Raw genomic sequence first — 57,671 nt, forward strand, 5'->3', positions numbered from 1 at the left:
CAGGAGCGGAATTGGGTGCGGTATACGATGAACGGGTTCGTCATTGCGGCAGGCTCCTATATCCCCGAGCTGCAGCAGGAAGCGCTGGACGCCGCCCGGGCGATCGGCAAAGTCCATGTGGATGTCGGCCAGACGGCTTGCAAAGTTCCGCTTGCGGAGGTATATATTCATAAAGTCGAATCGGCCGGCAAATTGGGCGTGAAACGGAAATCCTGCATCTGCTAGCGGGTATTGCTCCGGCCGGCAGGGTCAGCACAGCGGAAGTATAAGCAACCAACTAAAGAGCTGTTCCTGGCGAGCGGGCTGGGGGGCAGCTCTTTTGCCGTGTCGACGTGTCCCGGCAGTTGTAACGGCGCTCGATCCAGCCGGGCTCACGCTCGCGGCCGGGGAAGTGAGCAGTGAAAAAAGGATTGACACCCGGCCGTTTGTTCCGCATAATACGAAACATAGTTATATAGAAAGTATGTAATGTTATAAGATTATGAAGAGACGGCATTCGAGGAATGGGAAAGTAGGGAAGACGGATGGAAGAGATCTCACCCGCACGGCTGAAGCAAGCCGATAAGCTGCTACGCGTGCTCGTATTTACATTAATTATTTCCGTTATGAACGCTTCGATGTTTAACGTCGCGCTGCCGGTTATCGGCCGGGAATTCGACCTGACGCCGTCGCAGGCGAGCTGGATGCTGACCGGTTATATGATCGTGTATGCGATCGGCTCCGTCACGTTCGGCAAGCTGGCGGACAAATACCGGCTTAAAGATTTGCTGACTTACGGGATTTGCGCGTTCGCGTTCGGCTCCGTGATCGGGCTGGCCGCGACGGATTACTGGATGGTCATCGCCGGGAGGTTATTTCAGGCGGCGGGAGGTTCGGTCATTCCGGCGGCGGCGATGATCGTGCCGGTCCGGTATTTTCCGCAGGAGCGGAGAGGCCGCGCGCTCGGGATGACGGCGGTGGGGCTCGCGCTCGGCGCCGCGCTCGGTCCGATCGTATCCGGCATCGTGTCCGGACTGGTCAATTGGCGGTATTTGTTCGCCTTATCCGTACTGGCCATATTCGTCCTTCCTTATTATCGCAAATATTTGGATGACGAACGCGGGGCGGCGCGCAGGATCGATCTTATTGGAGGGGTAGCATTGGCCGCGACGGTCGCGACCCTGTTGCTTGCGATCACGACCGGAAGCTTGCTGCTGTGCGGCTTGGGACTGGTGCTTTTTGTCTTGTTTATCGTGCGCATCCGGTCCGCCGAGGAGCCGTTCGTTCAGCCGGCCATCTTCCGCAACCGCTCCTTTACGCTCGGGCTCGTCATCGCCTTTCTGATGACGGGACTTAACTTCGCCATCCCGTTCCTTGCTCCGCAATTGCTTGCGAACGTGAACCATCTGTCTCCGCTCGCCGTAGGATTCGTCATGTTTCCGGCGGCGATCTGCACCGCTTTGCTGGGCCGCCAAGGGGGCAAGCTGGCCGATCTGAAGGGCAACCGGTATTTGTATACGATCGCGGCATCGCTTATCTTATTCAGCTTCTTGACGTTATCGTCGGTCGTCGGCTATTCGCCGCTGATCGTTGCATTTTTCCTGATCTTCGGCAATGTCGGACAGTCGTTCATGCAGATTGCCATGTCCAATACGATATCGCGCACGCTTACGCCCGAGCAGACCGGAGTCGGGATGGGACTATTCGCCATGCTGAACTTCATCGCGGCAGCTTCGGCGACGGCTCTGATCGGAAAAACGCTCGACTCGGGAACGTCGGCGCTGCGGCTGAACCCGCTCCCGCCTGTGGAGGCGGCGCTGTACAGCAACATATTCGTCTTTCTCTCGGTTATGGTGATCGTCGTAACCGCAGTATATTTCGTGCAATTCGGGCAAGCGGGCGCTCCGGCCGCTCTGCGGGCGAGACGCTGATTGTGTATGTCCGGCTTGAAATCGGTCCGGCGATACGATACCGAGACGGGAACGCGGGTTCCCGTCTTTTTTTGTGTACCTGTTACACGTCCGGCCTTCCTGCTATAATGATACATAGTCTTTAAAATTCCACATATTGTCGGACGCTTGTCGCTTGACAGCCGGGATCGTTTTTTGCCAGCAACCTGCTTGAGGAGTTGGACAACTATGGAAATATCGATGCAAAACGTATATTCGCTGCTCTCCTTGCTCAACTTGCTGCTTGCCGCGACGGTCATCTTTTTGGAAAGACGGAACGTCGGCGTAACGTGGGCTTGGCTGATGGTTTTGTTTTTTTTGCCCGGTATCGGATTTTTGCTTTATTTGTTTCTCGGACAAAACTTAAGCCGCCGCAAAATTTACAAGATCAAAGCCGAGCAGCGCGAGTTCGTGAACGATCTGGTCGAGCGGCAGAAGCGGGACATCCGGCAAATCCGGTTTCACGACCCTGCGATGATCCATTTTCAGGATATGATCTACCTGAACTTGGCGAGCGGCCAGTCGATTTATACGCAGGATAACGATATTGAGATTTTTACCGAGGGCAGGAGCAAGTTCAATTCGCTGCTGGCCGATATATCGAAGGCGAAGCATCACATTCATCTGATGTATTATATCGTCAAAAACGACAAGCTGGGCCGATCGCTTATCCAGGCGCTTGCGCGCAAGGCGAGGGAAGGGGTCGAGGTGCGGTTTCTGTACGATCATATCGGCAGCCCCGGGCTGTCCAAACGGTTTTTCCGGCCGCTTACCGAGGCGGGAGGCAGGACCGCGGCGTTTTTCCCTCCCAAAATCCCGTACTTGAACTTCCGGCTCAATTACCGCAATCACCGGAAGCTGGCGATTATCGACGGCTCGTGCGGGTATATCGGCGGATTAAACGTGGGAGACGAATATCTCGGGCTGGACAAACGGTTTGGCGACTGGCGGGATACGCACTTGAAAGTGCGCGGGGGAGGCTTGTTCCAGATGCAGATGCAGTTTCTGCTCGATTGGAACCTGTCGTCGGAAGCGAAGGTAGCTGAAGTGACTCCCTACTTCCCGTCGGCACGGCATCCGGGCAAGGTCGGCATGCAGGTTGTCTCCAGCGGGCCGAACAACGACCTGGAGCAGATCAAGAAAGCGTATATCAAGATGATTCATGCCGCCAAGCAAAGCGTATGGATTCAGACGCCCTACTTCGTTCCTGACGAGAGCCTGATGACATCGCTGAAGATGGCCGCCTTGTCCGGCGTGGACGTCCGGCTCATGCTTCCCGGCAAACCGGATCACAAGCTGGTCTACTGGGCGTCCACCTCGTATTTGGGGGAGCTGCTGTCGGTCGGAGTCAAATGTTATTTGTACGACAAAGGGTTTCTGCACGCGAAAACAATCGTTGTCGACGGAAGGGTCGCCTCGGTCGGAACGGCCAATATCGATCTGCGCAGCTTCAAGCTGAATTTCGAGGTCAACGCCTTTCTGTACGACACCGCGACCGCTACGGCGCTGCAGGATATTTTCCTGGAGGATCAGCGCAACAGCACGGAGCTGACCGAGAAGAAGTATCTGGAACGCCCGCTGTTCAAACGGTTTCTCGAATCGTGCGCCAGGCTGCTTTCCCCGCTTCTGTAACAACAGCAATCAAACAAGAGACTGCCGCCGGCGCGTGTCCGGACTGCGGTCTCTTGTTCGTAGTGCGCCGTATTGCGACTCGCCGCTATTCATACGGGCAGCGCACGGGCGGTTATTAATCGAGGTCGACAAGACCCCGCTGCAAATAGTGTTCCATCGCTTTCGCGAGATCGTAGATCGTATGCGACGAGTCGATATTTTCGTAGGCGTGCTCGCATTCGTTCCGGTAAGCCATCTCTTCTTCGTAATGGGACAAGTATCCGTCGATCCGCTCCTGCGAATCTCCGCGATCCTTCAGGCGGTTTAAGATCGTCTCGCGGCTTGCGTAGATGAAAAACCGCTTCACTTTATCCCCGTACACTTCTTTCAGGATTTCCGCTCCGTAGCGGTTCAGTACGAGATAGATGCAACCGAACTGCTGCAGGCCGGCTTCTACATCAGCGCTTCTCAGGCCGTAATGGACGCCGTCGATTTCGACTGTTTCGATGAATTCGTCGTTGCGCCGGGAGGCTTCGAACTGTTCTCTGGTAATGAAGTGGTAGTCGCGGCCGTCCGCCTCGTTCGCTCTGGGCTGACGGGTCGTGCAGGAGATGACTTGCTTCATCTGGATTGTCGTCCCGGCCATTTCGGCGATCGTTTTGCGCCCTGCTCCGGTCGGACCCGTAAAGACGAAGATGATTTCTTTGTCCTTCAGTTTGTACATGCGCTACCTCCTCGAGAATTAATCTAAACGGTGCTATATACATTATTCGCCATTTGCACCGAAAATCCTGTGTTTGTTCCGAAAAAACGCGAATTCCAAGCCGGACGGGCCGTTTCTAACGGTAAGGGGGTGATGCAGGGAAGCCGGGAGGCAAGGGAGCGGACTTTCGTCGCCGGACACTTAAAGTAAATGTCCGATCAAAGTCAGCGCCCTCGCGGTCTGGTTCTCGAAGCCGCCCGGCGCCGCTTCATCGAGCACCGGCTCGAAGCCGGCCCACCGATACAGCCGGATCGCCTTATGGCTCCATGTCTGGGTCGGAATATACATCGTACAGTCGCCCTCCAGCTCGATCATCCGTTGGACGCCTTGCGCGACGATCGCTCGGCCGAGGCCGAGCCCCTGGTAGCGCGGCATGACCGCAACCCAATGCATAAACGGATAGCGGCGGTTCCCCGTATAGTTCCACCAGGCGGTAAACGTAGCGACCTTGTTGCCCGCTTCATTCCGGATGAACAACGTCCGCCGGCTTACTTCGGTCGCGTAGGGGACATAGTTTTCGCGAAAATATAACGTCGCTTCCTCCGCGTGTTCGAACTCGGCTACGGACGCCTCGATGATGCCCCACGCGAGCTCATCCCCGTCCCGGTAATACTCGAAGGAATATCCTGCCGGCAATCCGGCTGCCGGAACGGGCGTGCCCGGCTGCCGTTTCATAATGACGCGCGCATAAGGTATGCTTTTGTCCAGCATAGCGATCCCCCTCTTTTACCGAGAACTGTTACTTCCGGTCTCTCCACTTGTCGAGGCGGTCGACAATCGCTTTGGAGCGGAATACCAGCAGCCCGCCCAGAAGCAGCTTCGTAACCAGCTTCGCTGCTGCGAATCCGATCTCATACCGGACCTTCGGATTGTCCATAACCGGGTCGATCCCGATCAGGACCGTATTATGCAGTATGGCGAACAGCTCCGGTATGGAAACGGCGACGAGAATCGTACCGGCCACCATCAGGGCAAGCTCGAAAAAGCGCGAATGCCGGTTGTCGTCAGGCTCGGCCGCGTCCCGAAGAGTTAAGTGCCCTACGAGCTTCTCGGTGCGGAACCAGAAGAAGAGGCTGGCCAGCAAAAACAGGACGGACGGCCCGATAGAGAGAAGCAGCAATCCGCTCGTCCCCGGTCCGCCCGCGATGGCGGGGCTGGAAACGTACGCATAGCCCAGCAGGTTCGACGCCCACGATAAAGCCTGAAGGAACAAATATACGGACAACAGTCTTAGCGCCAGAAATCCGATAGTTCTGCCGGTCATTCGGTCAGCCTCCTCTTCGTTCCTTCATCTCGAAAAATTCGCATAGCGCCCTGGGATGATAAGCCAGCTCGCTTACACCGGCCTGAGTGACGACGGTATCGTCGTCGAACCGGATCACGATGCCGCCGGAGTCGATCATATGATCGTCCTGAAAGACGCGGATGGCGACCTCGCCCTCCATCGCTTCCTGGAAGTCCCGGTCGGTCGTTAATCGGCGGTTGCGGGCCATTTTGTCAGCTCCTTTCCAAGCGGATTTGCACGTATCCATATTGTACCAGATGCGGCCGCCGGGGCAAACCGCTGACTGGATGCGCCGCTGCCTTAAGGCCGGGGCGGCTCTGGCGGATTTTACTCGCTCTGCCGGAATGGTGTACAATGGATGGAATGGAAGGGCACGACCCTATAGGAGGAATACGATGCGCTGGCAGGAAATATCGATACATACGCGCGAGGAAGTCGGAGAACTGATTGCAAGCGGATTTCACGAATTGGGGGCCGGGGGAGTCACGATTGAGGAATCCGGTACGCTGAACAAGGAGCGGGATACGTCGTACGGCCAATTGTACGATACGCCCCTTAACGATATTCCCGAGGGAGAAGCGGTCATCCAGGCCTATTTCGCCGAGCCGGAAAATATCGACGAGCTGATCGCGCAAATCAGCGAGCATGTCCGGTTCGTGCGGGACGAACTCGGATATGACGTGGGCAAGGCGGAGATTACGACCCGGGAGGTCGACGAGGAAGACTGGGCGCACGGCTGGAAGCAGTATTACAAGCCTATGCGCATTTCGAACCGGTTGACGATCAAGCCGACCTGGGAAACGTATGAGAAAGAAAGCGATGACGAGATTATTTTGGAGCTCGATCCGGGTATGGCTTTCGGTACCGGAACGCATCCGACCACTTCACTGTGCCTGCGGCTGCTGGAAGAGTACGTAACGCCGGATGCCGAGCTGATCGACGTAGGGACGGGCTCCGGCGTGCTGGCGATCGCGGCAGCGAAGCTGGGCGCACGGCGGGTGCTGGCGCTCGATCTCGATCCGGTCGCGGTGAAGAACGCTTCGGAGAATGTGGAGCTGAACGGGCTATCCGGACAAATCGACGTGATGGAAAGCGATCTGCTCGGTATTCTTCGCAGCGCTGAGGCGGCTTCGAGCGGTGGCGAAGGGGCGGCGGCTCCGGCGTTCGGCGTCCAGCTTCCGGTTCAGCTCGTCGTAGCGAATATATTGGCGGAAATCATTTTGCTGTTCACCAAAGACGTATACGACGTACTGGGCAGCGGCGGAACCTACCTGACATCGGGGATCTACAAAGATAAGGAACAAGCCGTCTCCGCAGGGCTGACCGAAGCCGGATTCGAGATCGAACGAGTCGAGCGCGACCAGGACTGGGTAGCGATCGTAGCGAAGAAACGGTAGGTGACGGGCGACGATGGAAGGGTTGAACAGTTTTTTACGGTATCCTCTCGAGGAGCTGCCGTTCGTATTTCTGGTCCTTGTGATTGCTTTTACATTCCATGAGTTTGCTCACGCATACTCGGCTTATAAGTTCGGCGATCCGACGGCGAAACAGCTCGGACGGGTAACGCTGAACCCCCGCGTCCATCTGGACGTGATCGGTACGATCCTGATCTTCATCGCCGGCTTCGGATGGGCCAAGCCCGTTCCGGTCAACCGGGCGAACTTCAAAAATCCGCGGCTGATGGGGATCATCGTCTCGGCTGTCGGACCTTTGAGCAACCTGATTCTGGCCTTCTTCGGCCTGCTGCTCTATCATATTCTGGCCGGAACGGGCGTGCTCAACGGCGCCTCGGTCGGAGTGATCCGGGCGATCGATCTGTTCCTCAGGCTGCTGATCGAGCTGAACATCGTGCTGTTCATCTTTAACCTGATTCCGCTGCCGCCGCTGGACGGCTACCGGATCGTCGAGGATTTGGCGCCGACGCATATCCGGGTCAAAATGGCGCAAAATGAACAATGGGGCATTTTCGTATTTTTGCTGCTTATTTTCATTACGCCGCTGAGAAGGGTGACGATCGATCCGTTGTTTGCCTTGGGCGGGGATCTGATCTACTCGATGAGCAAGTTTATCGCGATCTTCATCTAACCTCGGACGGCGCAGACCCATCGGCTGCGCCGTCTCTTTGAATCGTCCGTAGTAGAAATTCGACAAAAAACGTTGTATGATGGAAGATGGTTTCATCCTGCGATCCGATTCGCAGGACGCGAGGCAACTACAGCGTAAAGAATGGTTGGGTGTTATGCAGCGTTATTTCATTCCTCCGGAGCAGTTGACGGAATCCGAAGCGATCGTGACCGGTGACGACGCTCATCATATCGCGAACGTAATGCGCGCCCGCACGGGCGACACGATTATTATCAGTAACGGCGACAACCGCGAAGTGCTGGCGAAGCTCGAATACATCTCGAAGGACCGCGTCATAGCGGCCGTAGTCGAGCCGTTGCCGATGCTGGCCGAGCCGGCGATCCGCGTGACGATCGCCCAGAGTTTGCCGAAAGGCGACAAGCTGGAGACCGTCATTCAAAAAGGAACGGAGATCGGCGCGGTCCGGTTCCTGCCTTTCGTATCAGAGCGGACGGTCGTCCAGTACGATGCGAAGAAAGAGTCGAAACGGCTGGAGCGCTGGCACAAAATCGCCAAGGAAGCTGCCGAACAGGCACACCGCAACCGGATTCCCGCGGTAGAGCCGCCCTGCTCCTGGAAGCAGCTGATGCAAGCGGCCCGCGAGGCGGACAAAGCGTTTTTTTGTTACGAAAAAGAAGAAGGCACGATGCTGAAGCAGGCGGTTGTACAAGCGATTGCCGAGCGGGGCGGAACGGCCGGCATGAACGTGATGCTGGTCGTCGGTCCCGAAGGCGGCTTCACCGAACGCGAGGCGGCGGAGGCCGAAGCGGCGGGCTGCGTCTGCGTCAAGCTCGGCAGACGGATTTTAAGAACGGAAACGGCCGGCATGGTAGGACTGACTTGTTTGTTATACGAAGCCGGAGAGATGGGAGGCTGACGAAAATGTCGACAGTCGCGTTTTATACGCTTGGCTGCAAAGTTAATTTTTACGATACCGAAGCGATCTGGCAGCTGTTCAAAAACGAAGGCTACGAGCAGGTCGATTTCGAACAAACCGCAGACGTTTATGTCATCAATACGTGTACGGTGACGAATACGGGGGACAAGAAAAGCAGGCAGATTATCCGCCGCGCCGTCCGCCGCAACCCGGACGCGATCGTGGCCGTTACGGGCTGTTATGCCCAGACATCTCCAGCGGAAATCTTGGCGATTCCCGGTGTCGACCTCGTCATCGGCACACAGAGCAGGGATCAGATTCTTCCGCTGGTGAAGCAATACCGGGAGGAGCGCCAGCCGATCAATGCGGTCCGCAACATTATGAAAACCCGCGAATTCGAGGAGCTGGACGTTCCGGATTTTGCCGACCGGACACGCGCTTTCCTGAAAATTCAGGAAGGCTGCAACAATTTCTGCACGTTCTGCATCATTCCGTGGTCGCGTGGCCTGATGCGCAGCCGGAAGCCCGACAGCGTCATCAAGCAGGCGCATATGCTCGTAGAAGCCGGATACAAGGAAATTGTGCTGACCGGCATTCATACCGGGGGCTACGGCGAAGATATTCAAGATTACGATTTGGCCGACCTGCTTCGCGACCTGGATCGGGTCGAAGGGCTGAAGCGGATTCGCATCAGCTCGATCGAAGCGAGCCAAATTACCGATAAAGTCATCGAAGTGCTGAAGTCTTCCGATAAAATGTGCCGCCATCTGCACGTGCCGCTTCAAGCCGGCGATGACGCCGTACTTGCGCGGATGCGCCGGAAGTATACGACGGCGGAGTTCGGAGAGAAGATCGAGAAGCTGCACCGGGCGCTGCCGGGCGTCGCCATCACCACCGATATCATCGTCGGCTTCCCGGGCGAGACGGAGGAGATGTTCCGCCGCGGCTACGAATTTATGGAACGGATGCAATTCGCCGAAATGCACGTGTTCCCTTATTCGAAACGGACAGGGACGCCTGCGGCCCGGATGGAAGATCAGATCGACGAGGAAGTGAAAAACGAGCGCGTGCACGAGCTGATCGATCTGTCGGAGAGGATGCAGCTCGCTTATGCGGAGAAGTTCGTCGGACACACGCTCGAGGTTATCCCGGAGAGAACCTACAAAGGGGCGCCGGACAGCGGGCTGATGATGGGGTATTCCGATAATTACATCAATCTGGTGTTCCCGGGTACGGAAGCGATGATCGGTCAAGTGTGCACGGTGAAGCTGACCGAAGCGGGAGTTAACGAGAGCAAGGGCGAGCTGGTCAGCGTCGAGGCTCCGGAGATCAGGAAGGCGGCCGTTAACGGCTGATTGCCCGGCAGATGGGAATGTCCAAGGATTTCGTGATCCGGTTGTATGTCGGAAAACGGAATCCTTCTTGTTATCGTGCAACGATTGTGACCATAATCCGAAAGGTGAGGTGATCCGGATGAAGGAAATATCGGCTGGCGGAGTCGTATACCGCTTACTGCCGGACGGCAGGACGGAAGTGCAGATGATTCAGGACCGGTACGGGAAAAAAACGCTGCCCAAGGGCAAAATGGAGCCGGGCGAGACGATCGAACAGACCGCGCTCCGCGAGATTTTGGAGGAAACGGGTATCGAAGGGAAGATCGTCGCGAGCCTGGAACAGGTCAAGTATAAGTATAACCACGCCGTGCACGGGACGATTGACAAAGAGGTTCACTATTATCTGGTCGAGGCGACCGGCGGCGATTTGCAAGCCCAGATCGAGGAAATCCGCGGCGTGGAATGGCTGGACCCTCTTGAAGCGTGGTCGCGGCAGCGGGAGCAAGGTTACGCCAACAACGACTCGGTACTGAAAAAGGCGCTTGACGCCATGCGAATCGAGGTGGAATGATGAGCGGAACCGGCTCTTTCGATATAACGAAGCTGCCAGCGTACATCGACCATACTCTGCTGAAAGCGGATGCGACGGCCGAGGCGATCGGCAAGCTGTGCGACGAGGCGAAGCAGTACGGGTTTTACAGCGTGTGCGTAAACGGCATGTGGGTTCCGGCCGCAAGCAAGGCGCTGGCAGGAAGCGGCGTTCGCGTAAGCGCGGTGGTCGGGTTTCCGCTTGGAGCGAGCTTAACCGGCGTGAAAGCGTACGAGGCGGCGAGGGTGGCGGAACACGGGGCGGCCGACATCGATATGGTTTTGGCCGTAGGAGCGCTGCTTGCGGGCGATGAAGATTACGTCAGGGAGGATATCCGGGCGGTAGTGGAAGCGGTGCGCGGCCAAGCGATCGTGAAGGTCATACTCGAAACCGGCTATTTAAACGAAGACCAGAAACGGACCGCCTGCCGGCTGGCGGAAGAGGCGGGCGCCCATTTCGTGAAGACGTCGACCGGCTTCGGTCCGGGAGGGGCTACGGTCGAAGACGTGGCGCTGATGAGGGCCGCCGTCTCGCCGAACGTTCAGGTGAAGGCGTCCGGCGGAGTGCGGGATTTGGCGGCGGCGCTCTCCATGATTCGAGCGGGTGCGACCCGGCTTGGCACAAGTTCCGGCGTCGTGATTATGAATGGAGCTGCGGGGTCTTCCGGTTATTGAGACGGAATCTGGGAATGCGGCTTGCCGGCGGGCGGCGTTTCCGGTTACTGCTTCGGACCGGCGGCGGCGCGCAGGGCAGGCAAATAACAAAGCGGCAGCGCTAAAATCGAGCAGACGATATTAAAAATCGTCTGGGCGTGCGCAATCTGGCTGGACGGATTGGCGCCGAGCAGTACGGACGCGTAATGGAGCAGCGGGAGCAGGGGCAGGAACAGCAGCGCTCCTCCCGCATTAAGCGCAATATGCGACCAGGCGACGAATTGGCCGTTCCGGCTGCCTCCGATCGCGGCGAGCAGAGCGGTGGCGCACGTGCCGACGTTCGCTCCCAGCACGATGGCGATGCCCAGCTCGACCGGAATGGCGTCGACGGCGGCCAATCCCATCGTCATGGCGATCGTGGCCGCGCTGCTGTGGATAATGGCGGTCAGGACGGCTCCCGCCGCGACTCCCCACAGGATGCTGCGCTGCGCATGCTCGACGAACCAGCCGAACAGCCCCCGGGACTGGAGCGCCGGAACGATCGACTGCATCACTTCGACTCCGAGCATGACCGAGGCGAAGCCGCTGACGGCCAGCGACAAGGAGCGGATATGGTGCAGTGTCCGCTGAAGCCGATACGACCGGGCGTAAAACGTAGAGGGCAGCGTTCCGAACCAGACCGAGCCGGAGACGAGCAGCAGCGGGAACGCGAGCTTGGTCAGATTTAAACCGATCAGTTCAGTGGTGATGCAGGTGCCGATATTCGTGCCGAGGATGATCCCGAGCGTCTTCGGAAACGTCATAATGCCGGCGTTGACCAGACCGATCGTAATGACCGTAATCGCGCTGCTGCTTTGCAGAATGGCGGTCACACCGGTACCGATCAGCATCCCGCGAAGCGGCGTGCGTGTAAAGCGTTCGATTAGACCGGTCAAGTACGAGCCGGCCCATTGATGAAGCGCGAGCTCCATCACCTTCATCCCGGTCAGAAAGATGCCCAGCCCGACCAACAAGGGGAGTACGATTTGCGCAGTCATGGGATCTCCTTTGCTTGCAAAACTGTGAAATGGACCTTATCGTTACTTCATCTATATGCCGGCGGCCGGACGGGCATGACAAGCTGTATTCGTGCAAGCAGAAAGTCCGGGACTACCCCGGCGCAACCCCCAAATCGATAGCTGGCTGGAGGAGTATTATGGCAACGGTCATACTGGACCGCAAGAGAAAAAAAAGACTGGAGCAAGGCCATCCGTGGATTTACGCCAACGAGATCGAAAGCATCCAGGGCGAATACGAGCCGGGCGATCTGGTCTCGGTTACGAATCATACGGGTCAATATTTGGGCTGCGGGTACATCAACCCCAAATCGCAGATCGCGGTTCGGATCGTCTCGTACACACCGCTGGAAGAGATGGACCGGACCTTTTTCGCGCAAAGATTCGCACAATGTCTGGAGCATCGCCGCAGGTTCGTTGCAAGGGCGGACTCGTACCGGCTCGTCTACGGCGAAGCCGACTTTTTGCCCGGACTGGTCGTGGACCGGTTTGAAGACGTGCTCGTCGTACAAGTTTTGTCGCTCGGGATGGAGCGGCGCAAAAGCGTCATCGTGGAGACGCTCGCCGAGCTGCTGAAGCCGCGCGGGATCTATGAGCGCAGCGATGTGCCGGTACGGGAGCTGGAAGGACTGGAGCAGACGAAAGGGCCGCTCTACGGCGATTGTCCCCGTTATGTGGAGATCGTCGAGAACGGACTGCGCATGGAGGTCGACATCGAGCAGGGGCAGAAAACCGGCTACTTTTTCGATCAGCGGGAAAACCGCGCGGCGATCGGCAAGCTGATGACCGGCTGGGGAACCCGAAGCGGCATCCGGCTTGTAGAGGAGGGCGCCCTGGAAGAGGGAGTATCCGCAGACTCAAGCGGCACCGGGGACGGGGGGAGCAAGCTCGTTCCTGTAAATGCGAACGGCAAGCGGGTGACGTTTCCGTACTGGGACGGGGCGACTGTGCTGGAATGTTTCTCCCACACCGGCAGCTTTACGCTGAACGCTTGCCGATTCGGGGCCAAAAAGGTGACGTGCCTCGATATATCCGAGCATGCGATCGAGACGGCCAAGCGCAACGTGGAGCTGAACGGCTTCGGCGAACGGGTCGAGTTCGTCGTTGCGGACGCCTTCGATTATTTGCGCTCCCAGGTAAAAGGGCTTGATGAGCGGAAAACGCGTGCAGCGGCCGGACAAGCGAAGGTGGATACGTCGAAGCCGGTCGGCGCGGAAGGGCGGACGTGGGACGTCGTCATTCTCGACCCCCCGGCCTTCGCCAAGACGAAAGGCGCCGTAGAGGGCGCCTGCCGGGGTTACAAAGATATTAATCTGCATGCGATGAAACTCGTCAACGAAGGCGGATACCTCGTCACCGCCAGCTGCTCGTACCACGTTCGCCCGGATCTGTTCCTGGAGACGATATTGGCTGCTGCAGCTGATGCCCGCAAAGTGCTCCGGCTGGTCGAGTACCGCGGCGCAGGCAACGATCATCCGCGCATTCTCGGCGTCGATGAAGGCGATTACTTGAAATTTGCGATCTTTGAGGTTCATTCGCGGTAATGCGGAAGTAAGACGGCAGGATTGTGCAGGAGCTGCCGATTGGAGCGGACTGGCGGCTGCTCCCGGAGTGAGGCGTGACTCACTTCGGGGCAGCCGCATTTTTAGTTGCTGCCGCGCTGTCTCCGGTTCGATTCCTGCTTGAGATGATGACGGATTCCTTTGCCCGCCAGTGGCTCGTCCGCGAATCTCGGGATGACATGGAGGTGGGCGTGAGGCACCGTCTGGCCGCCTGCGGCGCAGCAGTTCCAGCCGACGTTGTATCCGTCCGGGCCGCTCTCGGCGCCGATCCGCTCTTTCGTCTGCTGGAGCAGATCGCGTATATCTTCCCATTCCTCGGCGGTCAAATCGAACACCGTTTCACGATGGGCTTTCGGCACGATCATATAAGATCCTTCGAGCACCGGATCGAAGCTGCGGATTAACACGTTAAACGCGGTAACGGTTACCGCTTCTTTCTGGACGGCCGGCCAGCAGAAAGGGCAATCTCCCATTGCGCGGTTCCTCCTCTTCGCCCGCTGTTTGCGGGGAATACAATATAACAGCCATTGTAGCAATCCGGAGCCGGCCGTGACAACGGATAAATCGGTTTTAGCCAATAGGCTTTCGCTCCGGAGGCGATGGACATCCCCTCACCTATGCAGTAATGTAATAGGGACAGCATTTTACGGCAGAGGAGTCCGATTCGTTTGAAATTCAGACCATGTATCGACATTCATCAAGGCAAGGTGAAGCAAATCGTCGGCGAGACGCTCAGTGCGAACAACGAGGGCGTCGTAGAAAACTTCGTATCCGACCGGGAGCCGGGCTATTATGCGGAGCTGTTCCGGAATGACGGCTTGACCGGAGGACACGTTATTATGCTGGGCGGAGGCAACGCTGCCGCCGCCGAGCAGGCGCTTGCGGGTTATCCCGGCGGGCTGCAGATCGGCGGAGGCATTACGGCGGACAGCGCTCCCGGCTGGCTGGAGAAGGGGGCGTCGCATGTGATCGTCACGTCTTACGTGTTCCAGGACGGCCGGCTGCAGCAGGACAATCTGGACCGGATCGTGTCCGCCGTGGGCAAGGAGAAGCTTGTGATCGATCTGAGCTGCAAGGAGCGGGACGGCAAATGGTTCGTCGTGACGAACGGCTGGACGACATTCAGCGACTTCGAGCTGAATGAAGCGAATATCCGCAGCCTTGAAGCGTACTGCGACGAATTTCTGATTCATGCCGTCGATGTCGAAGGCAAACGCGGCGGCGTGCTGACGCAGTTGGTCGAGAAGCTGGCCGGCTGGGTGACCATCCCGACCACGTATGCGGGCGGCGCCCGTTCGCTGGACGATCTGGAGCTGTTTCACCGGCTGACGGAAGGCAAGCTCGATATTACGGTAGGCAGCGCCCTTGATATTTTCGGGGGACAGCTGCCGTATCGCGATGTAGTCGCTTATTTTGAGTCGCTCCGGTAACGGCGGGCAACCGAATAGGGGGCGAGCCTGGAGGCAGCGACTAAACCTTATCGACGACCGGCAGGAGTGAAAGTATCCATTCCCTCCTGCGCACAAATATATGGATTAACGCGCTAAAGGACCGTCCGGAATTTTTACCGGACGGTTTTCTTCGTTCGCAGGCGCAAATAAATAAACCGAAAAAATCAGCTTACCAGTTTATTCACATTCAGGTATAATGATTAAACCGAATTCATAAACCAAACATATGTTCCTTTGTGAGAAAGGTACGAGGTGATTTCGTGAATTTTATCGTTAAGCTTCAATGGTTTTTCAGGCAGCAATGGTCGAAGTACGTCTGGACCGTCATTCTGATGACGATCGTCAACGTCCTTAACGTCATCCCACCGAAGATGATCGGAAACGTGATCGACAGCATCCGCCTGGATCAGCTGAACGCGGCCCAGCTTACGAAGACGGTGGCGTTTTTGTTCGCCCTCGGCATTTTTCTGTACATCTTAAACTTTATATGGGTGTACTCGCTGTTCGGCAACTCGTTTCTGCTGGAGAAGATGCTGCGCTCCAGGCTGTTCGGGCATCTGACCCGGATGGCGCCCTCGTTTTTCCATCGTAACCGGACCGGTGACCTGATGGCGCTCGCTACCAACGACGTGCCCGCTATCAGCCAGACTGCCGGCTACGGTGTTCTGACGCTCGTCAGTACCGTATCGGGGACGACCGTCGTCCTCGTCACGATGGTGACGCTGATTGATTACAAGCTGATGCTGGCGGCGCTTCTGCCGCTTCCGTTTCTGGCATTTGCGATCAGCGTGCTCGGCAAGCAGATGCGCAAACGGTTTTTGGCGGCGCAAGCGGCTTTCGGCAAAATGAACGACCACGCCCTGGAATCCATATCCGGCATGAGAGTGCTGCGCTCCTACGTTCAGGAGACGAAAGATATGGAAGCGTTCGGCGGCGTGACGCAAGATGTGATGGACAAAAACAGAAGGGTCGCTTTCGTCGGCGCCTTGTTCCAACCGGTCGTCCAGACGATCGTCGGCATCAGTTACGCGATCGGGATCGGCTACGGCTCGTATCTCGTCTTTCACAGCGAGCTTACGCTCGGTCAGCTCGTCTCCTTTAACATTTATCTCGGCATGCTGATCTGGCCGATGATCTCGTTCGGCGAGTTTATCAATGTGCTTCAGCGGGGAAGCGCTTCGGCCGACCGGGTCGATGCGGCGCTGCGCCAGCAGACGGACGTGCCAGAGGCCGGCGAGCCTGTAAATGTGGAGGAGCCGCTCGTCATCGAGTTCGACCGGCTTACGTTCCGTTATCCGGGAGCGTCCGCAGACAGCCTATCCGATATATCCGTCCGGCTGAACCGCGGCGAGACGCTGGGGGTCGTAGGCCGAACGGGCAGCGGCAAAAGCACCTTGCTCAAACAACTGCTGCGGCAATATCCGATTCCGGAGAACCGGCTGCGCATATCCGGCGTTCCGATCGAGAACATCTCCCAGGAACGGGTAAAAAGCTGGATCGGCTACGTCCCGCAAGAACATCTGCTGCTGTCCAAGTCGATCCGAGACAATATCATGTTCGGATTCCCCGAAGCCGGGGATAACCGTCTGCATCAGGCGATCGAGGCGGCCTGCTTCACCGGTGACATCGAACAGATGAAGGAAGGGCTCGATACGGTGATCGGCGAGTACGGAGTCATGCTGTCGGGCGGACAGAAGCAGAGAGTCGGCATCGCACGGGCTATCGTGACCGATCCGGAAATCTTGCTGCTCGACGACGCGTTGTCGGCGGTCGATGCCCGCACAGAGAGCCGGATCTTACAGAACATCCGGTCCGAGCGGTCCGGCAAAACGACGATTATCGCTACGCACCGGTTGTCCGCCGTCAGCCATGCGCACCGCATCATCGTGCTGGAGGAAGGACGGATTGCGGAGCAAGGCACGCATGAGCAATTGATGGAGCTCGGCGGCTGGTACCGCCGGCAATACGACATACAGCAGATGGAATCGAATCTGATGAACGAATTGGAGAAGGGGTGAACCGGTGGACCACGATAACGTTACCCGATCGAGTGTAACCCGGAGACTGTTCCGATACGCGATGTTCAGCCGCACGAAAATTATAATCGCCCTCGTGCTGCTCTGCGGCGCGGTAGGGACGCAGCTGGCCGGTCCTTATATCGCCAAAGTGATCATCGACGGCCATCTGCTGTCGATCTCGCGGCCGTGGCTTGTGACGGCGCCAGCCGCTGTGCCGGAGGGAGTCCGTTCTGTCGCGATCGGGGACCAAGCCTATATCCGGCAAGACTGGGCCGAAGGCGTACCGGAGGCTTCCGGCTGGAGTGCGGCGACAATCCGCCAGGAGGGCGCGAGCTTCATGCTGGAGACGGCGGAGTCCGCCGCGCCGGTCCGCCTTACGAAGGAAGATGTTATCCAATTGTACAGCTACGAGTTCGTGCCGGTACTGAGGCTGATCGGATTATATGTCGGACTGCTGGCGCTCTCGGGGTTGCTGACGTTCGTCCAGTCTTATATGCTGCAGACGGCCGCCTTGTCGATTATCCGCAAAATGCGCATGGACGTCATGAACCATATTCACCGGATATCGGTCCGTTATTTTGACAATACGCCGGTCGGGCAAGTCGTATCCCGCATCGCCAACGATACGGAAGCGATCCGCGACTTGTTCATGAGCTTTATGGCAACGTTTGTCGTCAGCGGAGTGAACCTGATCGGGATCTATATCGCGATCTTCCTGCTGGACGTGCGGCTGGCCCTGTTGTGCCTGGTGCTGATCCCGTTTTTCATCGTCGTGATGACGATTCATCTGAAATACTCGAAAGTGTACGTGGCCGCGATGCGGGCGAGGTTGAGCGACATGAACGCGATGCTGAACGAGTCGATCAATGTGATGCCGATGATCCAGGCGTTCCGCCGGGAGAAGGCAAGAACCGGCGAATTCGAAATGCTGAACGAGGACCGTTACGTCAATCAGCGCAAGCAGATGCGGCTGTTCTCGTTATCGTCGCGCAATATCGTAGGACTGACGGGAAGCTTGATGACGGCGGGCGTCATCTGGTATTTCGGGGGAAAGTCGCTGCACACGGCGATCTCGTTCGGCGTATTTTACGCTTTTATCGATTATTTGGGCCGGATATTTCAGCCGATTATCGGCATCTTCGATCAATTGACCAATGCGCAGCGGGCATTCGTTTCGGCCGAACGGGTATTTTCGCTGCTGGACCGCGAAGGCGAGAAGCTCGACGCGGAAGCCGCGCCGCCGCGTCCGGAAGGCAACGTCAAATTCGACAACGTCTGGTTCGCCTACAATCAGGAAGATTACGTGCTTCGCAGCATCTCGCTGGAAGCCCGCAAAGGCGAGACGGTCGCGCTTGTCGGCCATACGGGATCAGGCAAAAGCTCAATCATGAATTTGCTGCTCGGCTTCTACGAACCTAGCCAAGGGACGATTACGATCGACGGCGAAGATATTACCGGGATATCGAAGCAGGCGCTGCGCAAACATATGGGCATCGTGCTCCAGGACCCGTTTTTGTTTACCGGCGACATCAAGTTTAACGTGGGGCTGTATAACGAGCACATCGACCGGGAGAAGGTGAAGCAAGCGCTGCGCGACGTCGGGGCGGCCGAGTTCGTGGAGCAGCTGCCGGGCGGCTGTGACGAACCTGTCGTCGAGCGGGGCAATACGCTGTCCGCCGGCCAGCGCCAGTTGATCTCGTTTGCCAGGGCGCTTGCGCACGATCCGGCTATTCTGATTCTGGACGAAGCGACGGCGAGCATCGACAGCGAAACCGAAGGCATTATCCAGAACGCGCTTAAAGTATTGTGCGAAGGGCGGACGACGTTTGTGATCGCTCACAGATTGTCCACGATCCGGGAGGCGGACCGCATCTGCGTCCTTCATCACGGGGAAATCGTCGAGTCGGGCAATCACGAGGAGCTGATGGCGCTGCAGGGCCGCTATTATAAAATGTATCAGCTGCAAAAAGGGGAAGGCTCGCCGCCTCCTGCCGCAGCAGGCGAACATTCCCCGGCGATCCGCAGCCGTTAAACGGCGAATCGGCACGAAAAAAATAAAGCGGATCGGAAAACTGGTCTATGTTTGGGGCTCGGCCGTGTTATAATAGTCGTATTACGAATAGACGTACATTCGGCCGGGAGACTACCACTATGAAAACGACGATTTACGATATTGCCAAAGCAGCAGGCGTTTCGATCGCAACCGTCTCCAAAGTCATCAACGGTACCGGAAGAATCAGTACCGATACGAGAGAACGGATTACGGAAATTATGCAGGAGCTGGATTATCAGCCGAGCGTTGTCGCTTCTGCGCTTACCGGGAAAAGCACGTTTACGATCGGTCTGCTCATCCCCGATCTCGCCAACCCGTTCTTCGCGGAAATCGCGAGAAGCGTAGAGGATCGCGGCCACGAGCTCGGCTTTAATCTGGTCATGTGCAGCACGGACAACAATTCGAAGAAGGAAGCCGGTTACATCACGCTTCTGAGACAGAAACGGGTAGACGGCATTATTATCGCGACAGGTACGAGCATCGAAGGCTTGCTAAGCGGCTTGGCCGACTATAATATCCCGCTGGCCCTGATCTCGAGAGACATCCCGTCGATCGAAGCGGACAGCGTCAGAGCGGACGATGATACCGGCGCTTACCAGGCCGTCGCTCATTTGACCGGTCTCGGTCACCGGCATATCGCCCTGATCGCCGAAGACATGGAGCTGATGACGACCAGGGAACGGGTGAGCGGGTATCGCCGCGCCTTGGAGGATGCGAACATCGCTTATACGGACGATCTCGTCACGATAAGCAATTCCTCCGTTGAAGCCGGCAAGCAGCGTGCGCTGGAACTGATGGGATCGGATCATCCGCCGACCGCGATCGTCGCCTTTAACGATTTGCTGGCGGTCGGCGTCGTCCAGGCGGCCAAGGAGCTGCGCTTGTCCATTCCATGGGACTTGTCGGTAATCAGCTTCGACAACACCGTACTAGCCGGCATCGTCGATCCTCCGCTGACGTCGGTAGCGGTGCCGATTCAGCAGATGGGCCGGCAAATTATGGACATGCTTATCGAACGGGTGAGCGGGGAGAAGGGCGATAAGCGGCGTATCGTCTTAAAGCCGGAGCTGATTATTCGTCAATCCACCACGTTTCCGAGCAAAGTGTAAGAGGTTTGGCAGAAGCACTGCGATTTCTAATCAAGACAGCCGGGTGATAGCGACGGTTGCCTTTTCGTTTTTGCCGGCCCTGTATAACGGCGGCCAAGCCGCTTAAACGATCGTACATAAGGAGCGGAACCGAAGGATATACTTTACCTAATACGCTCACCTTGAGGAGTTCAAGGGCTGCCGGGAAGCGGAGTCGGCGAAAGGAAGCCTCGTCTTTACAGATCTGAGGCTGGATACGCGATAAAAAGTAAGGTTTGCCGCACAAAAGGGCGCATTTTAACAAAATGCGCTTTTTTTCGTTGTGATTTCATAACTACTTTCACTTGACTCGGACAAAACGTTTGTTGTAAGCTAGCTAATAGTTTACTGCTAAACTATTTACTATTAAACGATAGGAGGTGCGAAATGCCGGAAACGAACAGCCATCTGTTGGAGCTCCCTAACCTGTTTCGTACATTAGTGAAAAAAATGAGCCACGAATGGAATCGGAATATGGGCGACACCTTCTCGATGACTCAGTTTCGGACGCTTTATATGCTCAATGAGCGGGGGCCGCAAAAAGCGGCCGAACTGGCGGACTTATTATGCGTCACCTCCGGGGCCATCACGGGACTAGCCGATAAATTAATCGAAAAAGGACTTGTGGGGAGAGAGCGCAGCGAAGACGACCGGCGAGTCGTGTACTTACGCATTACCGATCCGGGCAAGCAAGTGCTTGAGGAACTGCGGGAGAAACAAAAAGAGACGATTGCCCGGTTGTTCGAGGGATTGCCGGAAGAAGACATCCTTCATCTGAAACGGATATTCACAACCCTGCTCGAACGAGTAGAGCCTATGGACAAAAAGGAGTAGAGAACATTGGAGCATTTATCGCACAAACGTAAAGTTACGATCATGATGGCAATTGTAGCCGCTATGTTTTTCGCCGCCATCAACCAGACGATCGTAAGTACGGCGATGCCCCGGATTATTGCCATTCTTGGCGGTATGGACTATTATACGTGGGTCATTACGATCTACATGCTGACTTCCACGATTTCAACCGTACTTGTCGGGAAGCTGTCCGATATTTACGGGCGCAAGCCGTTTATTTTGGCAGGAATCGTATTTTTTATCATCGGTGCATTTTTAACCGGTTTTTCCAAAGATATTTTTCAATTGATTACGTACCGGGGCATTCAGGGCATCGGCGCCGGCATTATTATGGCTTCCGCCTTTACCGCGGTCGGCGACTTGTTCGCCCCCAGAGAACGGGGCAAATGGACGGGCGTGATGATGGCCGTGTTCGGCTTCTCCAGCGTCATTGGCCCTACGCTCGGCGGATGGATCGTCGACCATATGGACTGGGAATGGGTATTCTGGATCTTCCTGCCGCTTGGAGTCGTCGCTTTCGTGATGATTATGATGCTGTTCCCGAAAGTGGAACGGAGACAGGCCGAATCGATCGATTATATGGGCTCGTTGTTTTTGACGCTGACGATCGTTCCGCTGCTGCTCGGATTTTCGTGGGCCGGTACGAAATATGCGTGGGGTTCGCCGCAAATCATCGGCTTGTTCGCCGCAGCAGTTGTGGCCTTGCTTATCTTTATGTTTATCGAAACACGGGTAAAAAGCCCGGTTATGCCGCTGTCCTTGTTCCGCAACGGCATCGTGACGGTTTCGAACGTGATCGGATTTTTGATGAACGCCGGTATGATGGGCGCGCTGATCTATTTGCCGTTTTTCGTGCAAGGGGTGGAAGGCGTATCTCCGACGTATTCCGGTTATGTCACGATGCCGATGTCGATCAGTATGGTCATCTTGAGCTCGCTCGTCGGCCGGTGGATTACGAAGTCGGGCAAATACAAGCGGTTCGCCCTGATCGGGATGCCGATCATGGTCGCGGGTATGGTCATTATGGCGTTTATGGACAACATTCCGCTGGCGGTGCTCAGCATGATCGTGTTCGGAGTCGGTCTCGGCCTCGGGATGCCGGTTTTCTCGCTTACCGTGCAAAATGCCGTCAGACCGGAACAGCTTGGCGTGGCCACCGCCTCTTCGCAGTTGTTCCGCAACCTGGGCGGAACGATCGGGATCGCGGTTATGGGTACGATCATGGCGACCAGCCTGCAAAACAGTCTGAAGTCGGCGGCGGCCTCGGGCGGCGGCATCGATATGTCGAAGCTCGATCCGAAGGTGGCAGAGCAGCTGTCCGCGTTCCACAACCCGGAAATGCTGCTTGATCAGCCGAGGCTGGCGCAGCTTCAACAGACGCTGCCGGCTGACGTGCAGCCGATCTTTACGAAGATGATCGACATGCTGCGAGACGCGCTCGCCTCTTCCCTGACGACCGTGTTTTTGTCCGGTGCGGCGCTGCTTGTAGTGGCTTCCCTGCTCGTCTTCCTGCTGAAGGAAATTCCGCTGCGCACGTCCAACCGGATGCCGGAACAGACTTCCGGAGACGGGGAGAAGCAGCCGGACGGGACGCCCGTCGTTGCCAAGTAAGGATAAAGAAGTTGAAGTCCCGCGAGTCCGGAATGTACCGGGTCCGCATAAAAAACCTCCAATCCGCTCTTATGGGCGGGCTGGAGGTTTTTCGTCTTTCGGCTAGGATGTCCGGCTGGCAGCTTGTTTACGCGGCCGGTTTCTGGAACTCCCGATTGTAGTCGGGATGGACCGGTTTATTCAAATAGTCGGCGTCGATATAGTCGGCGGCATACTTTTTGCCGAACAATAAATCGTATTGCAGCATCCGGTAACGGTCCAATTCCTCCTGCACGTAATCGGGAGGCGAGATGTACAAGTTCTGTTCGGTATCCACGACCAGATTGCGCAGCAGTCCCGGAATCTCACTGTACACGTCCCAGTTGACCGCGAAAGGAGCGGGCTTCTCCAGGCCGAGCGTATCCATCACGTAGGAGCCGAGAAACGAGGCGCTGATGGCCGGTACGTTGTCGGCCGGCAATTCGAAGTTCGCCCACATGACGAACGGCACGCTGCGCATATGTTTCAACTCCTCCAGCGTCCAGTTCTCCGAACGATCGGTGCGGATGAGTCCTCCCTGGTTGTATACGTCGTAGCTATATCCGAGCATCGGAAGATGATCTCCATACATGACAATGACGGTCGGTTCACCGGATTGCTCGAAATGGTCGATCAGCTGCTGCAGGCTCTGATCTGCATCGCGGGCGCCGATTGCGTATGTCTGAAGAATATCGAGCGCTTCGTCGGTCAGATCCCCTTCAATGTCCATCGCCGCATCCCCGTAACGTTTATCGTCGTAAGGTCCGTGATTTTGCATCGTCACGGCATAGATGAACATCGGCCGTTCCGATTCGTCCACCTGTTTGATAATTTGCCGGGATACTTCGGCATCGGCTATGAACGGTCCTTTGAGCTCCGGCTCGGCGAAGCTTTCGCTGCTCATGAAGCTTTCGAATCCCAGTTGCCGGTAGGCGTTCTCGCGGTCCCAGAACCAGCCTTCGTAGGAGTGCACCGCCAAACTTTTATAGCCGAGATGCTCGAAATAACTGGCAAGGCTGGGCACCGGCTTTTTGACATATTGCTGATACGGCACCGAGCCGCTCGGCAGAAAGCTCATCGACTGGCCTGTCAGCACCTCGAATTCGACGTTGCTTGTACCGCCTCCGAACTGCGGGGACAGCATGTAGCCGGAAACCGATTCGGCCTGAAGCTTGCGGACGGTAGGGATCGGATCGTCGTGAAAAAAAACGTCGGGCAGCAGCGTAGGGTCCCAGAACGCCTCATTCATAATGAAAATGACGTTCGGTTTTACGGTATCCGCGCCGGCATCGGTTACAACGGTAGGGGCCGCCGAGGCGGAGGCGGTTCGCTTCTCGGTAATCGCATGGGCGATATCGGCCATGGCCTGTTCGCCGTAACCCGGTGGCTTGGCGACGATCGAATGTTTGACGTTCATCGTGAAGGCAAGCGTCAGTCCGTTGTGCCCGTAATTTTGCTGCTGGTTCCATAAAATTTCGCTTGCGCCCGCCTTGTACTGCATGTTTTCGGCCCAGGAGGCGTTGATGCCGAACGCATACAAGGCGATGACCGACAAGCTGCCGAGCGCGATCCGCGGCAACCAAGGCAGCACCAGCCTCGGTACGACCAGCCGCAGGGCGAACAGCAGCATTACGACTCCCAGCACAATCCCAATCCGGAGTATCGCCGCTTGCCCGGTTATTAGCGGGGCAATATTCAGACCTTCTTTGTTAAGCAATATATCCCAAGGAAAAAAAGGCTCTCCGATCAATTTTGTTTTGAAAAAGCTGATCAGCGACATCAGGCCGAACAACAAGACGGCGATGGCGACGGACGGTACGAGCGAGCCGATCACGCAATAAACGAGTGTCAGCGCGCACAAGTAAAGCAGGGCGTTCAGCCAGAACAGCGACGGCTGATTCAGCGCCCAGTCCCATGTTTCTTCGAAGCTGCCGCGCTGGATCGTTTCCGCTCCCAGCACGAGCAGTATGGGGATCACCGCTAATAGGGCCGTAATGGGGATGGCTTGTTTGAGGCCGAATTTCCTCGTAACGGAGGATATAGTGCGATTTTTACTTAGATTGAGCATTTTTACCACTTCTCCCTTCCTACTCCGGGTTGTTGCTCTTTTTCTCTGTTTTTATCTATTGTTTTATTTACGTATTGTAAAGGAAGTTCCTTAAGAAAAGATTAAGCGCCGCCGCCCGGTCTATTCCTCTCACTGGAATCCTTAGAGGAATAGATGGTAATCGATCGCAGCGGACAGCAGGAAGGATCTATGCTACAATATAACAATATAAGAACATTTGTTTTCGTTTAGGAGGCCGGTATGTCAATCCGTTACATATTAGGTCGGTCCGGCAGCGGGAAGACGAACCTCTGTCTGGACGAGATCAGAAGCCAGTTGAAGGCGGAGCCGGAAGGGCCGCCGCTCGTGCTGCTCGTCCCTGATCAGGCTACGTTTCAAGCCGAGCATGCGCTCGTCTCGACCCCCGGTCTGGCAGGAACGATCCGGGCTCAGGTGTTGAGCTTCCGCCGCCTGGCGTTCCGCGTGATGCAGGAAGCCGGGGGGGCGGCGCGCGTTCAGATCGACGACAGCGGCAAGAAGATGCTGCTTTATGAGCTGCTGCACAAACACGAATACGAACTGAGACAATTTGGAAATATGTCCGACCAGTCCGGATTTATCGACAATTTATACCGGATGTACAGCGAGTTTCGGCGGTATTGCATCTCGCCCGCCAGGTTTGAATCGTATGTGCAGACCGCAGAGCGCAGGGAGGAACCGGGCGTCAGCGAGCTGCCGGCGGCCAAGCTTCACGATATGCTGCTGCTGTACAAACGGTTCGAGGAGCGGCTGTCCGGCCACTATATGGATTCCGAGCATCTGTTGACGAAAACGGCGGAGATGCTGTCCGAATCCGAGTATGCGCGCGGAGCCCGGATCTGGATCGACGGGTTTTACGGCTTTATCCCGCAGGAGCTGCAGGTCGTCGGCGAATTGATGCGCTGCGCCCCGCAAGTGACCGTAAGCCTGTGCATCGACCGCGATTACAGTTTTTCCGATTCGCTTGACGAGCTCGACCTGTTTCATCCGACGGCGCGCACGCTTGTCAGGCTGAAGGAGCTGGCGACCGGGCTGAACGTGCCCGAGGAACCGCCGGTGCTGCTGCAGCATCGAGACCGTCCGCACCGATTCGGGCGCAGTCCGATGCTGTCCCATCTGGAACGGAACTTCGAATACCGGAGCGGCAAGCCTTATCAGGGCAGCGGAGAAGCCGGGCGGCACGAGATCGTTCTGGCGGCGGCCGTGAACCGGCGGGCCGAGGCGGAAGGGACGGCGAGAGAAATCGTGCGTCTTGTCCGGGACGAAGGCTGCAGATGGCGCGATATCGCGGTAATGGTGCGCAATATGGAGAGCTACGACGACTTGCTGGAAGTCACGTTCCGGGATTTCGGCATTCCGTACTTTCTCGACCGCAAGCGGTCCGTGCTTCACCATCCGGTCGCCGAGCTCGTCCGGTCCGCCCTGGAAGTCGCTTTGGGGCGCTGGCATAACGATGCGGTGTTCCGCTGCGTGAAGACCGATCTGCTATTTCCGCTCCAGGCCGATACAGACGGGGCGGACGCGGCGAAGGAACGGGACCGGCTTCGCGACGCGATGTGCCGGCTGGAAAACTACGTGCTGGCGGCAGGCATTCAGGGATACCGCTGGACGGAGCCGCGCAAGTGGACCTATCGGGTCGGTTCCGCGCTTGACGATGTTCAGCAGGAGAATGCCGCGTCGGACGAGGCGTTTCTGGACGAGATGGACCGGATGCGGAGCATCGTGGTCGGGCCGTTGTCCGCGCTCGAGAAAGCGTTGAAGGATGCCGATACAGTCCTGGACATGACTGCGGCGCTCTACCGGTTTCTCGAGTCGGCGGACGTGCCGGCCAAGCTGGAGCGGTGGAGCCGGGACAGCATGGAAGCGGGCAACCCGGAGCAGGCGCGGGAGCATACCCAAGTATGGGGCAGCGTCGTCGATCTGCTTGATCAGATTGTAGAGATGCTGGGGGACGAGTCATTATCGCTGGAGCGGTTCGCCGGAATTGTGGAGTCCGGACTCGAGAGCGTTCGTATCGGACTCGTACCGCCCTCTCTCGATCAGGTGCTGGTCGGCACGATGGACCGGACGCGATCCGGTTCCGTCCGCCACTGCTTCGTGCTCGGCGCCAACGACGGCGTCATTCCGGCCCGCCCGCAAGAGAACGGCGTGTTGACCGAGCCCGAGCGGGATCGGCTGATCGCAGCCGGCCTGGAGCTGGTCGAGGGCAGCCGGAGGAAGCTGCTGGACGAGTCTTTTCTGATCTATATGGCGCTGACGGCCGCCTCGGATTCGCTGACGGTTTGTTACCCGTTAGCCGACGAAGAAGGAAAGTCGCTGATCCCTTCGGAGATCGTCAAGCGGTTGAAGACGATGTTTCCGTCCGTGAAAGAGCGGCTGCTCCTGATCGATCCGCCTTCCGGACCGGATGCTGCGGAGGCGGGCGGCGATCCGTACGAATACGCGGTGCATCCCGACAGGGCGCTGTCCCATCTGGCCGTACAGCTGCGCCACTGGATCAAAGGCGCGCCGATCTCGGACGTCTGGTGGGACGTCTACAACTGGTACTGTACGCGGCCGGAATGGCGGGACAAGCTGTACCGGACGTTAAAATCGCTTGTTTACACGAACCGGGAAGAGCCGCTTCCCGAGTCTGTGAGCCGCGAGTTGTACGGCGAGATGCTGCGTGCCAGCGTATCGCGGATGGAGCGTTACGTCGCCTGCCCGTTCTCGCAATTTGCTTCGCACGGCCTGCGTCTGTCCGAACGGCGCGTTTACAGGCTGGACGCCCCCGATATCGGCCAGCTGTTCCACGCCGCGTTAAGCCGGGTTGCGGCCGAGCTGCAGGGGGAAGGCGAAGACTGGGGAGCTCTGACCGCCGAACAATGCTACGAACGTGCATCCAAAGCGGTGGACGAGCTGGCTCCCCGTCTGCAAGGGGAAATTTTGCTGAGCTCGAAGCGGTACGGCTATATTGCCAGAAAGCTGAAGCGGATCGTCGGCCGGGCCTCGATCGTACTGGGTATCCATGCCCGGCGCGGCCTGTTCGTGCCGATCGGGCTGGAAGTCGGCTTCGGGCCGGGCGAGCCGCTGCCGCCGCTCGAATTTACGCTGGATAACGGCTGTCGGATGGAGATTGTCGGGCGGATCGACCGCGTGGACCGGGCCGACAGCGAGAAGGGCGTCTTGCTGCGCGTCATCGACTACAAATCGAGCTCGACGTCGCTGCGGCTGGCCGAAGTTTTTTACGGAATGTCGCTTCAGATGCTGACTTATCTCGACGTGGTCATTACGCATGCGGAGCGTTGGGTGGGCGTAAGCTCGATCCCGGCGGGTGTCTTGTATTTTCACGTACATAATCCGCTGCTCGTACGAAAAAATGCGCTGAACGCGGAGGAAGCGGAAGAGCAAATGCTCAAGCGTTTCAAGATGAAAGGGCTCGTCCTCGAGGATGCCGAGACGGTCCGGCTGATGGACGATTCGTTCCGCGAGCGGAACGGACATTCGCAGCTTATTCCGGTAGCTCTCAAGGCGGACGGAGGATTTTACAAAAGCTCCTCGGTCGTATCGGAGCCGCAGTGGGACCGGCTGCGCCATTATGTACGGGGAATGATTACGAGTATCGGGACCGAGATTACGAACGGGAACGTCGATATCCGGCCGTTCCGGATGGGGACCAAGTTCGCCTGCGCATTTTGCCCTTACAAGCCGGTATGCCAATTCGAGCCGCTTTTTGAAGGGAACGAATACAAGAAGTTGAACCGGATCGAGAAGGAAGCGGTATGGCAGGCGATCGACCAGGCGGTGAATGAATCATGACCGGAGCGGAAGGAGAACGGAAAGAGGGAAGGGAAGTACCAGGCATGACACTGGAACGGGAGAAAGACGGTATGTATGCGGCAAGACCGGCCAAGCCGGAAGGAAGCAGCTGGACGGACGAGCAGTGGGAGGCGATCCGGCTGCGCGGATCGGATATTTTGGTCGCTGCGGCCGCCGGGTCGGGCAAAACGGCGGTGCTGGTCGAGCGAATCATCCGGCGGATCACCGATGAGCACGATCCGGTCGACGTCGACCGGCTTCTCGTCGCAACGTTTACGAACGCGGCCGCAGGCGAGATGCGGCAGCGGATTCGGGAGGCGATCGAGAAGCGGCTGCTGGAGCAGCCGGGCTCCGAACATCTGCGCAGGCAGATTGCGCTCATACACCGGGCCTCGATCACGACGCTTCATTCGTTTTGTCTAGAGGTGATCCGCCGCCATCATCAACTGATCCGGCTCGATCCGTCTTTCCGGATTGCCAACGAGACGGAAGCCGAGCTGTTGCGGCAAGATCTTTTGAGCGAGCTGCTGGAAGAACATTATGGCCACAGCGGGGAAGACAGCGCGTTTTGGCAGCTGGCGGACGCCTACGGCGGCGAGCGGGGCGACGATGCTTTGTTCCGGCTCGTGCAGCAGCTGTACGACTTCTCGCGCAGTCATCCGTGGCCGGATCATTGGCTGCTCGAGACCGCTTCGCGGTTTGAGCCGGGGAACAGCCGGGAGGCGAATGGGGACGGCGGCGGGACGGATCGCTGGCGCGTCACGCTGACAGAAGGCGTGAAGCTGGAGCTGCAAGGGATGGCCGGTATGCTGGAGGAGGCGATCCGGCTGTGCGGCCGTCCCGGCGGTCCGGCTCCTTATGCGGCGAATCTCCGGGACGATCTCGTCCAGATCGCGGCAGCTCTACAGGCGGCGGATGTTTCCTGGGAGGCACTGTATGAGGCGTTCCGCGAGAGCGGGTTCGGCAAGCTGAACGCCTGCCGTGCAAGCGATGTGGACAAACAGCTGCAGGAGCAGGTGAAGCAGCTGCGGGACCGTGTCAAAAAGCAGTTTGCCGACATCCGCGAGGAGCTGTTCGAACGGTCTCCGGAACAGTACGAGTCCGAGATGGCGAGGATGGCTCCGGTCGTCCGGATGCTGGCCGAAATCGTCATCGAATTCGGCCGGAGGTATCAGCTGAAGAAGGTCGAGAAGGGGCTGGTCGATTTCGCCGACCTGGAGCACTACTGCCTGGCTATCCTTCGCAGTCCGGATTCGACTGCGGACCGGCTCCTTCCGTCGGAAGCGGCGATGCAATACCGGGAGCAATTTGCGGAAATCCTGCTTGACGAATATCAGGACACCAACTCGGTGCAGGAGGCGATCGTTAGTCTCGTCTCCCGTCCCGCCCCGGGCAACCGGTTCATGGTCGGGGACGTGAAGCAGAGTATCTACCGGTTCCGGCTTGCCGAGCCCGGCCTGTTTATGGATAAGTACAAATCGTTCGAACCGTCCGGCAACAATCATCCGTCCGGCGGTCGCAAAATCGACCTGGCCCGCAACTTCCGCAGCCGGCAGCAGATCGTCGACGGCGTCAACTTTGTGTTTAAACAGATTATGACGGAGCGGGTCGGCGAGCTGGAATACGATGAGGCGGCCCAGCTCGTTTGCGGCGCGGTTTATCCGGACAGTCCTGAAAATTTGAATGTTGAACTGGCGCTGATCGACAGAGGCGGCACGGCGGACGAGGAAGAAGAGAATTCGCAGACTGCGGATTCCGAGGACCAGGACGAAATCGCCGACATGGCGGCAGCTAATCCGTCTCTCTTAAGCCCCGAGCAGGAGGAACAGCAGACGGAGACGGCCCAGCTGGAGGCGCGGTTTATCGCGTCGCAGATCCGCCGGATGACCGGGATGGACGGGGATGCTCCGTTTCAGGTGTACGACCGGGGGGCAGGCGGCTTGCGGCCGATCCAATTCCGGGATATCGTCATCCTTCTGAGGGCGACGTCGAGCTGGGCTCCTGTCTTTATGGATGAGCTGAGAGCGGCGGCGATTCCGGCATATGCCGATCTGAATACCGGCTACTTCACAGCGACTGAAGTGGAAACGATGCTGTCGCTGCTGCAAATCGTCGACAATCCGTATCAGGATATTCCGCTGGCGGCGGTCCTGCGTTCGCCGATGTTCGGCCTGACCGCCGCCGAGCTGGCGCTCATTCGTATTCACGGCCGGCATTTGCCGTTTTACGAGGCGGTGCTGGCCTATCTATCCGATTCCGATCCGAGCGGCGGGACGGCAGAGCGGTTGAACGGCTCCGGTCCTCTCCCGGCGGCGGATGCCGGGCAGCAAGAGATGCAGTCCGAAGCAGCGGACGAGCGGAAGGTCCTCTCCAAGCTGCTGTCGTTCCAAGCGATGCTTGGCCGCTGGCGGGACGAAGCGAGACAAGGCTCGCTCGCTCAGCTGATCTGGAACATGTACCGGGAGACCGGCTATTACGATTTCGTCGGCGGCATGCCGGGAGGCTTGCAGCGGCAGGCGAACCTGCGGGCGCTGTACGACCGGGCGCGGCAGTACGAAGCTACTTCGTTCCGGGGGCTGTTCCGTTTTCTCCGTTTCGTGGAACGGATGCGGGACAGCGGGACGGATCTTGGAGCCGCGCGTGCGCTCGGCGAACAGGAAGACGTCGTAAGAATCATGTCGATTCATAAAAGCAAGGGTCTGGAGTTTCCGGTCGTGTTCGTCGCCGGACTCGGCAAGATGTTTAACCAAACCGATCTGAACGGTACGTTTCTGCTGCACAAGGAGCTTGGCTTCGGACCTTTGTTCGTCGATCCCGAGCTGCGCGTCGCCTGCCCTACGCTTCCGATGCTGGCGATCCGCAGGCGGATGAAGATGGAGATGACCGCCGAGGAGCTGCGCGTACTGTACGTCGCTTTAACCCGTCCGAAGGAAAAGCTGATTCTGGTCGGAACCGTCAAATCGGCGGACAAGACGATCCAGAAGTGGAGCCGGATGCGGGAGGAGACGTTGTGGCAGCTGCCCGCCCACGAAACGGCCAAAGCCCGCACCTATCTCGATTGGCTCGGACCGGCGCTGATCCGCCACCCGGCGGCGCATATTTTGCGGGTACGGGGCGGCGGCGAACAAGCGGAGCCGTATATACTGCCACCGGTGATGACGGACGAGCCGTCCCGCTGGAGCGTCGGCATCCTGCCCTCGGTCGGTTTCGCTCAAGCGGCTGCGGCCGTTGAAGTGAAATTTGCCGATGAGCGGATGGAGTCGCTGGCCCAGCTTGAGCCTGTGAGAGACGGCGGCGCATACGGCGCTGACGGCGTTGACGGAGCGGAAGATCCGATAAGCCGGCGTTTCGACTGGACGTACGAATACGGGCAAGCGTCGGAGATGTTTTCGAAAACGTCGGTGTCCGAGCTGAAGCGGCAGGCGGAACGCGGTTTTGCCAAGGAGGAAGGAGCTTCGGCGGAATGGTCTGAACTTCCGGTCCCGGGTATTGCCGGTGAGGCGGATTCCGCCGTTATAAGGAAATCCGATCTTCACAGCCTGGCGCGGCGGCCGAAATTTTTGAGCGAACAAACGATGACCGCTGCGGAGCGTGGAACTTTATTTCACTCCGTCATGCAGCATATTTCATTGGATGGCGAGGTAGGAACGGCCGACGTGGAGCGGACGCTGGACCGGATGATCTCGCGCGAGCTGCTGCTGCCCGAGCAGCGGAAAGCGATCGATACGGAAGTAATCGTGTCGTTTTTCAAGGGGGAGCTGGGCCAAAGGCTGCTTCGCGCCGATAAAGTGTACCGCGAAGTTCCTTTCAGCTACGGGCTGGCCGCCGAGCAAGCATATCCGGGTGCGGACGAGTCGGTGCGCGGGGAGACGGTGGTGATGCAAGGGGTGATCGATTGCGTCTTTGAGGAGAGCGGCGAACTGGTGCTGCTGGATTACAAGACGGATTCGGTGCGCGGCGTCTCTTTGGAACAGTTGAAGGAGCGGTATAACGTCCAACTGGCCTTGTATGCCGAGGCGATCGAGCGGATCTGGCACAAGAAGGTGAAGGAAAAGGTGCTGTTTTTCTTCGACGGTCCTTATACGCTGCAACTGGATGCTTCTAACCGCAAGGGAGAGAGCTAGTACGAAAAGGGAGCCGGGAAACCGGCTCCAAGCTTATACCATGCTCTAACGGACATGGTGGAGGCTATTTCGCTAAAAAACAGGGTTTTAAAATGTAACGGTCACCACAGCGCTTATTTACTCCGAACTACCTCCAAAAGGGATACTTCTCATCAAATAGTTGCATCTATGTCCGTTAGAAAATAAAATGGATCGAAATTCACCGCAATAACGGCCGCTGTGTCCGTTAGAGTTTTTGTTATTATAGTGAGTGTTGCAGAAAAAGCAGGACCGGCTTGCTTCGATCGGCGCCGCGGATCAAGATCGATTGCTTAACTCCCCCCAGGACCACTTGCTCAATCTCGGCGATGCTGTCCGGAAGAATGCGGCCTTCGGCGTCTTTGATCGGGGGAGTGCGGGGAGGAGAGAACAGCACGATCACAAGCAGCACAAGCGATAAGACCATGGTGGTGAGCCGCATTTTGTTTCGTTTCCTCATCCTTACCTTCCTTTGGCAACAATAATCCCCGGCAGCGGTAGGTTGCCGCTCCGGGGATTCGGATTATGTGTTAGTAATAAGGGCTAAGTTTCGTGAGAGAGCATCAAATCTTTATCGGTCGTATTCAATCGGACCCATTCCTCGAACGTATCCGGCGGCATCGGTTTGCCGAACAAATAACCTTGCGCCTCGTCGCAGTGGTGCTGCCGCAAAAATATGTACTGTTCTTCCGTTTCGACCCCTTCGGCGGTTACTTTCAGCTTCAGCGTCTTGGCGAGCACGATAATGGCGTTTACGATCGCGGCGTGATCGGGATCTTCGTGAATTCCGCTTATAAACGAACGGTCGACCTTCAGCACGTCGATCGGGAACTTCTTCAAATAGCTGAGCGAGGAATAACCTGTTCCGAAATCGTCGATCGATATTTTGACGCCCATTTCTTTCAGTTCCCGCATCATCAAAATATTGCGGTTGACGTTTTGCATCGCTACGCTTTCGGTAATCTCCAGCTCCAAGTATTGCGGGCGCAAACCGGCCTGCCGCAGGATGCGGGCGATCACCGCAGGCAAATTTTGCTGGCGGAACTGATGCGGCGACAGGTTGACGCTGACGGACAGCTCGGGCAACCCTTCGTTTTGCCACTTTTTGATCTGGTTGCACGCTTTGCGCAGCACTTGCTCGCCAAGCTGGACGATCAGGCCGGTTTCCTCGGCCAGCGGGATAAATTCAGCCGGAGGCACGATACCGAGGCTCGGATGTTTCCAGCGGACCAGCGCCTCCACGCAGACGACCCGCTCCGACTTCGTATGAATGCGGGGCTGGTAATAAACGAGCAGCTCGTCCTTCTCCAGTGCCTTGCGCAGCATGGCCTCCATGGCGAACCTCTCGAGCTGGGCCTCCGTCTTCTCCGGAGCCATGTAGTACTGGAAATTGTTGCGGCCCTGCTGCTTCGCCCGGTACATGGCGACCTCTGCGTTTTTCATCAAATTCTCCGACGTTGACCCATGGTTGGGGTAGAGAGCGACCCCGATGCTCGTCGTGGCGTATATTTCGTGCGGTCCGAGAAAGATGGCCTCCTGCAAACATTGAAAAATCAGGTTGCACACTTGCGTGGACTCGTCGGATTTGGAAATGTTCGGGACGAGCAGGGCGAATTCGTCTCCTCCCATCCGGGCGAGCGTGACGTCTTTGGAGATCGCCGTGCGGATTCGTTGTGCAACCGTTTGCAGGAGAGAGTCCCCCGTCTCGTGGCCCATCGTGTCGTTCACATGCTTGAAGCCGTCGAGATCGAGGAAAATGACGGCAAGACCCCGCTGCCTCAAGCTTTTTTTGTTCAGATAAGCGGTCAGCCGCTCCTTGAACATCTCCCGGTTGGGCAGTTCGGTCAGCGAGTCGTAGTAAGCCATCCGTACCAGATTGTCGGACGTCCGGCCGACCAGCCAAATCAGCACGACCATTCCCATCAGCCCCATGACGGTGTCGAGAGCAAAAAACGATCGGCCCTGCACGGCTGTAAAGAGGACAATTTCGCCGATGCCGAGTGCGCATATAACGACCGCTGTCCGTTTGCCGAGCTCGGATGCGTACAAAGGCAGCAAAAACAGCAGCAGCCAGGTTGGATTGGCATCCGGCGGCCACTTGGGCAATATATAGACCATCGTAACGATCGCCATGTCGAAAAAAACGATTGCCGCAAGCCCGGGCATCCGCAGCAGCTGGCTCAAGTCGCCGACGCTGTACGCCCGATGAACGAGAAACGCCGTGTAACTAAGCGACAAAGCCGCGAGCGCTAAAAAAATAAATTGCTTATGGCTGACGAACAGAAGCAGCAATACCGCGGGGAAGATGGAATGTCCGATGGCAAACACGTTGGCGTTTTTTTGGTTCATGCTACTTGCTGCACCCCTCGCGATGATTGGATGAATCGGAGCCTGTATCTCGTGCGCGAATCGCACACGGGTCCGGCGGTGTCGAATCCTACTCAGTATACCTTATTTCCTTGCCAGATTCTATGAAAAATCGTCTGATCTTGTCGATTCAGCGGGAAAAATGTTGGTTGGAAACAACAAGCACCCTCCCTAATTGCCATAATATTCTCACAATTAAACCGATCGTCGGCTTTGCATGTGGAATATAATGGATGGAAGAAGGAGCTTTGTTGATGTCGCGTGGAAAGGATGATCGTATGCGTTTTTGGTTCCGCCGATCCAGTCCCCAATCAGATCCGAAGAGTGAACCCGATCAGGAGCTTGGGCGATCAAACGCCCCGGTTCAGAGCGATACCTTGCCTCCATATACGGACATGGAGAATCCGTCTGGTTCCGAACGGATATATGCAGCTTCAGACCGAGCCGACTCCGCAGAGCGGGATGTACCTCCCCCGGTGCCCGCAACACGGAAACGAAAGGCGAATCACTGGATGGACGAAGCGATAGAGGAATGCGCACAAACCGGGGGCCTTGATCATTTGAAGGGGAAAGGGGAACCGATCCCGATTCCGGACGGGGATGTGCTCAGCTCTGTTCTGAAGCAGGCCAATGTGCTTCCTCCGTGGCTCGAACTGCAGCACGAAATCCGCAACGACCTTCGGGCGTACGTGAGCTCCGGCCGGGCTAACCCGCCCGCGACTTCCGAATCGGCGGACCTGGATGCGATCAACCGGAAAATTTCCCGCTACAATATGCTCGTCCCGACGCCAATCCTGCAGAAAGGCCGGGTGAAACCGGATACGGCCGAAGAGCAGCTCAAGCTGTGGGAGTGACGGGGGAGCCCCCGGACAGCCCCCCGTACAGCCATATCCCGAGAGATCGGCTAAGAGGAGCGGCCGCTGGCAGCGACATAAGGGGGAGCTGTCCTGGAAGTGCCCGCCTGACACAGGAGCGTCCCGATTACGAAACGAAAGGACCTCGGCTTCCACGGTAAGTGGAGGATGAGGTCCTTTTTATAGAGAAAAATCGGTTCACTAGGCGGACTTCCAAAAAACGGAAAAACTTTGGAGACAGTCCCTGAACCTACGTAAACTTCGATCTAAACAAGCGCCGCAGGCTGGGGAATTTCTTTCAGAATCGTCTTCGCTACGTTGCGCGCACTTCCGAAAGCGCGTTCCGCCAGTTCTCCTTTGCCTACGCAGCCGTCCCCGCAAAAATAAAAAGGCACATTTTCGATCCGGTTGGGCAGCAGTGAATTGGTGGCGATGTTTTTTACGCTGGCAACCATCGCTTTTTTGGATACGCGCTTCACGGCGATCGCTTCGCGCCAGCCCGGGTAATGTTTGTCGAACAGCTGCTCCATCTGGACAGTGCGCTGCTCGAGATATTGTTTGCGGAGCTCGTCGCTCTCAAAATCGTCGCTCAGATAGGCGATGCCCTGCAGAAGCTGGCCCCCTTCCGGCACGAGTGTATGGTCGGTGGCGGAAACGTCGCTGATGAACAGCTTGTTGTTCATGTCGCTGATGTAGGAGAACGGCCGGGCCACCACCCGGCTCAGTCCGACGTCGTACACCATCACTTCCGTCGCGGTATTCGTCTCGTAGGGGGCTAGGAACGGCTCCCAGGCGGTTCCTTTGAGCAGCTTGATCACCTGCTGTACCGGCATGGCGAAGACGATCCGGTCGAACGCGAGCTCTCTCGTTTTGGATTTGAGGATGAACTTTTTATCCTCGTACCGGATGGCGTCGATCCCTTCCTGCAAGGCGATTTCCCACTGGCCGGACGCTTCGATTTTTTCTTTCAGCTGATTCGTAATGACCGCCCAGCTGCCGAGCACGTAATTCACCGGCCGGGAAGAGAGGAACAGGTTCTGGTAATAGTCGGCGATGACCGGTCCAGGTACTTTGCGCGCATCTTCTGGGGTGATGAAGAAGTTCGAGCAGACGAGATGCTCCCACAGCTCCTTGACATCTTCAGCCGCGTCGGAATCGGCGAGGAAGTCGCCCAGCGTCTGATAGTTTTTCATCTGATGGATATTCGCGATAATCGCTGTTATTTCGCCGACGAACCGGACTTTCTGCATCGTGCTGAGCAGCTCGGTTTTCATCAGGTTGACGAAATCGAGCGGAGCCGGCGTAATCTGGTCGTGCTTCTCGTACATCACCTTCCGTTTATCGACCTGCTTGCTGCTGAACGACAGGCCCAGCTCCTTCTCCAAGGTCGTCAGCTTGTGCCGGTCGATCCCGTAGATCGCATGCGCCCCGTAGTTCAGCGTGAAGCCCGCTTTCTCGTAGGTGAACGCGCGTCCTCCGAGCTGCGGGCTGCGCTCGAACAGAACGCCTTCGATTCCGGATTCCTCGGACAAATAAGCGGCGGCAGTCAAGCCTGCCAGTCCGCCTCCGATTACAGCCACTTTCATAGGTGGATCCTCCTTTTGTTTCGGAGCGACGGACAGAGGCTCCGCCCGGGCGTCCGACCGCAGCCCGGCCCACAGCAGGGCGAACTCGGTGCGGATCAGCTGCTCCAAGTCGTCTCCTTCGCTCATACACCATTTCGTAACGATCCCGGTGTAGGCGCTGATCAGCAGAGCCGCTTTGTCGGGATCGGGCAGCCAGCGCAGCAGCGCGTCGTTCAGCTTCTCCGTCTGTTCCCGTTGATTCCGGTTGATTTTGTCGTTTTGCAAGGCGAGCGCGGTCATGCTGCGCATCAGGCGGGGGGATGCGCTAATGCCTGCCGCCAGATCGAGGAACAGCCGGTTAATGTGGCTCTCCAGCGATTGCACCTGCGCCGGGGAGCGGCGCAGCCAGGCGGCGATCACCGCTCTTTGCCGCTCGCCGACTTCGGCGATAATATCTTCTTTATTGTTGAAGTAGTGGTAAAACGTGCCCTTCGACGTGTGAGTAGCTGCGATGATGTCATCGACGGTTACACTTTCGTAACCTTTTTCCATAAACAGCCGAAGCGCCGTTTCGATGACCAAGTCGCGTTTCTTGAGAGTGGAGGCGCGCATCATGTTCACGATATCACCCTCTGAGACCAGTATAGCTCCATTGTAGCTTATATTAGACCGGCAGTCTATCCGGAATTAGACTATTAGTCTAATTGGGCTTTTCAGGCGATAAACCCGCTTATACAGGCGTGGATCGAAGCGCTTATTTTGCGCGTTTTCTCTCTGGGAACCGCGACTTTTCGCTGCTTGCGGTTTTTCATTAGAGAGGAGCTGAATATCAGGGGAATTATTGGACCGGTAGTATATGTAAAGCGTCGGACATCCTCGTCGTGATCGGAGCCGAGCCGGTACCGTACCGGGTGATTCGGATTTGCGTGAGACTGGATGGAGCAGTCGTTGTTTGTTGTTGTTGATTTGTTGTTATTGCTGCTGTTTATTTATGATGTTGTTTTGATGTGTATGATTGCAACAAATAAACTTGTTAATTAGTTGTTTTAGTTGCGTTTAGTTGTATTTCCTGTTGACGATATTCATTTCACGGCGTTATGATGGGATCGACAACATTGGGATGGGAGGGAGCGGGGATTTCCATTGCGCTCGGATTGGTGCTCGCCTCTGGATTTACGCATGCCGTCTGGAACTTATTTACGAAATCGAGTATAAACAAAAGCGCTTTTTTGTGGGCGATTCATATCGGGTCGTTCGTGCTGCTGCTGCCTTATTTCATTGCTGAGCTGAGCGAAGCCCGTATCCCGCTTCGCGGATATGCTTTTATGGGGCTGTCCATGCTGTTTCAGTGCGGATACTTTCTCCTGCTTCCGCTCGCCTACTCCAAGGGGGATATGTCTCAGGTATACCCGCTCATGCGCGGACTCGGAGCGCTGCTCGTCCCGATTGCCGGAGTGACGATATTCGGCGAATCGTTGACGCTGGCCGGATGGATCGGGATCGGCTGTATCGTGTTCGGATTGCTGGCGATCGGAGGCGGTTCCTTGTCGGTTACCAGGCTGCGACATCTGTGGCCTGCGGCGGCGGTCGGGTTGTGCATTACCGGATATGTGTCCACCGATAAGGTGGTGCTGGAATACATATCCCCGCTCGCGCTGATCGAATTGTGCAATATCGCATATATCGGGCTTATGACGCCGCTTGCTTTGCGGAAAGGCAGGCTGCGGACGGAGTGGAAGGCGAATCGCTGGAGAATTGTTGCCGGCACCTTTTTGTCTCCGGGCTCGTACTTGCTGTTTTTGCTGGCCGTGAAGCTCGCTCCACTGTCGCATCTCGCTCCGATCCGGGAGATGGGTACCGTCTTCGGAACGATCCTCGGCATATTCATTCTGAAGGAGCAGCAGGGAAGCAGACGGATCGCCATGTCTGTCGTGATAACGGCCGGCGTAGTGTCCGTCGGGCTGTGGGGCGGTTCGTAAGACGGATCAGATTACGGGAGGAGATGGATCATGTTCGCCAAAAGAGTGATCGTTATCGGATGGGACGGTGCGGGCAATTTTGTCCGCGAAGCAAGGACGCCGAATTTGGACCGGCTGATCGCAAGAGGGTCTTGTACTTACGAGGCGCAAGCGGTTATGCCGACCATTAGCGCGCAATGCTGGGGTTCCATGCTGCACGGAGTCAGCCCTCTCAAGCACGGACTCGACAACGGAATCGCGGCAAGCCGCGCGTATCCGGAGCAATCCCCTTATCCGTCCGTATTCCGAGCGGTGAGGGAAGCGAGACCGGCTGGCGAGCTGGCTTCTTTTGTATGCTGGAAGCCGATCAATAACGGGATTATTGAACAATCGGCCGGCGTCCGGTTCGTAAGTCTGGGCGACGATGAGCTTGCCGAAGCGGCGGCTGCGCATATCCGCGAATGTTCCGGTCTGGACCTGATGTTCATCCAGTTCGATGCTCCGGATATGGCCGGTCACAAGGATGGATACGGTACGGCCGGACAGTTGCAGGCGATCGCGGAGACCGACGGCCGGACCGGCAAGGTGATCGAGGCGGTGGCGGCCCGGGGATGGACGGAAGAGACGTTGTTTATCGTGCTGTCGGATCACGGCGGCGGGGGAGAGCGTCCGGACAGTCACGGAAGCAGCCACCCGCTGGACCAAACGATATTTTGGGCATGTGCGGGGCCGGGCGTCCGTACGGGATCTGCGGTCCCGGACAGCTTGACGATTACCGATACGGCTGCCGTTATCGTTCACGCGCTTGGCCTTGAAGCACCGTCCCAATGGGAAGCGAAGCTTCCGGAAGGGCTGTTTTCCGGCACAGCTTAAGCGAAGCTTTGCCGCCGCTTGAACGGAACCATCCGGCCATGGGTGAATATCATGGTTGGTATGGAGGTGCTGGAAGATGCATAAGCACGAAGCACAGGCGTTATGCCGGGAGCATATGCACCGGTATGTGCGGATTCAGGTGGCGGACGGGGGCACTGTGGACGGAATTATCGAGTTTGTAGACGAGGAATACGTCTATATGGCCGTTCCGGTAAGGCCGGGCGACGAGGCCAACGACCGGCGAGGATATTTTCCGTATGTGCCGGGAGGGTTTTACCCGCCTTATTTTAATCCGTACTACCCGGGCGGACGATTCCGCAGAGTCGTTTTGCCGCTTGCGGCGCTGCTCGCCTTGTCGCTGCTTCCTTTCTATTGAAAAAGGCGTAATAAGATAGATACAGGGGTCTTCTCCCGTACGCGCGGAGGCGGCCCTGTTTTTTTGCCGGTTCGTCCTGCGGAAGGAAAGGGCGCCGAATGCGAAGAATAAGGATAAGGGTACAGGCCGCGAAGCGGGATACCGGAGCGTTACATGCCGGCAATGTCATTTTCCCGAGAAAGGATCGATGATCGCATGATGAGGAACGGGTCGCCGTATCCCGTAAGAATAGGAAAGCTCCGGCAACTGCTGGAGCAAGCGCAGGCCGATGCGGTAATCGTAACGTCGGCCGCCAATCTGTTTTATTTTACCGGCGTCTGGATCGAAGCGCATGAACGGCTTACCGCCTTGGTCGTCCGCCGTGAGAGGGACGCATTCCTGATTGCGCCCGATCTGCACCGGGGCGAGCTTGGTTCGCTTGGGATGGAGACGCTGTTTTGGCGGGACGGCGAAGACGCATCCGCGCTGCTGGCCAGGGGGATCGCTCACGCGGGCGTTGTCGGCATCGATGACAGCTGGCCCAGCGGCCATCTGCTCCGGCTGATGAACCACCGGCCTCATGTCGACTGGCGCAGCGGGACGGAGATGACCGGCAGGCTCCGGATGGTGAAAGACCGCGGCGAGCTGGAGCTGATCCGCAAATCGGCGGCAGTCGCCAATCGGGTGATGGAGTCGTTCCAGACTTATCTTCGCGTCGGCAGCAGCGAGGAGAAGCTGCTGGACGAGCTGCAGGAACTGTGGCGCCGCGAAGGGATTCGGGAGCTGTCGTTCGATCCGACGGTGGCGGCCGGCGCGAACGGCGCCAATCCGCACCACGCACCGGGAACGGCCGTTGTGCGCGAAGGCGACTTCGTAATCGTGGACACCGGAGGGAAACTGGACCGCTACTGCTCCGATATGACCCGGACGTTTGCCGTGGGCGGCGAGCCTTCAGCCGAGCAGAGGGACGTGTACGAGCTCGTGAAGGAAGCGCATTTGGCCGGTCTGCGGGCAGTTCGTCCCGGAGTGACGCTGTCCGAGATCGACCGTACGGTCCGCGCGGTCATTGAGCAGGGCGGTTATGGCCCGTATTTTATTCACCGGACCGGTCACGGGTTGGGCATTGACGTGCATGAAGAGCCGAGCGTGCAGACGGGGAATGGGCTGCCGGTAGAAGCGGGCATGGTGTTCAGCGTCGAACCCGGGATTTATTTGCCCGGCAAATTCGGTGTGCGGATCGAAGATATTGTAATCGTGACGGACGACGGAGGCGAATCGGTGAATGCTTCCGTTTCCAAAGAACTGACGGTGGTATAATGGATAACCCGGGAGGATTGCCTCCCGGACGGTTGTGGAATGCAAATTGCGGGAGTCGCCTGAATCGGGGCGGCTCCTGTTTCTATTCGTCCGGGTTTGCTGAGTCACGCTGCGACCGAGGGTGGGCATATAGTATTGCAGGCGGCCGATTTCGCATGAGAGCGAAGCGCCGGCACGGAGGTGTCAGTCGTTATGGAACGATTGATGAGGAATATGCTGCTGTATTTATCCAGAAACCGTTTGGCCCACCGGACGGCCAAACGGTTCGGGCTTCGGCTCGGGGCTAGCCGGTTTGTCGCTGGAGTCACGGTCTCCGAGGCGATCTGGGCCGTCACCGGGTTAAACGAAGCCGGCATGGAAGGGACGCTCGATCATTTGGGCGAGTTCGTGGAGACGAAGGAGGCGGCGGCCGAAGCGGCGGAAGCGTGTCTTCATACGCTGGACGAGATTGCAAAGGCCGGAATAAGCTGCAATTTGTCTGTTAAGCTGACCCAGCTCGGATTGGACTTCTCGGCCGGAGATTGCCGGAGCCATATGAGGCGGATTGTCGGCCGGGCGGCGGAGTACGGAAGCTTCGTCCGGATCGATATGGAGGATTATGCCCATAACGAACCGGCGATCGAGCTGTTTCAGTCGCTTCATAACGAGTTCGGCGGGGCGGTGGGGCTTGTTCTTCAAGCCTACTTGTACAAAAGCGAGGCCGACTTGGACCGGTTAGCCGAATATGCGCCGAATGTGCGATTGGTGAAAGGCGCTTACAAAGAGCCTGCCGAGGTCGCATTTCCGGATAAATCCGATGTGGACCGGAACTTCATCCGTCTGATCGAGAAACAGTTGCGAAACGGCCATTATGCCGCTGTCGCGACACATGACGACCGGATTATCGATTCCGTCATCCGTTTCGCTGAGGAGAACGGCATTCCCCGGTCCGGTTTCGAATTTCAAATGTTGTACGGCATCCGCCCCCAGCGCCAGCGGGAGCTTGCCGGTCTGGGCTACAAGATGCGCGTGTACGTCCCGTTCGGCCGGGATTGGTACGGCTATTTCATGCGGCGGCTGGCCGAGCGTCCGGCGAACGTGCGCTTCGTCTTGAAATCGATGTTTAAATCTTGAATTCGCTGTCACGAGGTTCGTGTACATGAACAGAAACCAATTCCGGAACGAGCCGTTCACCGACTTCTCGCTCCCGGCGAATGCCGACGCTATGCGGGAGGCTTTGCGTCTCGCGGCGGGCCAATTGGGCCGGACTTATCCGCTCGTCATAGACGGGGAGCCCGTATACACGGGACGTGTCGCCGCCTCCATCGACCCGGGCTCGTTAAGCCGGACGATCGGTCTCGTGGCGCAGGCGGACGTTGCCGCCGCCGGGAAGGCGATGGCCGCGGCGAAACGCGCATTTGACACATGGCGCTTCGTCGCTCCGGACGTCCGGGCCGGCTATCTATTCAAAGCGGCCGCCCTCATGCGCAGACGCAAGTTCGAGTATGCGGCCTGGCTCGTGTACGAAGTCGGCAAAAACTGGAGCGAAGCCGACGCGGACGTTGCCGAGGCGATCGATTTTCTCGAATTTTACGGGCGCGAAGCAATCCGGCTCGGGGCTCCCCAGCCGCTTACTCCGGTTGCCGGAGAGGACAACCGGCTGACCTACATCCCGCTAGGGGTCGGCGCCGTCATCTCGCCCTGGAATTTCCCGCTGGCGATTATGGCGGGCATGACCGCGGCGGCAATCGTATCCGGGAATACCGTCCTGCTGAAGCCGGCCTCGACCTCTCCGGTCATCGCCGCCAAATTCGCCGGGCTGCTGGCGGAGACGGGCCTGCCTGCCGGAGTGCTGAACTTCGTGCCGGGAGCGGGATCGGAGATCGGCGATTATGTGGTCGATCATCCGCTTACGCGGTTCGTCTCCTTCACCGGCTCCCGCGATGTCGGCTTGCGCATTCATAAGCGGCTGGGCGTTACCCATCCGGGCCAGCTGTGGATCAAGCGGTTCATCGCGGAGATGGGCGGCAAGGACGCGGTTGTCGTGGACAGCTCGGCCGATCCGGAAGAAGCGGCGGTGGCAATCGTGCAGTCGGCATTCAGCTATCAGGGGCAGAAATGCTCCGCAGGCTCGCGCGCCATCCTGCACCGGGACGTGTACGACGAGGTGCTGAAACGGGTCATAGCCAAGACGGAAGCGCTCCGGGTCGGTCCGCCGGAGCATAATGCGGACATCGGTCCTGTCATCGACAGCAAGGCGTATCATAAAATATTGGACTATATCGAGATCGGCAAAGGGGAAGGGCGGCTCGTTGCGGGAGGAGGCAAAGCGGTGGGAGACGGATACTATATCGCACCTACGGTTTTCGCCGACGTCGCCGAGGACGCGCGCATCATGCACGAAGAAATATTCGGTCCCGTGCTTGCCGTATGCAAGGCGGAATCGTTCGAGCACGCGGTCGACATATTCAACAATACGGAATATGGCTTAACCGGCGCCGTATTCTCGAACGACCGGGAGCATCTGGAATACGCCCGGGACCGGATGCACTGCGGCAACCTGTATTTCAACCGCAAATGTACGGGAGCGCTCGTAGGCGTTCATCCGTTCGGCGGCTTCAATATGTCGGGGACCGATTCGAAGGCAGGAGGCCGCGACTATTTGCTGCTGTTCACCCAGGCGAAAGTCGTCTCCGAACGGTGGTAGCCCGTATAGGGCTAAAGGGTGGCCCTCCGGCAATACTATTTGCTGGAGGGAAAATTGTTTCCTCCTCTCATCAAAGCGGCTTCCGTATAAAACTGTTTCTCTAGACCCACTCGATTGTCGTCTGGTACGATGGGTTCATGTTTTTTCGGCAGGTTGGCAATCGGAGGGAGCAGGCATGGACGGGTACGCAGATTTGAAGCAAGGGGAAAAAGGAGCCTGGGTCAGCATCGCGGCTTACATCCTGCTGTCCGTTTTCAAGGTGGGCGCAGGGTTTTATTTCGCATCGGAAGCGTTAACAGCGGACGGTATGAACAATATGTCCGACGTGTTCGTATCGGTCGCCGTCCTGATCGGGCTGAGGATCGCCCAGAAGCCGCCGGATACCGACCATCCGTACGGGCATTTCAAAGCGGAAACGATCGCCGCGCTGATCGCTTCGGTCGTGATGGCCGGCGTAGCGGTGAACGTGCTGTGGGGGGCGATGCAGTCGCTGTTTGCCGGCGAACGGCCCGCACCGGATCTGAAGGCCGGCTGGATTGCGATCGCCGCTGCGATCGCCATGTTCGCCGTCTATATGTACAACCGCAAACTTGCCGAGAAATTGGACAGCCGGGCGCTGCATGCGGCGGCCCACGACAACCGATCGGACGCTTTCGTCAGCATCGGAGCGGCGGTCGGCATATTCGGCTCGCAGCTCGGCCTCCCCTGGCTCGATCCGCTTGCCGCAGTGGCGGTTTCCATCGTCATCGGCAAGACGGCGTGGGACATCTTCAAGTCTTCCACCCACGCGCTGACGGACGGCTTCGAGGAAGACAAGCTGGACGGACTGCGTGCGACGATCGGCCGCACGCCCGGAGTGACGTATACGAAAGATATTCGCGCCCGCGTGTACGGCAGCCGGGTGCTGCTGGACGTGATCGTCGAGGTCGATCCGAATCTGAACGTGATCGAGAGCCATGGCATTAGCGAACATATCGAGAAAAGACTGAAAGCCAAACATAAGATTATGGAAGTTCATGTCCATATCGAGCCGGGAGACGTTCCGGAACGAACCCCTTGAGCGGCTTCCTTGCCCGCGCGTTTGCAAGAGTTTGCCGGACGGACAGCGGGCAAAGCCGCGCCGGGCCCGGCGCCGAGCAACATTTCCTGCACGAGCCTTCGTTTTCTGGTATCATGAAGAGGACAAATGAAACCTACCAGGAGGGAGTCTCCACTTTAATGACGACGATTACGTATACCGGCATCCACGATATTCATGCCGTGGTTGATTATTTTATGACGAACGACGAGATGATGGTGAACAATCCGGTTTTTGCCGAGGCATCGAATGTAAGCATTTTGAAGCAAAGTTTGCATAGTCTGCTGTCCAGAGTCGAACATGAGAAAGATTTCCATGATCTGCTCAACTATAAAAATCTGGTGTTTAACCAGCTTGTCCATTACTGCGATTCAATCGAATCGATCGAAGGGCTGAAGGACGATCTGCACGAGCTGCTCGTCCACCGCATCTACACTGGGTCCGAGCTTAAAATTCTGGCTTGGATCTACAAGCAGTCGTACGGCGCAGACGCCGACATGAGCAATCCGGAAGGCAGCTCGCCGCAAGGATTTCTCCGTTATTTGAAGATGAACTGCAAACCGGAAGTGACCGCGCACTTTATCGGTCTGGGGATGCAGCAATATATCCGCACCAAATATCCGGAAGAGCAATTTTACCAAAATGAGAATACATTCGCCGGATGTTACAACTATATAACCGAGCTCGTTCTGGAGACGGAGGAGCTGGATAAGCTGGTGAAGACGGTGCAGGAGCAACAGGAAGAGCTCGTCTGGCTTCGCGACGAACTAATCGCCTCCGAGGAGCAGCTCCAGAAAGCGCCTGACGACGAAGAGCTCAAGCAGCGCCAGCAGAAGCTGATCGTCGATTTTATGACCGAGCGGCTGGAGATGGAATATTTGTCGCAAGTGATTATCCGTTTATTCTAACGTGAAAATGGAGTGTTGGAGATGGATGACTGCATTTTTTGTAAAATCGTCAAGGGAGAAATCCCGTCCCGCAAAGTGTTCGAGAACGACCGCGTACTCGCTTTTCACGACATCCAGCCGCTTGCGCCGGCCCATGTGCTCGTCATCCCCAAGAAGCATATCGCTTCGATGAACGAAGCGCAGGAGGAGGATGTAGCCGTCCTGGGCGAGCTGCTGCTTACGGCCAAGCAGGTAGCCGACGATCTGGGCATCGCCGAATCGGGGTACCGGCTCGTAAACAATGTCGGGCCTGACAGCGGTCAGCTCGTGTATCATATCCATGTGCACGTGCTCGGCGGCGAGCAGCTTGGGGGCTTAAACGTCAAGGCTTGAGGCGGCTGTCGAAGGGGTTCAGGGCGGTAGGTTGACACCCCCTTTCCGTTTCAATTATAATGTAGTTTGATAAACAGTGTTTTCGTCTTGGACGGTCTGTTCGGAGGGAGGGAAAACTAGTGTCCGAAACTCGAGTTCGCAAAAATGAAACCATAGATGCTGCACTTCGTCGCTTTAAGCGTTCCATTGCGAAAGACGGTGTCTTGGCGGAAGTCAAAAAGCGCAAACACTATGAGAAGCCTAGCGTTAAGCGCAAGAAGAAGTCGGAGGCTGCTCGTAAGAGAAAGTTCTAGGAGGATCTCATGAGCTTAAGCGAACAGTTGAACGAAGATATGAAGCGAGCCATGAAGAATCAGGACAAGTTCTCACTATCCGTCATCCGAATGATTCGATCGGCGATTAAAAACGTTGAGATAGATCAAAAGAAGACGTTGGACGACAACGAAGTACTTGATATTCTGAATCGCGAGATCAAACAACGCAAAGACTCCCTCCAGGAATTCGAAAAGGCGGGCCGGGACGATCTCGCCGAGACTTTGAAGAAAGAACTTGAAGTCATTGCCGTATATATGCCGGAGCAATTAACCGAGGAAGAGATTAAAACTGTCGTATCGCAGACGATCCAGGAAACTGGAGTTTCTTCCAAAGCGGAATTAGGCAAATTGATGAGCGCGCTGATGCCTAAGGTGAAGGGTCGTGCCGACGGCCGACTCGTTAACCAGATCGTTCAGCAGCTTCTTTCTCAGTGAAGGCCGAGATGTTCCGACACCGTACTACCGACAAAAACAACACTCCATGCGGGGTGTTTTTTTGTTGGGTGCAAGATCGTTCGGATCATTATGAACATTTATTGAAACATTCTTTCTCCGCTTACGTAGAACATACTTAAGAGGAAATAGGATGGATGGCGGCGCTCCGGTTCCCCCGGTTGAGGTCCGTCATGAAGGAGGAGCTATGAGAAATGGTGTTCATGGACCTCGATTGAAGCTTTTGACGTATGTGCTGCTCGCCGTCGTTCTGGCCGGTGCGGTGATGCTTGGGGTAGGGGTGCAGCTCGCCAGCAAGACCGCTCAGGCGGCTCAATCGGACGGAGTATCGCCGGGGAAGCTCGTGTATGTCGTTCCCGTCCGGCAGACGGTTGAAAGCGGCTTGTATAGCTTTCTGGAGCGGGCGTTCGAGGATGCCCGGGAGGCTCGCGCCGAGCTGATCGTGCTCGATATCGACACGCTTGGCGGACGCCTCGATTCGGCCGAGCAAATCGGCCTGCTGATCCGGGAAAGCCCGGTTCCGACTGCCGCGTTCGTACACGGCCGTGCGGTATCCGCCGGCAGCTATATCGCCTTGAACGCCGGCAGCATCCTGATGAGTCCCGGCAGCACGATCGGCTCGGCTGCTGTCGTCGATCTTGGAGGCAACGAGATCGAGAGCGCCAAGATCGTATCGCACTGGTCCAGCGAGATGCGGGCGGCGGCCGAGCTGAGAGGACGCAATCCGGAGATCGCCGAAGGCATGGTCGACAAAAACGGGATCACCGAAATGCCGCAAATCGGCCGGACGGTCGGCAAAGGCGAGATCGTATCGCTGACCGCGGACGAAGCCCTCAAAGTCGGGTATGCGGATCAAATCGTATCGTCGGTGGAGGAAGCGATTGCCAGTAAAGGGCTGACAGGCGCAACCGTCATCATGTTCGAGCCGAGCTTCGCCGAGAAGCTGGCGCGGATTCTCGTCCATCCGGTCGTGATGACCGTGCTTCTGATCGTCGGAATTGCCGGTGTGGTGATCGAACTGCTGATTCCGGGTTTCGGCATTCCGGGGATACTCGGCATCAGCGGATTCGGGCTTTATTTTTTCGGTCACTACGTGGCCGGATTTGCGGGAGGGGAAGATATCGTGCTGTTCATTGCGGGCGTCTTGCTGCTTCTTATCGAAATCTTTGTTCCCAGCTTCGGCATTCTCGGTATATTGGGTATCCTATCGATCATCAGCGGTGTCGTGCTGGCGGCTTTCGATACCGGCAATGCGCTGCTGTCTCTCGGCATCGCTTCCGCACTCTCCGCGATCGTGATTTTCATCGTGGTGAAACTATTCAAGCGGTACGGCATCTGGAACAGGTTCATTTTGCGCGACGAGATGAAGACGGAGCAGGGCTACGTCTCGCACACCTCGAAAGACCATCTGTTCGGGGCGGTCGGTACGTCGCTGACCCCGCTTCGCCCGGCCGGTACGGCGGAATTTTTTAACGAGAGAGTCGATGTCGTAACGGCAGGCGAGTTTATCGAAGCGAATCGTCCAGTCAAGGTAGTCAAGGTCGAAGGCGGCGTCGTAACCGTTCAGCAAATGTAACAGCGTGTTAATCAGGCACGTCCAACTATTATCAGGGAGGTAGTTCGATACATGGAGCCGTCTTACATTTTCATTTTGCTTATCGTTGCCCTATCGATTATCGTTCTTTCGGTATTTTTCAGCTTTTTCCCGGTCATGCTGTGGATTTCGGCGCTGGCGTCCGGCGTTCGCATCGGGATATTCACCCTGGTGGCGATGCGTCTTCGCCGGGTCATCCCGAGCCGGATTGTCAACCCGCTCATTAAGGCTCATAAGGCCGGATTGCCGATTTCGAATAACCAGTTGGAGAGCCACTACTTGGCTGGAGGTAACGTAGACCGCGTTGTTAACGCGCTGATCGCCGCCCAGCGGGCGCAAATTCCGCTGTCGTTCGAACGTGCGGCCGCGATCGACCTGGCCGGCCGGGATGTGCTGCAAGCGGTACAGATGAGCGTTAACCCGAAAGTAATCGAGACGCCTATGGTATCCGCGGTAGCGAAGGACGGCATTGAGGTCAAAGTGCGGGCGCGGGTAACGGTTCGTGCCGACATCGACCGGCTCGTGGGCGGCGCCGGCGAAGAAACGGTCATCGCGCGGATCGGCGAAGGTATCGTTACGTCTGTCGGTTCCAGCGATACGCACAAGCAGGTGCTGGAAAACCCGGACATGATCTCCCGTACCGTTCTCGGCAAAGGGCTCGACGCCGGCACGGCATTCCAAATTTTGTCCATCGATATTGCGGATGTGGATATCGGCAAAAACATCGGCGCGCACCTTCAGACCGAGCAGGCGGAAGCGGACAAGCGGATCGCCCAGGCGAAAGCCGAGGAGCGCCGCGCCATGGCCGTCGCCCAGGAGCAGGAGATGAAAGCCCGCGTCGTGGAGATGCGCGCCCGCGTGGTCGAATCCGAGTCGCAGGTGCCGCTGGCGATGTCCGAAGCGCTCCGGGAAGGCAAGATGGGTGTGATGGACTATATGAACTTGCGCAATATCGAGTCGGATACGCAGATGCGGTCTTCGTTCGGCAAGATGGGACAGCCGGACAAAAACGATAAGGATCACGAGTGATGGAACGGCTGCTGGAGTTCCTATCGGCCAATTTGGGATTGGTGATCTTCGTCGCAGGTATTGCGCTGACGTTTCTGGCCAAGCTCCGAAAAGAAGGCGGGAACGGGCAAAACGGCCGCAGACGGCCCAAGTCCAATCCGATGATGCCTTCGTTCGGAGGAGACCCGAGCCGCACGGACCGCCGTTGGCCGGAGCCGTCCTACCCGCAGCCGGAAGCATCCGGTTCGGAGGAGCGCACGCAGGCTCGTCCGGCGGAGCGGACCGACAGACGAGCTGACTTGACGGCCCCGCTCTCCGTCGCAACGTCCGGAATCGGAGACTCGCCGGTATCGGGAACGGGGCGTGGGCTCACCGGCGCTCCCGGTGAAGGAGGAGAGCTGGAGCTGTCCCCGAATGAGGCGATGCGGGGCATGATGTGGGCGGAAATTTTAGGACCTCCTCGATCCAAGAAACCGTTTGGCGGGAAAAACCGCTAGGGAGGAAACAAATAAAAATGAAACGATACGGATGGATTCTTAGCAGCATCGCGGCGGTGGCGGTGCTGCTTTTTTTCACCGGCTGTCAGCGGGAAGAGGTCGGCACGAACCGCGATGCAGGGAATCCGGTTCAAGCCGGACAGGACGGCTCCGGCCACCGGGGCGCTGCGGAGGCAGTTCCTTACGGAGAGCCGGAAATCGTTGCCGACAAGCTGAATGTGCCGTGGGATCTCGCATTCGCCCCGGACGGCCGGATGTTCTTCACCGAGCGGCCGGGGACGATCCGGGTTATCGCGGAAGGCAAGCTTCTTCCGGAACCGGTGTTCGCCTTTGGCGGGCCGCCGTTCGTCAGCACTGGCGAAAGCGGTCTGCTCGGGCTGACGCTGGACCCGGACTTTGCCGCAAACGGTTACATGTATACTTACCATTCTTACGAAATGAACGGAATTAAAAACCGGGTGCTCCGTCTCGTGGTCGAGGGAAATAAGGCGAAGCTGGACCGTGTCCTGCTGGCCGACATTCCCGGGCAGCGCAACCATGACGGCGGGCGAATCCGCTTCGGACCGGACGGGCTGCTGTACGTGACGACGGGAGACGCCGAGGAGCGGGAGTTGTCGCAGACTCCGGGCAGTCTGGCCGGCAAAATTCTCCGCATCCGCTCCGACGGCACGATTCCGGCGGACAATCCCGATCCGAAATCGCCGGTGTACAGTTATGGCCATCGCAATCCGCAAGGACTGGCGTGGCAACCGGGGAGCGGGCGGCTGTTCAGCTCGGAGCACGGACAGACGTCCAAGGACGAGATCAACATCATCGAGAAGGGCGCCAACTACGGCTGGCCGCTTATCGAGGGAGATACGAAGGAGGCGAAGCAGCCGCTGCCGGCGGGGACCGTCCTGAGAACGCCTCTGCTTCATTCTGGGGCGTCCGTGACCTGGGCCCCGTCCGGAATGACCTTTGTTGCCAACGGACCTTGGAAAGGCCGTCTGCTGGTCGCCGGGCTGCGGGGCGAGCAGGTGCTGAAGCTGACGCTCGAAGGCGCGGACCCGGTTCGCGTCACCGGGCAAGAGTCGCTGTGGAAGGGGCAGTTCGGGAGAATCCGGAATGTGACCGAAGGGCCGGACGGGTCGCTGTACCTGCTGACCAACAACCGGGACGGACGCGGAACGCCGGCTGCAAGCGACGATCGGATTATACGCTTCAAGCCGAAATGATTGGGCTTGAAGGAAGAGCTTCATCGCGGCTTTACTGTCGCGGTGAGGCTTTTTTTTGGATTCGCAGCCATCACGTAGCGGAAGCATGACTTCTGTAATTTCCGCTAATACATTACTTTCACGCTGTAGCGGAAGGTTGGCTTCCTCTATTTTGGACTATTAAAGGGATAAAGACGTTTACGCTGAAAATAACGGAACAAAATGTTCCGCTAAATGTCAATTTCCTGCTGCGAACAACAGATAGCGGAAGGTAAACTTCCGATTAATTCACGGGCTGTATGGTAGCGGGCAGGCCCGCGCTCAAAAACCATAAAACAAAAGCACTTTTCATTGTGTTGATCTGCTGTAGGAGGAAATTTTGCCTATACGACGACCGAAGACATGGATAAACGCTTTTTTATTGCGGCAAAGTGACGGCAGGGGCCGTCAAACGGTCTTTTTTGCCCTTTTCCCGCATATGGTGGTAGAAGCTACGGTTATAAGGCAAGGAGGACCGCGCGACATGCTGCCATGGAACCGGCGACTGAGCAAACTAACAGCCAAACTGCTCGACCTCCCTCAGGACGTCGTGCTGGATATTCCCCGATTCACGATGATCGGCAACCGACAGCTGTATATCGAGAACCATCGCGGCGTTCTCCATTTTTCCAGCGAAGTGCTTAAGCTTGGCTTGACCCAGGGTCAACTGGAAATACGCGGCAAGCAGTTGGTGATCAGAGCGATCTTACCGGAAGAAGTGTTCATAGAAGGGGTCATCACCGACATCCGGTATTCGGAATAGCCCCTTGCGGGCGTATCGTGTACAAGCCGTTGTGAAGGAGGAGCAGGATGTGAAAACGACGTTATTCAACCGGGTGCGGGGATATGTATGTGTCGAGCTGCGGGGTCCCCGGATGGAGAAAGTGCTGAACACGCTGATCGACAGCCGGTTCGCTATCTGGGATATCCGTTACACGGATCAGGAGACGGCGGAGCTGTATATCGTCATCCGCGATTTTTTCAGGCTTCGCCCGATTTTGAAGGAATCGGGCATGAAGCTGCACGTGAAAGGGCGTTACGGGTTTCCTTTCGTGCTGGACAAGCTCGGGCGGCGAAAAATGTTTCTTGTCGGCATTGTCTGCTTTTTCCTGGCGATTTACACGCTGTCCATGCTCGTCTGGCAAGTGGAGGTGGAAGGCAACGAGAAGCTGAGCAGGGCTGAGATCGTACAGGCGGCGAAAGAGCACGGCATTTACCGGTTTCAATGGAAGTTCCGGCTCGAGGACCCGGACATGCTGTCCCACAGGCTGCAAAACCGGCTGCCCGGCACCGCTTGGGTAGGCGTGGAGGTGCAGGGGACGCAAATTCGAATCAAGGTGGTTGAATCGTCGCGTCCCGATCCGCGCGAGCTGATGAGTCCGCGCCATCTCGTTGCGTCCAAAAACGCGCTGGTCACTCAAATATTGGCCGAAAAAGGAAAGCCGTTGGTGAAGCCCAACACAAACGTAAGCAAGGGCGATATTCTGATCTCGGGCATTATCGGAGACGAATCCAATCAGCAAACCGTCGTCGCCCAAGGGACGGTTCGAGGGATCGTCTGGACCGAGGCGTCCGTAGAAATCCCTCTGGTGCTGACCCGCAAAGTATATACCGGGGAGACGAAGACGCGCTCCTATCTGGTGATCGGCAGCAGGGCGCTGCAGGTGAGCGGTTACGGCGATCTGCCATTTGGCCAGTTCGAATCGATACCGGACCGTCGGACGGTGCAATGGCGTAATTGGAAGCTGCCGTTCGGCTGGCTGAAGGAGACGCTGCTGGAATCGAACGTCGAGGAAGTTCAACTGGAGCCCGAGGAGGCGAAAGCGATCGCGCTCGAGCGGGCTCGGACCGAGGTTGTATCAGCGGCCGGAGAAGGCGCCGTATACAAGAGCGAAAAGATTATTTTGCATGAAAAGTCGGACAATGGTAAAGTTTATATGAAAGTGCTTTTCGAGATCGAACAGCCGATCGCCGTCGAGCAGCCGATCGTTCCATGACCGGCCGGCGGCAGCGGCGCAGAGGAACCCGCATTCGACTACGACGACAAAGGGACTGAGGCTTTTTTGAATCAAGCGACACATTTGAAAATCACACTCAATAATGCAGCGGAAGGGCTTGCATTGCTGGGACCGCAGGACAAGTTCATCCAACTGATCGAACGTGAAACGGAAGCGAAAATCAATACCCGCGAAGCGGAGCTCGTCATCCAGGGGGCGCCAGCCGAACTGAAGTGGCTGGAGCAGCTGTTCGACGTGCTGCTTCAATTAATCCGCAACAATTATCCGCTTACCGAGAGGGACATTCTGTACGCAATCGAGCTCGCCAAAGAGTTGAAAGCCGACCAGCTGCTCGATCTGTTCAAAGGGGAAATTGCTTCGACCTACCGCGGCAAGCCGATCCGGGTCAAGACGATCGGCCAGCGCCACTACGTCTCGACGATCCGCAAGCGGGACATCGTGTTCGGCATCGGACCTGCAGGTACGGGCAAGACGTATTTGGCCGTCGTGCTCGCCGTCGTCGCGCTGAAGGAAGCTCAGGTCAAGCGGATCGTGCTGACCCGCCCGGCGGTGGAAGCGGGAGAGAGCCTCGGCTTTTTGCCTGGAGACCTCCAGGAAAAGGTTGACCCCTATTTACGACCGTTGTATGATGCACTTAACGACGTGCTAGGACCCGAGCAGGTGGCCAAGTCACTGGAGCGCGGGCTGATCGAGATCGCGCCGCTCGCCTATATGCGCGGGAGAACTCTTGACGATTCATTCATCATTTTGGATGAGGCGCAGAACACGACGCCGGAGCAGATGAAGATGTTTTTGACCCGCCTCGGATTCGGTTCTAAAATGGTGATCACCGGCGACAAGACGCAGATCGATTTGCCGAGAGGCAAAAATTCCGGCCTTGTCGAGGCGGAACGTATCCTGAAGTCGATCGAAGAGATCGGAATCGTCTATTTCGCCGACCAGGACGTAGTCCGCCATTCGCTCGTACAGAAAATTATCGTCGCGTATCAGCAGGAAGATATGAACATAAAGGGCTGACCCTGATTTTAGTCCTGACCATAAAGAAAGGACTGAACGAGAGTGGTTCAAAACCAGCGGAATTCCAACGACGGACAACCATCGATCCGGCCGGGCGGCTGGAAGACCAGCTTCGGGATCCGTCTTCTGCTGTTCGTATTGCTGGGATTGTTGTTTTACATAGCGGTTGATTCAAGAGTGATCCCGCAGACGTTTAATGTCCAGCTTGGAGCAGTCAGCGAGAAGACGATCTACGCCACGGAACAGTACCAGAACGCAATCGAAACCGAAAAGGTCAAGGAAGAAGCAGCAAGACGGGTGCAGCCCGTCTATTCCATTTTGTCGATGAAAAACGAACAGCTGGTCGAGGCGATCATCGCCAAGCTGCGGCAAATCAACGCCGACGATCAGTTGGCGGCGGCAGACAAGGTGAATGTGTTCCGTTCGGTGTTTCCGACGATGTACAACGACCATGCCGAGATGCTGTACGGCTCGATCAAGTCCAGCGACCCGGCCAACGAACCGCTGCTTAACGAAGTGAAGGCCGCGCTGCGCGACCAGCAGTACCGGATTCCCGAGGAAGTGTACTTCAAGCTGCCAAGGTTGTCCAAGGAAGATCTCGACGCGATGGAGCCGGTAGCGATCGATGTAGTCGGCAGACTGATGAGCGACCAGCTGCTCAACGCGCAGACGGCGCGCGCCCGGGTCGCGGAACTGGTCAACACGTCTACGCTTACCAAAAATACGACCCGCGAGATGGTTCAGGAAATCGCCAGATTCGTCATCACGCCGAACAAATTCGCCAACCAGAAGGGGACTGAAGAAGAACGGGCGAAGGCGCGGGAAAATACGAAGCCGGTCTACATCAACAAGGGCGACGTGCTGATTCACAAAGGCGAGCTGGTGACGGAGGAAACGTACGAGCGGCTGAAAGCGATGGATCTGCTTAAGGAAAAGGTCAGCTATTTGCCTCAGCTGGGGCTGATTGTGCTGAGCGGGCTGCTCGTGCTGTCCTTGTTCATGTTTATCCGCCAAAGCGAACAGCCGATCCGGACAGGCAATGTCCAACTGCTGATGCTCGTCCTTATTTATGTCTTGAACGTAGCCGGGATGAAGATTGTCGCGCTCGGGCAAAACCTCGAATATTCGAATATCGGTTATTTGGCGCCGGTCGCTTTGGGCGCCATGCTGATCACGATTTTGATCGGGATGCCGATCGCTTTGATTTCATCGGTCATTTTCGCTATCCTGGCGAGCATTATATACAACCAGGGAAGCGTATCGCTGTTCGATTTCCGATACGGGCTGCCGGCGCTGGTCGTATGTCTGACTTCGATTTTTGCGATCCAGCGGGCACATCAGCGGGCGTCGATACTCAAGGCAGGCATTATGGTGTCGCTGTTCGGATCGATCACGATCGTGGCACTTATTTTTCTCGATAATATTTATTCGCGCACCGAGATTATACTGGCCTTTGCTTTCTCCGTTTCGTCCGGGCTGCTGACGGCGGTGCTTGTCATCGGACTGATGCCGTTCTTCGAGGTGGCGTTCGGCATCTTGTCGCCGCTCAAGCTCGTCGAGCTGTCGAACCCGAATCATCCGCTGCTGCGCAAGCTGCTGACGGAGACGCCGGGCACGTACCACCACAGCGTGATGGTCGGCAATCTGTCGGAGGCGGCGGCCGAGTCGGTCGGAGCGAACGGTTTGCTTTGCCGGGTAGGCTCGTATTACCATGATATAGGCAAAACGAAAAGACCCAGCTATTTTATCGAAAACCAGACGAACATTGAAAACCCTCACGATTCTATCGAGCCTTCCTTGAGTAAATCGATCATCGTCGCTCACGCCCGCGACGGAGTCGAGATGCTGAAGGAGCATAACATGCCGAAGCCGATCCGCGACATTGCCGAGCAGCATCACGGAACGACACTGCTGAAGTTTTTTTACTTCAAGGCCAAGAAGCTGCAGCAGGAAGGCGAAGAGCCGATTCCCGAGGAGGAATACCGCTACCCGGGTCCGAAGGCGCAGTCAAAGGAAGCGGCGATCATCGGCATCGCCGACGGCGTGGAAGCGGCCGTACGGTCGTTGCGCAATCCTTCGATCGAACAGATCGATACGATGGTACGTAAAATTATAAAGGAACGTCTGGACGACGGCCAATTCAACGAGTGCGACTTGACGCTCAAAGATTTGGAGACGATCGCGAAGACGTTGAACGAAACGCTGCTGGGCATCTTCCACTCCCGGATCGAATATCCGGCGGACACCCCGGCGGCAAGCACGGAT

General features: G+C 57.1%; 48 protein-coding genes (2 of these 48 only partly in view). 38 read left to right on the forward strand and 10 right to left on the reverse strand.

Annotated features, from left to right (window positions below; translation table 11 throughout):
* From PV433_RS22510 to cls, 3 genes are all read left to right on the forward strand, one after another.
* A protein-coding gene (locus PV433_RS22510; protein ID WP_332074288.1) for a DNA alkylation repair protein crosses the window boundary here: on the forward strand, positions 1-225 show its 3' portion. It extends 483 nt beyond the left edge of the window; the window shows 225 of its 708 coding nt (coding positions 484-708); its start codon lies beyond the left edge, outside the window; the stop codon is at positions 223-225.
* A 299-nt stretch (positions 226-524) separates the two neighbouring features.
* The gene (locus PV433_RS22515; RefSeq protein ID WP_332074289.1) at positions 525-1,910 is read left to right on the forward strand and encodes an MFS transporter; all 1,386 of its coding nucleotides are present in this window, start codon (positions 525-527) and stop codon (positions 1,908-1,910) included.
* Positions 1,911-2,117: 207 nt separating this feature from the next.
* Positions 2,118-3,560 (forward strand): cardiolipin synthase, encoded by a 1,443-nt coding sequence (cls, locus tag PV433_RS22520; RefSeq protein WP_190929588.1) that lies wholly within the window; start codon positions 2,118-2,120, stop codon positions 3,558-3,560.
* Positions 3,561-3,675: 115 nt separating this feature from the next.
* Here cls and PV433_RS22525 read toward each other — a convergent pair whose 3' ends face one another.
* The 4 genes from PV433_RS22525 to PV433_RS22540 all read right to left on the reverse strand — a co-directional run bounded on the left by PV433_RS22525 (position 3,676) and on the right by PV433_RS22540 (position 5,795).
* Positions 3,676-4,263 (reverse strand): guanylate kinase, encoded by a 588-nt coding sequence (locus PV433_RS22525; protein WP_332074290.1) that lies wholly within the window; start codon positions 4,261-4,263, stop codon positions 3,676-3,678.
* A gap of 180 nt (positions 4,264-4,443) precedes the next feature.
* Complete coding sequence (locus tag PV433_RS22530) at positions 4,444-5,013, reverse strand: GNAT family N-acetyltransferase (protein WP_332074291.1); 570 nt, start codon at positions 5,011-5,013, stop codon at positions 4,444-4,446.
* Positions 5,014-5,041: 28 nt separating this feature from the next.
* On the reverse strand, positions 5,042-5,566 hold the full coding sequence (locus PV433_RS22535; protein ID WP_332074292.1) for a hypothetical protein: 525 nt from the start codon (positions 5,564-5,566) through the stop codon (positions 5,042-5,044).
* A gap of 4 nt (positions 5,567-5,570) precedes the next feature.
* Positions 5,571-5,795, reverse strand: a complete 225-nt coding sequence (locus PV433_RS22540; protein WP_332074293.1) for a hypothetical protein — start codon at positions 5,793-5,795, stop codon at positions 5,571-5,573.
* Positions 5,796-5,982: 187 nt separating this feature from the next.
* Between PV433_RS22540 and prmA the strand changes: the two genes are divergently transcribed.
* From prmA to deoC, 6 genes are all read left to right on the forward strand, one after another.
* The gene (gene prmA / locus PV433_RS22545) at positions 5,983-6,984 is read left to right on the forward strand and encodes a 50S ribosomal protein L11 methyltransferase (protein WP_332074294.1); all 1,002 of its coding nucleotides are present in this window, start codon (positions 5,983-5,985) and stop codon (positions 6,982-6,984) included.
* A 13-nt stretch (positions 6,985-6,997) separates the two neighbouring features.
* Complete coding sequence (locus PV433_RS22550) at positions 6,998-7,672, forward strand: site-2 protease family protein (protein WP_332074295.1); 675 nt, start codon at positions 6,998-7,000, stop codon at positions 7,670-7,672.
* Between the two features lie 154 nt (positions 7,673-7,826).
* Positions 7,827-8,588, forward strand: coding sequence for a 16S rRNA (uracil(1498)-N(3))-methyltransferase (locus tag PV433_RS22555; protein WP_332074296.1), 762 nt, complete (start codon positions 7,827-7,829; stop codon positions 8,586-8,588).
* A gap of 5 nt (positions 8,589-8,593) precedes the next feature.
* Positions 8,594-9,943 (forward strand): tRNA (N(6)-L-threonylcarbamoyladenosine(37)-C(2))-methylthiotransferase MtaB, encoded by a 1,350-nt coding sequence (gene mtaB, locus PV433_RS22560; RefSeq protein ID WP_332074297.1) that lies wholly within the window; start codon positions 8,594-8,596, stop codon positions 9,941-9,943.
* A gap of 118 nt (positions 9,944-10,061) precedes the next feature.
* On the forward strand, positions 10,062-10,493 hold the full coding sequence (locus PV433_RS22565) for an NUDIX hydrolase (protein ID WP_332074298.1): 432 nt from the start codon (positions 10,062-10,064) through the stop codon (positions 10,491-10,493).
* Positions 10,493-11,185, forward strand: a complete 693-nt coding sequence (deoC, locus tag PV433_RS22570) for a deoxyribose-phosphate aldolase (protein WP_442951561.1) — start codon at positions 10,493-10,495, stop codon at positions 11,183-11,185. Before PV433_RS22565 ends, deoC begins: the two co-directional genes overlap by 1 nt.
* A 44-nt stretch (positions 11,186-11,229) precedes the next feature.
* Here the strand turns inward: deoC and PV433_RS22575 are convergent, their stop codons facing one another.
* Positions 11,230-12,201 carry a Na/Pi cotransporter family protein gene (locus tag PV433_RS22575; protein WP_332074300.1) on the reverse strand — a complete coding sequence of 324 codons (972 nt, stop codon included), beginning with the start codon at positions 12,199-12,201 and terminating at the stop codon, positions 11,230-11,232.
* Positions 12,202-12,359: 158 nt separating this feature from the next.
* On the opposite strand from PV433_RS22575, the gene PV433_RS22580 reads away from it, so the two are divergent.
* The gene (locus PV433_RS22580) at positions 12,360-13,763 is read left to right on the forward strand and encodes a class I SAM-dependent rRNA methyltransferase (RefSeq protein ID WP_332074301.1); all 1,404 of its coding nucleotides are present in this window, start codon (positions 12,360-12,362) and stop codon (positions 13,761-13,763) included.
* Positions 13,764-13,864: 101 nt separating this feature from the next.
* Here PV433_RS22580 and PV433_RS22585 read toward each other — a convergent pair whose 3' ends face one another.
* Positions 13,865-14,254, reverse strand: a complete 390-nt coding sequence (locus PV433_RS22585; RefSeq protein WP_332074302.1) for an HIT family protein — start codon at positions 14,252-14,254, stop codon at positions 13,865-13,867.
* A 195-nt stretch (positions 14,255-14,449) separates the two neighbouring features.
* Here PV433_RS22585 and hisA point away from each other — a divergent pair, with 195 nt between their 5' ends.
* The 6 genes from hisA to PV433_RS22615 all read left to right on the forward strand — a co-directional run bounded on the left by hisA (position 14,450) and on the right by PV433_RS22615 (position 22,896).
* Positions 14,450-15,211 (forward strand): phosphoribosylformimino-5-aminoimidazole carboxamide ribotide isomerase, encoded by a 762-nt coding sequence (hisA, locus tag PV433_RS22590; protein WP_332074303.1) that lies wholly within the window; start codon positions 14,450-14,452, stop codon positions 15,209-15,211.
* Positions 15,212-15,492: 281 nt separating this feature from the next.
* On the forward strand, positions 15,493-17,250 hold the full coding sequence (locus tag PV433_RS22595; RefSeq protein ID WP_332074304.1) for an ABC transporter ATP-binding protein: 1,758 nt from the start codon (positions 15,493-15,495) through the stop codon (positions 17,248-17,250).
* A gap of 61 nt (positions 17,251-17,311) precedes the next feature.
* A complete protein-coding gene (locus PV433_RS22600; RefSeq protein WP_442951566.1) occupies positions 17,312-19,282 on the forward strand; it encodes an ABC transporter ATP-binding protein in 1,971 nt (656 codons plus the stop codon).
* Positions 19,283-19,401: 119 nt separating this feature from the next.
* Positions 19,402-20,412, forward strand: coding sequence for a LacI family DNA-binding transcriptional regulator (locus tag PV433_RS22605; protein ID WP_332074306.1), 1,011 nt, complete (start codon positions 19,402-19,404; stop codon positions 20,410-20,412).
* Between the two features lie 405 nt (positions 20,413-20,817).
* Positions 20,818-21,264 carry a MarR family winged helix-turn-helix transcriptional regulator gene (locus tag PV433_RS22610; protein WP_190925990.1) on the forward strand — a complete coding sequence of 149 codons (447 nt, stop codon included), beginning with the start codon at positions 20,818-20,820 and terminating at the stop codon, positions 21,262-21,264.
* 6 nt (positions 21,265-21,270) lie between these two features.
* Entirely contained in the window at positions 21,271-22,896 is a 1,626-nt protein-coding gene (locus PV433_RS22615; RefSeq protein ID WP_332074307.1) for an MDR family MFS transporter, read from the forward strand.
* Positions 22,897-23,023: 127 nt separating this feature from the next.
* Here PV433_RS22615 and PV433_RS22620 read toward each other — a convergent pair whose 3' ends face one another.
* Positions 23,024-24,982 (reverse strand): LTA synthase family protein, encoded by a 1,959-nt coding sequence (locus PV433_RS22620; RefSeq protein ID WP_332074308.1) that lies wholly within the window; start codon positions 24,980-24,982, stop codon positions 23,024-23,026.
* A 240-nt stretch (positions 24,983-25,222) separates the two neighbouring features.
* On the opposite strand from PV433_RS22620, the gene addB reads away from it, so the two are divergent.
* Positions 25,223-28,798 carry a helicase-exonuclease AddAB subunit AddB gene (gene addB / locus PV433_RS22625; protein WP_332074309.1) on the forward strand — a complete coding sequence of 1,192 codons (3,576 nt, stop codon included), beginning with the start codon at positions 25,223-25,225 and terminating at the stop codon, positions 28,796-28,798.
* A gap of 44 nt (positions 28,799-28,842) precedes the next feature.
* Positions 28,843-32,922, forward strand: a complete 4,080-nt coding sequence (gene addA, locus PV433_RS22630; protein WP_332074310.1) for a helicase-exonuclease AddAB subunit AddA — start codon at positions 28,843-28,845, stop codon at positions 32,920-32,922.
* A gap of 241 nt (positions 32,923-33,163) precedes the next feature.
* On the opposite strand, the gene PV433_RS22635 is transcribed toward addA, so the two are convergent.
* Both PV433_RS22635 and PV433_RS22640 read right to left on the reverse strand, forming a co-directional pair.
* Positions 33,164-33,400, reverse strand: a complete 237-nt coding sequence (locus PV433_RS22635) for a hypothetical protein (protein WP_332074311.1) — start codon at positions 33,398-33,400, stop codon at positions 33,164-33,166.
* 83 nt (positions 33,401-33,483) lie between these two features.
* Positions 33,484-35,289 (reverse strand): putative bifunctional diguanylate cyclase/phosphodiesterase, encoded by a 1,806-nt coding sequence (locus PV433_RS22640; RefSeq protein WP_332074312.1) that lies wholly within the window; start codon positions 35,287-35,289, stop codon positions 33,484-33,486.
* Positions 35,290-35,819: 530 nt separating this feature from the next.
* On the opposite strand from PV433_RS22640, the gene PV433_RS22645 reads away from it, so the two are divergent.
* Entirely contained in the window at positions 35,820-36,161 is a 342-nt protein-coding gene (locus PV433_RS22645; protein WP_332074313.1) for a DnaJ family domain-containing protein, read from the forward strand.
* Between the two features lie 266 nt (positions 36,162-36,427).
* On the opposite strand, the gene PV433_RS22650 is transcribed toward PV433_RS22645, so the two are convergent.
* A complete protein-coding gene (locus PV433_RS22650; RefSeq protein ID WP_332074358.1) occupies positions 36,428-38,341 on the reverse strand; it encodes an FAD-dependent oxidoreductase in 1,914 nt (637 codons plus the stop codon).
* Between the two features lie 500 nt (positions 38,342-38,841).
* Here PV433_RS22650 and PV433_RS22655 point away from each other — a divergent pair, with 500 nt between their 5' ends.
* The 19 genes from PV433_RS22655 to PV433_RS22745 all read left to right on the forward strand — a co-directional run.
* Positions 38,842-39,705 (forward strand): DMT family transporter, encoded by an 864-nt coding sequence (locus PV433_RS22655; protein ID WP_332074314.1) that lies wholly within the window; start codon positions 38,842-38,844, stop codon positions 39,703-39,705.
* A 30-nt stretch (positions 39,706-39,735) separates the two neighbouring features.
* On the forward strand, positions 39,736-40,557 hold the full coding sequence (locus PV433_RS22660) for an alkaline phosphatase family protein (RefSeq protein WP_332074315.1): 822 nt from the start codon (positions 39,736-39,738) through the stop codon (positions 40,555-40,557).
* 76 nt (positions 40,558-40,633) lie between these two features.
* Positions 40,634-40,933, forward strand: coding sequence for a hypothetical protein (locus PV433_RS22665; RefSeq protein ID WP_190926009.1), 300 nt, complete (start codon positions 40,634-40,636; stop codon positions 40,931-40,933).
* A 195-nt stretch (positions 40,934-41,128) separates the two neighbouring features.
* On the forward strand, positions 41,129-42,229 hold the full coding sequence (locus tag PV433_RS22670) for a M24 family metallopeptidase (RefSeq protein ID WP_332074316.1): 1,101 nt from the start codon (positions 41,129-41,131) through the stop codon (positions 42,227-42,229).
* Positions 42,230-42,421: 192 nt separating this feature from the next.
* Positions 42,422-43,342, forward strand: a complete 921-nt coding sequence (locus PV433_RS22675) for a proline dehydrogenase family protein (RefSeq protein ID WP_332074317.1) — start codon at positions 42,422-42,424, stop codon at positions 43,340-43,342.
* A 25-nt stretch (positions 43,343-43,367) separates the two neighbouring features.
* Entirely contained in the window at positions 43,368-44,915 is a 1,548-nt protein-coding gene (pruA, locus tag PV433_RS22680) for an L-glutamate gamma-semialdehyde dehydrogenase (RefSeq protein ID WP_332074318.1), read from the forward strand.
* Positions 44,916-45,090: 175 nt separating this feature from the next.
* Positions 45,091-45,975 (forward strand): cation diffusion facilitator family transporter, encoded by an 885-nt coding sequence (locus tag PV433_RS22685; protein ID WP_332074319.1) that lies wholly within the window; start codon positions 45,091-45,093, stop codon positions 45,973-45,975.
* Between the two features lie 158 nt (positions 45,976-46,133).
* Positions 46,134-46,901, forward strand: coding sequence for a hypothetical protein (locus tag PV433_RS22690; RefSeq protein WP_332074320.1), 768 nt, complete (start codon positions 46,134-46,136; stop codon positions 46,899-46,901).
* Positions 46,902-46,922: 21 nt separating this feature from the next.
* On the forward strand, positions 46,923-47,273 hold the full coding sequence (locus tag PV433_RS22695; protein WP_332074321.1) for a histidine triad nucleotide-binding protein: 351 nt from the start codon (positions 46,923-46,925) through the stop codon (positions 47,271-47,273).
* A 119-nt stretch (positions 47,274-47,392) separates the two neighbouring features.
* A complete protein-coding gene (gene rpsU, locus PV433_RS22700; RefSeq protein WP_010491812.1) occupies positions 47,393-47,566 on the forward strand; it encodes a 30S ribosomal protein S21 in 174 nt (57 codons plus the stop codon).
* A 9-nt stretch (positions 47,567-47,575) separates the two neighbouring features.
* The gene (locus PV433_RS22705; RefSeq protein ID WP_190926022.1) at positions 47,576-48,022 is read left to right on the forward strand and encodes a GatB/YqeY domain-containing protein; all 447 of its coding nucleotides are present in this window, start codon (positions 47,576-47,578) and stop codon (positions 48,020-48,022) included.
* Positions 48,023-48,227: 205 nt separating this feature from the next.
* Positions 48,228-49,616 carry an NfeD family protein gene (locus tag PV433_RS22710; RefSeq protein ID WP_332074322.1) on the forward strand — a complete coding sequence of 463 codons (1,389 nt, stop codon included), beginning with the start codon at positions 48,228-48,230 and terminating at the stop codon, positions 49,614-49,616.
* 51 nt (positions 49,617-49,667) lie between these two features.
* Positions 49,668-50,663: a flotillin-like protein FloA gene (gene floA / locus PV433_RS22715; RefSeq protein WP_332074323.1), complete on the forward strand. Its 996-nt coding sequence runs from the start codon at positions 49,668-49,670 to the stop codon at positions 50,661-50,663.
* The gene (locus tag PV433_RS22720; RefSeq protein WP_332074324.1) at positions 50,663-51,139 is read left to right on the forward strand and encodes a hypothetical protein; all 477 of its coding nucleotides are present in this window, start codon (positions 50,663-50,665) and stop codon (positions 51,137-51,139) included. The genes floA and PV433_RS22720 overlap by 1 nt, the downstream gene beginning before the upstream one ends.
* A gap of 17 nt (positions 51,140-51,156) precedes the next feature.
* Positions 51,157-52,353 carry a PQQ-dependent sugar dehydrogenase gene (locus PV433_RS22725; protein WP_332074325.1) on the forward strand — a complete coding sequence of 399 codons (1,197 nt, stop codon included), beginning with the start codon at positions 51,157-51,159 and terminating at the stop codon, positions 52,351-52,353.
* A gap of 502 nt (positions 52,354-52,855) precedes the next feature.
* Entirely contained in the window at positions 52,856-53,134 is a 279-nt protein-coding gene (gene yqfC, locus PV433_RS22730; RefSeq protein ID WP_190926032.1) for a sporulation protein YqfC, read from the forward strand.
* 49 nt (positions 53,135-53,183) lie between these two features.
* Entirely contained in the window at positions 53,184-54,368 is a 1,185-nt protein-coding gene (yqfD, locus tag PV433_RS22735) for a sporulation protein YqfD (protein WP_332074326.1), read from the forward strand.
* Between the two features lie 66 nt (positions 54,369-54,434).
* Entirely contained in the window at positions 54,435-55,406 is a 972-nt protein-coding gene (locus PV433_RS22740) for a PhoH family protein (protein ID WP_332074327.1), read from the forward strand.
* Positions 55,407-55,448: 42 nt separating this feature from the next.
* A protein-coding gene (locus tag PV433_RS22745; protein WP_317891162.1) for an HD family phosphohydrolase crosses the window boundary here: on the forward strand, positions 55,449-57,671 show its 5' portion. 24 nt of this gene lie beyond the right edge of the window; 2,223 of the gene's 2,247 nt are visible here — the first part of the coding sequence; its start codon is at positions 55,449-55,451; its stop codon lies off the right edge, out of view.

Origin of the sequence: Paenibacillus sp. GYB004, assembly GCF_036577605.1 — a bacterium.
Lineage (GTDB): Bacteria > Bacillota > Bacilli > Paenibacillales > NBRC-103111 > Paenibacillus_AB > Paenibacillus_AB oceani.

Bases quoted from the DNA above. Each gene is read 5' to 3' on its own strand.
- PV433_RS22515 (WP_332074289.1), top strand. From the start codon at position 525: ATGGAAGAGATCTCACCCGCACGGCTGAAGCAAGCCGATAAGCTGCTA.
- cls (WP_190929588.1), top strand. From the start codon at position 2,118: ATGGAAATATCGATGCAAAACGTATATTCGCTGCTCTCCTTGCTCAAC.
- PV433_RS22525 (WP_332074290.1), bottom strand. From the start codon at position 4,263: ATGTACAAACTGAAGGACAAAGAAATCATCTTCGTCTTTACGGGTCCG.
- PV433_RS22530 (WP_332074291.1), bottom strand. From the start codon at position 5,013: ATGCTGGACAAAAGCATACCTTATGCGCGCGTCATTATGAAACGGCAG.
- PV433_RS22535 (WP_332074292.1), bottom strand. From the start codon at position 5,566: ATGACCGGCAGAACTATCGGATTTCTGGCGCTAAGACTGTTGTCCGTA.
- PV433_RS22540 (WP_332074293.1), bottom strand. From the start codon at position 5,795: ATGGCCCGCAACCGCCGATTAACGACCGACCGGGACTTCCAGGAAGCG.
- prmA (WP_332074294.1), top strand. From the start codon at position 5,983: ATGCGCTGGCAGGAAATATCGATACATACGCGCGAGGAAGTCGGAGAA.
- PV433_RS22550 (WP_332074295.1), top strand. From the start codon at position 6,998: ATGGAAGGGTTGAACAGTTTTTTACGGTATCCTCTCGAGGAGCTGCCG.
- PV433_RS22555 (WP_332074296.1), top strand. From the start codon at position 7,827: ATGCAGCGTTATTTCATTCCTCCGGAGCAGTTGACGGAATCCGAAGCG.
- mtaB (WP_332074297.1), top strand. From the start codon at position 8,594: ATGTCGACAGTCGCGTTTTATACGCTTGGCTGCAAAGTTAATTTTTAC.
- PV433_RS22565 (WP_332074298.1), top strand. From the start codon at position 10,062: ATGAAGGAAATATCGGCTGGCGGAGTCGTATACCGCTTACTGCCGGAC.
- deoC (WP_442951561.1), top strand. From the start codon at position 10,493: ATGAGCGGAACCGGCTCTTTCGATATAACGAAGCTGCCAGCGTACATC.
- PV433_RS22575 (WP_332074300.1), bottom strand. From the start codon at position 12,201: ATGACTGCGCAAATCGTACTCCCCTTGTTGGTCGGGCTGGGCATCTTT.
- PV433_RS22580 (WP_332074301.1), top strand. From the start codon at position 12,360: ATGGCAACGGTCATACTGGACCGCAAGAGAAAAAAAAGACTGGAGCAA.
- PV433_RS22585 (WP_332074302.1), bottom strand. From the start codon at position 14,254: ATGGGAGATTGCCCTTTCTGCTGGCCGGCCGTCCAGAAAGAAGCGGTA.
- PV433_RS22600 (WP_442951566.1), top strand. From the start codon at position 17,312: ATGTTCAGCCGCACGAAAATTATAATCGCCCTCGTGCTGCTCTGCGGC.
- PV433_RS22605 (WP_332074306.1), top strand. From the start codon at position 19,402: ATGAAAACGACGATTTACGATATTGCCAAAGCAGCAGGCGTTTCGATC.
- PV433_RS22610 (WP_190925990.1), top strand. From the start codon at position 20,818: ATGCCGGAAACGAACAGCCATCTGTTGGAGCTCCCTAACCTGTTTCGT.
- PV433_RS22620 (WP_332074308.1), bottom strand. From the start codon at position 24,982: ATGCTCAATCTAAGTAAAAATCGCACTATATCCTCCGTTACGAGGAAA.
- addB (WP_332074309.1), top strand. From the start codon at position 25,223: ATGTCAATCCGTTACATATTAGGTCGGTCCGGCAGCGGGAAGACGAAC.
- addA (WP_332074310.1), top strand. From the start codon at position 28,843: ATGACACTGGAACGGGAGAAAGACGGTATGTATGCGGCAAGACCGGCC.
- PV433_RS22635 (WP_332074311.1), bottom strand. From the start codon at position 33,400: ATGAGGAAACGAAACAAAATGCGGCTCACCACCATGGTCTTATCGCTT.
- PV433_RS22640 (WP_332074312.1), bottom strand. From the start codon at position 35,289: ATGAACCAAAAAAACGCCAACGTGTTTGCCATCGGACATTCCATCTTC.
- PV433_RS22645 (WP_332074313.1), top strand. From the start codon at position 35,820: ATGGACGAAGCGATAGAGGAATGCGCACAAACCGGGGGCCTTGATCAT.
- PV433_RS22650 (WP_332074358.1), bottom strand. From the start codon at position 38,341: ATGATGCGCGCCTCCACTCTCAAGAAACGCGACTTGGTCATCGAAACG.
- PV433_RS22660 (WP_332074315.1), top strand. From the start codon at position 39,736: ATGTTCGCCAAAAGAGTGATCGTTATCGGATGGGACGGTGCGGGCAAT.
- PV433_RS22665 (WP_190926009.1), top strand. From the start codon at position 40,634: ATGCATAAGCACGAAGCACAGGCGTTATGCCGGGAGCATATGCACCGG.
- PV433_RS22670 (WP_332074316.1), top strand. From the start codon at position 41,129: ATGATGAGGAACGGGTCGCCGTATCCCGTAAGAATAGGAAAGCTCCGG.
- PV433_RS22675 (WP_332074317.1), top strand. From the start codon at position 42,422: ATGGAACGATTGATGAGGAATATGCTGCTGTATTTATCCAGAAACCGT.
- pruA (WP_332074318.1), top strand. From the start codon at position 43,368: ATGAACAGAAACCAATTCCGGAACGAGCCGTTCACCGACTTCTCGCTC.
- PV433_RS22685 (WP_332074319.1), top strand. From the start codon at position 45,091: ATGGACGGGTACGCAGATTTGAAGCAAGGGGAAAAAGGAGCCTGGGTC.
- PV433_RS22690 (WP_332074320.1), top strand. From the start codon at position 46,134: ATGACGACGATTACGTATACCGGCATCCACGATATTCATGCCGTGGTT.
- PV433_RS22695 (WP_332074321.1), top strand. From the start codon at position 46,923: ATGGATGACTGCATTTTTTGTAAAATCGTCAAGGGAGAAATCCCGTCC.
- PV433_RS22705 (WP_190926022.1), top strand. From the start codon at position 47,576: ATGAGCTTAAGCGAACAGTTGAACGAAGATATGAAGCGAGCCATGAAG.
- PV433_RS22710 (WP_332074322.1), top strand. From the start codon at position 48,228: ATGAGAAATGGTGTTCATGGACCTCGATTGAAGCTTTTGACGTATGTG.
- floA (WP_332074323.1), top strand. From the start codon at position 49,668: ATGGAGCCGTCTTACATTTTCATTTTGCTTATCGTTGCCCTATCGATT.
- PV433_RS22720 (WP_332074324.1), top strand. From the start codon at position 50,663: ATGGAACGGCTGCTGGAGTTCCTATCGGCCAATTTGGGATTGGTGATC.
- PV433_RS22725 (WP_332074325.1), top strand. From the start codon at position 51,157: ATGAAACGATACGGATGGATTCTTAGCAGCATCGCGGCGGTGGCGGTG.
- yqfC (WP_190926032.1), top strand. From the start codon at position 52,856: ATGCTGCCATGGAACCGGCGACTGAGCAAACTAACAGCCAAACTGCTC.